Here is a 57671-nt window from a genome sequence, read left to right on the forward strand (position 1 = left end):
AATAGGATGAACATCAAGTAAACCTAGAAAACTAACTTTATCACCTAGTTCTTCTAATTTTCTAGCCATTTCAAATGCAACTATTCCTCCAAAAGACCATCCTAATAAGGTATATGGCCCTTCTTTTTTTACTTGTTTAATCTCTTCTATATATCTTACCGCCATTTCCTCTACAGATAAGTTTGGAAATCTACTACCATCATATCCTATAGATTGTAACCCATATACAGTCTTATCCTCTCCTAATTCTCTAGCCAAATCATAATAGTTTAATATACCCCCGCCTTGCCCATGAATAATGAACCATTGACTATCCTTGTTTGTTCCATTTTGAATTGGAATTAAACACTCACTGTCTATTCCTTTATTCCTACTTATTACATCACTTAATTGTTCAATAGTAGCCTTTTGAAATAATAAACTTAATGGCAGTTGCACATTAAACATTCTCTTGATATTTTCGAATAACTTTAGTCCCTTAAGAGAATGACCACCTAATTCAAAGAAATTATCATTTATACCAATATTATTTACGCCTAATATACTACTCCAAATATCAATTAAACTACTATCTATTTCATTTCTTGGTGGTACATAATTACTATTGCCCAGTGTATTTAGCTTCGGTAACTTACTTCTATCTATTTTCCCATTTTGTGTTAATGGTATATTGTGAATTGGTATAAGTTGTTGAGGTATCATATAATGTGGTAACTTTGTTGCCAAATATGCTCTTACCTCTGGAATAGGAATATCTTTTTCTGTAACTACGTATGCACATAAATACTTTTCCCCAGCTTCATCTTCTTGATCTATTACTACGGCCGTTTTGATTGTCTCATATTTTAATAAACTCGCTTCTATCTCACCTAGTTCTATTCGATATCCCCTTATTTTTACTTGATGATCGACTCGGCCCAAATATTCAATGTTACCATCAGGTAGCCACCTTGCTATATCCCCTGTTTTATATAGTTTCTCACCTCGTTCAAATGGATGATCAATAAATTTATCTGCTGTTAATTCTTTTCGATTGATGTATCCTCTAGCTAACCCTATACCAGAGATACATATTTCACCTGGAACACCTATAGGTTGTATCCTATGAAATGAATCCAATATATAAATTTTAGTATTTAACAATGGCGAACCTATCGGTACGTTTTGTGTTGTAATTTCTTTATTACTCTCATATCGATAAGATGTACAACAAACTGTAGCCTCTGTAGGTCCGTATCCATTTAATATTTGGAGGTTCCCCCTAAATAGATGATCGTATTTTGCGAGTAATTCTGTTTTAATGGGTTCTACTCCCACAAGTAGCTTATTTAACACTATCTTCTGGTTATCTCTAACAAAATAATCATATATTTCATTTAATAAAGTAGGTGGAATATATGATAATGTAACCTGTTCCTCAAGAATGACTTGTACAAGTTTTGTTACATCAAACTTCTCACCTTGATAAATAGTCATTCTTGCGCCATATATCAATGGGACAAATATCTCAAAAATAGTAACATCAAAAGAAATACTACTTGAGAATAGAACGTTATCAGTTATCCCTATATCTTGAGAGAAATCTTCATACATTGCACACAAAAAGTTAGTCAAGGATCGATGTTCAATCATTACTCCTTTAGGTTGTCCTGTAGAACCTGATGTATAAATAACATACGCTAAGTTGTGAGGTTCTATCATCATGTGCATGTCTTCTCCTGGTTCTTCTTCAAAAGACATATCCATTAGATCTATTACATTACCTTGGAATTCTATCCCCTTTATAATAGAGTTTTGATGTACTAATACATGTGAACACCCACTGTCTGTCAGCATATATTCCACTCTTTGTTTTGGTAAGTCGGTATCAATTGGTAAATACGCCCCACCTGCTTTTAAGACACCTAATATACCTATAACCATCTCGATGGAGCGTTTCATCATCACACCAACAATGGATTCTCTTTTAACTCCTTGGTCTAATAACCTTCTCGCCAACTGATTAGCTTTTATATTTAATTCATTATATGTAATTCCTTTTTCATTACATACAACGGCTATTTGATTAGGGTTCCGTTTTACTTGTTCTTCGAACATTTTATGCACTAATAAATGATTAGAATTTGAATTCTCTTTTTTGTTAAATTCATTCATAATATAATGTTCTTCTTCTATAGATAACATATTAATATTACGCAATCGTACTCTAGGGTTATTAGTTACTTCCTCAACTATATTTGTAAAATGTACCATTAACCTTTCTATTGTCTCCGCTTTAAATAACTTAATACTATATTCTACTTTTAAATGAATGTTATTATCTATTTCCGTTGCTACTAATGACAAATCAAATTTTGAAACTGACTGCTTAAACGGATACGGTGTAAATTCTAATTCACCAATAGATATTGGATTCATATCCATGTTTTGAAAAACAAACATGGTATCAAATAATGGATTTCTACTTGTATCCCTATGCAAGTCTAAACCTTCTAATAGTTCTTCAAAAGGATAGTCTTGATTTTCATAAGCTTCTAATGTATTGAGTTTTAATCTACTCAAAAACTCAATAAACTCATCGTCATTTTCTAGATAATTTCTCATTACCAAAGTATTAATAAACATACCAATCATATGATTAGTATCAGAATGAGACCTTCCAGCAATAGGCGAACCTACAATAATGTCTTCTTGACCTGTGTATCTAGATAAAAGTATGTTATAAATGGCCAATAAAATCATATATGGCGTGGTACCAGTTTCAGTTGCTAGCTTATTTACTTTAAAAGTTAAATCTGTTCCCAAATTAAAAGAACAAACATTACCTTTAAAGCTTTGTATAGTCGGTCTTTGAAAATCGGTTGGAAAATTTAAAACCGGGAGTTCTCCTTTTAAAGTTGTTAACCAATAATTCTTTTGTTCACTAATTAGATTCTTATAGTAAGGTCCATTTTGCCACATCACATAGTCTTTGTACTGCACTCTCAATTTTGGAAGCTCATTTCCTTTATACAATTCTACAAACTCTTTTATTAATATCCCCATTGATAAACCATCAGATATTATATGATGCATATCTACTACAAGGATATGTCTTTCTTCTGCTATCCTTAAAAGCAACACCCTTAATAATGGAGGTTTTGATAAATCAAATGGACTTATAAACTCATGTATTAAATAATCCGCATCTTTTTCATTTACATGAACGTATTCAATATTGAAATCTATATTAGGCTCAATTTTCTGCACTAATTCCCCATCTAAAATTTGAAAAGAAGTTCTTAAGATTTCATGTCTCTCAATTAAAGATTGAAATATATTTTCAAACTTATCTTTACAAATATCCCCTTCTACTTTAAGTATTGTGGGCATATTATAAGTTGTATTTGTACCATCTTCGAATTGATCTACTATAAACATTCTCTTTTGTGACGTAGAAGCTAAATAATACTCTTGTTGTTTTACAGGTTCTATGGAAATATAATTACTTTTTTCCATTTCTAATATACATTTTGAAAAATCAACCAAAACAGGAAACTTAAATAGGGATTTAATAGATAATTGCACATTAAATTCTTTATTAACAATAGAAATTAGCCTAGCAGCCTTTAATGAATGACCACCTATCTCAAAAAAATTATCCCGTATTCCTATCCTTTGTATTCCTAATACATCTTTCCAAATCTCAACTAATTTTCTTTCTATAGAATTTGTCGGCTCTAGATGACTAGATTTCAAATTATTAATAGGTTGAGGTAATTTTTTTCTATCTATTTTTCCGTTTTGTGTTAACGGTATGTTTTGAATGGATATGATTTGTTGAGGTATCATATAATAGGGTAACTTGGTTGCTAAATATGCTCTTACCTCTGGAATAGGAATATCTTTTTCTGTAACTACATACGCACATAAATACTTTTCTCCACTTTCATCTTCTCGCTGTATTACTACGGCGGTTTTGATTGTCTCATATTTTAACAAACTTGCTTCTATCTCACCTAGTTCTATTCGATATCCCCTTATTTTCACTTGATGATCAACTCGTCCCAAGTATTCTATGTTACCATCAGGTAGCCATCTCGCTATATCTCCTGTTTTATATAATTTCTCACCTCGTTCAAATGGATGATCAATAAATTTATCTGCTGTTAATTCTTTTCGATTGATGTATCCCCTAGCTAACCCTATGCCAGAAATACATATTTCTCCTGGAACACCTATAGGTTGTAGCCTGTGAAATGAATCCAATATATAAATTTTAGTATTTAACAATGGCGAACCTATTGGTACGTTTTGTGTTGTAATTTCTTTATCCCTCTCATATTGATAAGATGTACAACAGACTGTAGCCTCTGTAGGTCCGTATAAATTTAATATTTGGAGGTTCCCCCTAAATAGATGATCGTATTTTGCGAGTAATTCTGTTTTAATTGGTTCTACTCCCACGAAAAGTTTATTTAACGATATCTTCTGATTCGCCCTTACAAAATAATCATATATTTCATTTAATAAGGTAGGTGGAATATATGCTAACGTAACCTGTTCCTCAAGAATGACTTGTACAAGTTTTGGTACATCAAACTTCTCACCTTGATAAATAGTCATTCTTGCTCCACATACCAATGGGACAAATATTTCAAATATAGTAACATCAAAAGAAATACTACTTGAGAATAGTACATTATCAGTTATCCCTATATCTTGAGAGAAGTCCTCATACATTGCACACAAAAAATTAGTTAAGGAACGATGTTCAATCATTACCCCTTTGGGCTGGCCTGTAGAACCTGATGTATAAATAACATATGCCAAATTTTGAGGTTCCATCGTTATCTGCAAATCTTCTACATGTTCTTCTTCAAAAGGAATATCCATTAGATTTATTACACTACCTTGAAATGCTACTCCCTTTATAATAGAGTTTTGATATGTTAGTACATGTGAACACCCGCTGTCTGTCAGCATATATTCCACTCTTTGTTTTGGTAACTCGGTATCAATCGGTAAATACGCCCCACCCGCTTTTAAGATACCTAATATGCCTACAATCATCTCAATAGAGCGTTCCATCATCACACCAACAATGGATTCTCTTTTAACTCCCTGGTCTAATAACCTTCTCGCCAACTGATTAGCTTTTATATTTAATTGTTTATATGTAATTTCTTTTCCATTACATACAATCGCTATTTGATTAGGATTCTGTTTTACCTGCTCTTCAAATAATTGAGGAGCTGTTACAGTCTCACAAAGTAATGTTTTATGAACTCTAGTCGTATGATTGAAATCAAATAATATTTGATTCTTTTCTGTTTTAGGCATTACATCTAGATCCATTGCAGATTTATTTGGATCTTTCATTAATATATCTAAAATATTATATAAATGATTAACTATTCTACTAACTAATCCTTCACTATATAAAGTAGAATTGTAATCCACTTGAACCTTTAACTGTTCTTCATTTTTCATAAACCTAATAACCATATCAGAGTTTATTTTATCTGTACTCTCATAACAATGAATATCATCTAACATTACTATTGTATTTAATAAGGGAAGATTATTACTCTCTCCATCTAGACTTAATAATTGAGTAAGTTTATTAAAAGGAAAATGACAATGTTCATTTGACTCTAAAATTGTTTCTTTAATTTTATATATTATTTCTTTAAAATTATCTTCTTGATTTATTTGAGTACGTAATAATAAAAAGTTGTTTTGAAAAACCGTCTCTTCTTGACCTTGTTTAAAAACTGGCATTCCAATTACTACATCATCCTTATCGGTATATCTACTTAAGAGATATTTCACACCTGATAATAAAATAGTGTATAGTAACATATTAGAATTATTGCTAATTGCTACAGCTCTCTTCGCAATATCCGATGGGAATTGACAATAATAACTTTCTTTAGAAGCCTGAATATTATTTAAAGACAGACAATCACAAGGAAATCTACTTAACTCAACATCACCTGATAACTTGTCTAACCAATATTCTTTTTCTTTTTTAAATTTTTCACTAGATAATAAAACCTGCTGGGTAAATTTATCAAGCATTTTTTCTTCCCACCATTCTCTATGATATTGATACTAAATACTACATATTTAGTGGTTATGTTCCCCATAGACCTATCCGTTTTATCATGAGGGGGCACAATCATACTCGTCATTGGGAGTTTTCTTCCTCAGTAATAAAACTCCCAATGACGACCAATTAGATTGCTACTTTAACAATAGAAGTTTCACATAAAGCATAGAAATGCACTTTTCTCTTACTCAGATACATCTCTTAATTTTTTTACTTCACAGATTTTACCCTATCTAGTATTTTCATAATTAACTCGCCCACGATGTCAGCTTGATGTAGTAAAAACATATGACCACCATTAACTGTTAGAAAATAAACCTCATTGCCCCATTCTACCCAATTCTTAGCCCCTTTTACTGTATAATTAGAGTCTGTTGTTCCACTAATAATATATAGGGGCGCTTTCAACAATGTTGTGTCATCATTTATATAATTCTCAATGGCACGAAAGTCTGATCGAATAACTGGAAGGATATAGTTTAAAAGCTCCTGATGTTGTAATACTTCATCCGGTAATCCTCCCAAAGACTTTATATAATCTATAAAGTCTTTATCATCTAAATGATTTGTTTTTCTTCTTATTTCCGGTGGATTCATAGCAGAGATAATAACATTTTTAGGATTTATACCCTTACTTTCTAAAATTTGAGCCATACGGTGAACTATAATTCCTCCCATGCTATGGCCAAATAATGTAACCTCTCCCTCTAAAATTGGTTGCATCTCCATTAAATATAAATTAACAAGATCATCTATGTTATCAACTAGTGGAGAAAGATTAGGACCATGGCCTGGAGGATCAAATGAAATAAGTTTTATATCTTTCGGTAAATAATTCTTTAAAGATAAAAAAGAATTCGAATAGCCCCCAGCATAAGGAACACAAACCAAATATTTGTTACTATTCAATCCTGGCGATAAATCTTTCATTAATTTTCTCAAGTGACTTCTCCTTTATTAAATAAAATTTTCATCAAATAGTTGTTTAATCAAACAAATTATCAATTTCTTCATCACTAAGGTTTAAGGTTTCAAAATCTGATGAAGTAAATTCTTTTGTTTGCATTTGACAACAGGATTGGATATATGTCTGTAGTCGTTCTAGATAATCTGAAAATAAATTTTCTACAAAATTCTTTTGAAAATGACTTGTACTAAATGTCACATGAATTTCTAAGCTTTTATTCTTAACCATGGCCACAATATCCAATAATGCAGTAATATGATTATCTTTTGATTGTTCACTGCCACTTTGATAATCAACAATAGTAAACCATCCATCCCCGAGAGAATTATCTATCTCTCCTAAATAGTTAAAACGAATTATATTTTGAGTTAAATCTTTGCAAGAAGGAAACTTCTCTTTAAGAATTCCATATCCAATTCCCTTATTAGGTCTTTTACGAACCTCTTCTTTAACACTCTTTATTTGATTAGCAATATTATGCGAAACTTGTAATACAATAGGATACATCGTTGTAAACCACCCTACTGTACGTGAAATATCAAGATGCTCAAATAATTCCTCTCGACCATGACCTTCTAACTCAAATTTAATTTGATCTTGGTTTGTATATTTACCTAAATTTTCTGTCAACACAGCAAGTAACAACTCCATTGGTTGTGTATTGTAAGGCACATTTGCAGTAGTTAATAGTTTTCTTGTATCATCTGCATTCAATGTAAAGGTAAGAGTAGTACAACTTTCAACAGTACTATTTTCTTTTTCTCTATTAATTTGAAAATTATTATCTAGCATGTTATCTATGGATTCCCAATAATCTAATTCAGCACGTACTAAATTAACTCCTCGACTATTTAAAGCTTCAGACCAATCTTGGAAAGAGTTAGTTTTTAATGGTAGCGATGGAACTTCTCCTAAATACAAGCTATTCAAACATCGGTTTGCATCTTCAATTAAAATACGCCAGGACACAGCATCAACAATAAGGTGGTGTGCAGTTAATAATAACAACTGTTGATCATTTGAAAGCTGGAATAAGGCCCCTTTAAATAATGGTCCTACATTCAAATTTAAACTTCCTTTTAACTCTTCACCTTTTATATGAACCTGATTCAAAGCCATTTCAATTGGAATTTCAGACAAATCAAACATGGTAACCTTAGAATCAACAATGGACATATCTTCGTCATAATAGAAGTAATCCTGCTTATCCTCATACCTTAACCGTAACAAATCATGATGATGCATGATCGTATTTAACATCTTATTAACATATTCTTCTTTAACCGGCTTCTTCAAAGACAGTAATACCGATTGATTCCAATGATGCGGGTTCTTAAACTGTTGATTAAGGAACCAACGCATAATAGGAGTAGGCTCTACCTTTCCTGTTACCAATGTTTGTGAGACTGTAACATCTTTTTGTTTAACTAACATTGCTGCCAATTCACTTACAACTGGATAATTTAGTACATCTTTAACTCTAACTTTCCATCCCAGTTCTTGTAATCTAGCGCTCACTTGGATCGCTTTAATAGAATCTCCACCTAAATGATAAAAATTACTATGCAATTCGATTCTATCAGTCTGTAATATTTCCTTGAGAACTTCACTAACCATTGCAGTAACATCTTCATCTACTTCTTCTAAATGAGTATGATTAGAACCGTTATTTAACATCGGATCTGGCAACGCTTGACGATCTACCTTTCCATTAATAGTAAGCGGTAGCTGATCCATATAGATAAAAAATGAAGGAATCATATAACTTGGTAGCATATGCGAAATAAAATTGCGTATTTCTATATTTTGAACACTGTCTTTCAAAACAATGTAAGCAACTAGATGATTTGAATTATCCTCACCTTGCCAATTCACCACTACTACATCTTTAACAGACTTGTGTTGTAACAGTGCATTCTCAACTTCCCCTATTTCAATACGATATCCTTTAACTTTCACTTGAGAATCCATCCGTCCTTGATACTCAATTAATCCATTTGGCAACATGACAGCTAAGTCACCACTTCGATACATCTTCTCACTCGAAATAAATGGATTGGATAAAAAACGTTGCGCTGTTAAATCCGGACGATTTAAATAACCTTTAGCTACCCCATCACCCGATATATAAATTTCTCCTTTTACACCAATAGGAACCGGCTGAAGATTCTTATCCAATAAATATATTTGAACATTATCAGCTGGTGTACCAATTGGTACGGATGCTCTTCGATCTAGATCTGGATCATAACGATGAATCATACATCCAACCACAGTTTCAGTTGGTCCATATTCATTAATTATTTCAACTTTACCGCTAAAAAGATCATATATCTTTTCGGCGACTGAGGTTTTCAAATCCTCTCCACCCACAATCAATCTGCGAAGAGATGAAACTTTTGGGGGTGAATAGTTATTTAACAATGCTAAATGTGAAGGCGTAACTTTCAACACTGTTACTACATTTTCCTTGAGTATTTTTGACAAAATAAACTCATCTTCATTATCATGATATATTACTAACAATAAACCACTTATTAAAGGAGTGAATATTGAAGTTACTGTTAAATCAAAAGAAACGGATGAATATAATGCAAAAACATCATTTTCACTACTAATATAGTTCTTTTTAGCCCAGGAAATATAGTTAACCAATCCACGTTGAGTGATTACAGTTCCTTTAGGATTCCCCGTGGTTCCAGAGGTATAAATTATATATATTGGATCATTTGGTGCATTTACTAGGTTTAGATTGGCATTATCTCCTTCATAAAGTTTCTGATCACATATATTAATTTTCTCACCTAAATATTCTAAATTACCCTCATTTGTATAGTCAGTTAAAAGTAATGTTGTGCCGCTATCATTCAAAATATAACGAATTCGGTCCTCTGGGTAGGAAGGATCTATAGGCAAATATGTACCTCCAGCCTTAATAACTCCCCAAATTGCAATTACTATCTCAAGTGAATGTTTAGCTAGTATACCCACGACTTGACCATTTTTGATTCCTTTTTCTCGTAACTTTCTTGCTAACTGATTAGATTTCTTATTTAATTCAAGATAAGTCATTGATCTATCAGCATGTTGAATTGCTATTTTTTCTGGTGTCTGTTTTACTTGTTCTTCAAATAATTCTTGAATAGTTTTTTCTTTCGGATACACAACAGCTGTATTGTTAAATTTCTCTAACATAAACTTTTGCTCATCATCCGATAACAAAGATAATTCTTTTATCGATTGATCTTCATTACGTAAAACTTGTTCTATTAAAGCTAAAAACCTCTCATGCATACAATTGATTTGATCTTCTTCAAAATCCGCGACTTTATAATCATATTGAATTTCTAAACCTTCATCTGCCCATTCCTTAATAACTAACTGCAATGAATAGGCTTGGTAACCACTGTAAAACTCCACGTTTTCTAAAGAAAATCCATCAATAGTATTTTTAAGTTTTGTATTATAGTAATTCACACTATATTGAAATAAACCATCGTATCCTTTACTAGTCAATTGCAAGTCTTTTACCAATAAGTTATAAGGATAACGCTGGTGAAATAGACATTGTTTTATTTCATGATTTACTCTTTTAATGAAAGATAGAACACTCTCATCTTCATCCACATTTAACCGTAACGGCATTGTGCTAGTAAACATACCTACTATTTTCTTTTCTAGTACACCGGAACGATTTAGTACAGGAGATCCAATGATTATGTCTGATTGATCATACATTTTATGAATATAAATAAGCATAAAGGTTGAAAATAATGTATTCATAGATATTCTATGTTTTTGTATAAAAGACTGTAGAGCAACCGATTTTTCTTTTTCAATTAAAAATATCTTTCGTTTCCCTTCTAGAGAATGAGATGTTTTTGATAAAAAGAAATCTGGCAGATTCATAAATTTCTCATTCCAATAATTCTTATTTTTTACGTATCGAGGGGATTCCAGATATTTCTCCTCTGCTTGTAAATAAGACAGATAAGTAGATTCAACCGTATCATTTATATGCTCATCATTCTTTAACTTAGAGTAAAAATCGATAATTTGACTCGTCATAAGTTGGATTGTCCAACCATCAGCTATAATATGATGAAACTTAACAAAATAGGAGCTTTCTACATCACTTATTTTCAAGAGCACAAATTCAAACAGAGGGCCTCCTTCAAGTGGAATTTGTTTTTGAAATTCATCCTGGGCCCATTTTCTAGCTTCTAAACTTGAATTATGATGATTAGAAAAATCAATTAAACGTATTGGTGTAGGTTCAAATGGTGATATATATTGGTGGGGTTCTCTATGTTGTTGAAAAATCCGTAGACGTAAACCATCATTTTTCTTAATGAATAAATGAATTGCTTTTTCTAAAATTGTAAAATTAATTTCCCCATTAATAAGAACCATCCCTCCGATGTTATACATAGATGTGTTTGGATAAATTTGTTCATTATACCAAACTCTTTTTTGTGGGTGCGTAAGAGAATGTTTTACAATTGTTTGTTGCATATTTCCACTTCCCCTCTATCCACATCCGTTGGTGTTTCCGGAAATTGTATATTAATATAGTGAGGATAAGGATTTATATTCTCAAGATTATGTTCTAAAATTAATATTCCATTTTCGTTGCTAGTTTCCTTAAATCCAGCTAATCGGTACGTAACAAACATCATACGGTTACGGTCAGTCTGTCGAAACTCAGCCAAAAAGCGTTTACCTGCCTGTTTTGTTCTTTCCATTAGATATGTGAGGAGTATAGTACCAACGCCACGGGACATTACACGACAAGACATGAGAAGAAGTTTTAGGCAGTCGGCTTCCTCCGTCCTTTTTACAAGTGTTAAACCAATCTTCCCATAGGAGCCATATTTATCTGATAACTCACAAACTAATAATAAATAATCTGGATGATTACGATAATAGTTTAATTCATCATAATCATAGGTAATACCAGTCGAATTTAATTGATTCGTACGTACTGTTAACTCCTCTGCACGCTGCAAATCTTCCTCACGAGCCTCACTAATCACAAAATTCATCCCAAGTGAAGCTAAAAATTCTTCTTTTGGGCCTTCATATTCTTCTTCATCCTTCGTTCTCTTAAGATTTTCTAAATACATCAGTCTTCGACGACCTGAATCTTCTGTAATTCTTTTTGGTTGTAGTCGTGGCAAGTCTAATAACGACTTATATTCATTTACATGTATACACAGAATATCATTATGAACACTCTGTACCTCTTCTAATTCAAAAGGTTGGTCATCAATGAACGCAAAAGTATCAATACCTATGTTTAAATTTTTTCTAATTTTCTCAATGGAACTAGATTTAGAGTTCCAATGAATCTCCGGATATAAAAAATACTCTTCTATTCCAAATTCCCGTAATTTAGCTATTGCATCTTCGTAGTTATTTTTACTAGCAACTGATTGCAGTATTCCACGTCGATCTAATTCACATATAATTTCATAAATTCCAGGTTTTAAAGTAACTGTACCACTCTCTAATAAAACACCATCCCAAATTGTACAATCTAAGTCCCAAACAACACATTTAATTTCCTTACTCATGATAATGCCTCCTTTGTTTTATTCATTTTCACAGTTCCCATCTCCATCACTATAAGGTTATCTGCCAAATGAAAATATTGATCGTCGTGAGTAATAGCAATAATACATTTACCCTTCGCTCGCATTTGAGGTAACAATTCTTCATAAAAGAAGCGTCTATAACCAGGATCTTGATCCGCTGCCCATTCATCAAATAAAAGTATAGGTCGATTTTCCAAATACGTAACCAGCAATGCCAACCTTTTCTTTTGTCCAGTTGATAGTTGCGTAGTAGTAAAGCGCCCATCCTCAATGCCAACCTTGTCACTCAGTTGGAGAAGTTCTAAATAATGATCGATTTCTGCTTTCATTCCTTCTGTATTAATTCCATATAGCCTATCAAAAACATGAAAATCACTCAGGATAGCTGAATAGTATTGATTCAATTCCTCTGGAGCTATTTCTTTTCCATTTAATAAAACGTTACCTTCATTAGGTTCATATAACCCAGTAATCAGTTTTGATAAAGTAGATTTTCCACTCCCATTACCACCAGCAATAAAGACTATTTCTCCAGAATTAAACTCCATGTCTATCGGACCAATACCAAAACCAGTAAAATCTCCATCTTTATTCTTATACTTATAACTTACATTTTGTAGCTGCAAACAAATTGGCACATCTAAGTACTCTTTTGTTGTCGCGATTTGCTCATTTGCCTTTATATAATCTACACTCTTCACCATTTGTTGAATACGTTGCCAAGAAATACGTACATTTACGAGCTGAGGGATACCGCCCAGTATTTCATTAACTGGACCTGTCATATACAGAAAAACGATTACATAGTTACTTATCGTCTCTTTCGGCATATTAACAAAAATTTCTGGAAATACGAAAACTACAATACCAATAACAAAAATGAATAATAGTTCTCCCAGAACAAACACATTTGCAAATTTAATATCTCCTATCGTTCGTTTAACACGATAGTTATTACAGCTTTCATTCATAACTTCTCGAAAATCGTTTCGTTTTCCAGTATGAAGCCTAAGCTCTTTGAAACCATGCCTTAGATCACCAATCAAACGAAAATATACATTCTGAATATCTCTTGTTTCATTCCAAACTTTATCTGCTTGTCGTCCGATCAAAGAATATACCCCTGCAGTAATAAAGATGATACACAAGGATAGTAAAAAGGCATACATATTCATTACACCAAGATAGAGAAAACAAAATAGTAACGTTAATAAACTTGTTCCAGCAGTAACTAATAGATTGAGAGAACGAGAGATAACTTCCGTATCGTTATTTAATGTCGCCTCTATTCGGCCCTTCTCAATCAACTCCAATTTGTAATAAGGAGTCTGTAACAACTTATCTGTTAATTCCATCCTTTTTTCATAAACTAGCTCGTTTGTATACGATACAATGCTAGTTCTAATAATACGTTGTGAAAAGACATACATAACGATTCCAAGTACAAAGTAAAACAACAAGCCATTTTCTAAATTATTTGATCTAACAAACGTTTCATTAATCACAAAAATGAGAAAGGCATTACCAAATCCTGATATTAATCCCAAAACAATTAAAGTCAAAAGCGACTTTCCCTTTTGTCTTGGAAAACAAAGATTTAAGAATGTATGGATAACATAGGCCAAACCCACCCCAGCAATTGCATATATTGCAAGTACAACAGTTGAAGGAGCCCAAACTTTTATAAATGCCCACGGAAGCCCTCCAAACAAGAGATTTGGTAGTTGATAAAGTGCATAAATCATTAGCCCATATATCGCAACAACTAATACCATATGTAACCATGTTTTTCCCGTTGGTAATATAAACTTTCTTTTTCTAAAAATAATCTCCCTGATTAAATGAAATAACATGACCAATAACGTTAGTAAACACAAAGATGAGATCACAAATAAGGCTGTTCCTATTTGATCCGTTTTCTTATATTCATCATAGAGTAACGGTTTAACTTCTTTATCTATCATCATATTTAAAAGACTGCTACCGATATAGTAAGTGTAATTACTATTCAGATTTGCTAATACTACGACCCCTATCTGTTCCTCATCACGGAAACCAATATACGATGAATAATTTGGGTTACTTCCACCATGTGAAATTTCCCCTCCACCACTTTGATAGACCTCCCATCCAGCTGCATATGAAGCTCCATTGCTATCTGGGGCAACCTTTCTATTCGCTTTATGAGAATCGTTAATCAATTCCTCCGGAAACATCCTAGGCTTTTCAACCCCAAGCTGTAATTTTAACCATCTTTCCATATCATTTATATTTGAAATAAAATATCCAGCCGGTGTATTCCCCCTATAATTAGGAGCGTCATAGGGTAATGATTGTAAGAAATTACGCTTGTAACCTTGGGCCATGTTATCTAATGGGGCCATCTCACGTCCAGCGTATGTACTCAATAAATCCAACTTTGATAGCACATGATCTTGAACATATCTTTCAAATGATTGATTAGTTGCCTTCTCGATTACTAAGCCTAATAGATCGTAGTTAACCGTAGAATATTCAAAACTGCTACCCGGCTCTCGGTTTAGTCCTATTGGCATAACATTTCTAATCGTTTTCTCAATAGAATCTTTGCCATTGGTTATAGGAATATATCCAATGGCCTTTTCCGGTATTCCACTAGTATGGTGTAATAAGTCATAAAGTGTAATTTCATAAGGTTTGCCTTTATACTCCATTTCAAACCATGAAACATATTTAGTTAAAGAATCACTAAGTTTAATTTTCCCTTCTTTTTCTAGCTGCAATACAGCTAATGCCGTAAAAGCTTTTGAAGTAGAACCTAGCTCGAAAAGCGTCTCATTCGTAACTTGACGTTTTTTGTCTGTATTGGCATAGCCATAATTCTTCTTATAAATCGTTTCGTTTCCTTTTACAATTACTACTGAAAGTCCAGGAATACCCGCTTGAGATATTTGTTCTTCTATATGCTTCTGTATTTTCTTCTCATTAACCTGTACCGTTTCCTGTGCTTCCACCTGTCGATAAGGGAGTACTATTAAAGTCATTAAAATGATAAACTTCAACCATATGTTTAACTTCATATTTTTAGCCCTCTTTTAGTTAACTTGGATTAACTTTTCAATTTTCTTTTTAAATGGTTGCACAACATTTTGACCAATACGTTCAATTTCATGCTCACTAATCTGAGAAGTAATAAGAAAATAATTTGCCCCTATTTCCCAAAAATCAGTTAACGTCGAGATGACTTCCTCATAGCTACCAACAATAGAAATTGAATTAGATGGGTTAACTAAACTTAGACCTCCCCAAAGATGATCATCTATCCACATACTATCTTTTGTAATTAAATCTTTGTATCGGCGAAGTCCAACAGAATCTGCATTATCTAAAAATAGCTTAGTCATCCGCTTTAAGGCTGCTGGTGTTCTCTCAAGTAATTCATATGCTTCTTCATATGCTTCTTCCGAAGTCTCACGAGCAATGATGTCTACTAAAATAGCACATGGAATTTTCTCGCGCCCATATTGCTTAGCGTAATTATTAACTGTTTGATAGTGTTCTCTAAGACTTTTGCGATCTGTTGCATAAAGTATATAAGCATCACCATACTCTGCAGCTACTCTCATTGCATCCTCGGAGGACCCCGCTACAAAGTAGCGGGCACTTCGAGATAGATCTTCCTTTGGATAAATATCACTATTTTCTACTTGATAAAACTCACCTTTATAGCTAGTTACTCCTCGTCTTAATTGTTGTAACAGCTCAATATATTCTTTTGTCCTAGCATATCGAACATGGTGCGGTTCTGGTAATCCATCACGCGCAAGGACAAGCGAGGCACTTCCAGTTACAATGTTAATATCTGCACGATTACCAATTAAACTATTTAAAGTATTCAATGCTTTTGCTGTTACGGTAGGAAGCATCTGGTTTGTATTTTGCGCAACCAAAATCTTTACAAACTCCGTATTCATTCCAATCATAGACGCTGCTATCATTGGATCAACAGATGTTGGTGCAATGGAAACCAATACCGAGTCAAAGTTATTCTTCTCAGCTCTTTTAGCTTGATTAACATATTCCTCTAGAAGTTCTTTTGTTTGTGGTGTTGGAATAACAGGTAATCCCCAGCAAAACTCAACTTTTGACGGAACTACTTCTTTATTAATCATGTTGTTCCCCTCCCTTTACTACTTTCTACTTTTTAAAGCAGATAATGTATTTTTCATAACCGATTTCGCTTTCAATAACTCTTTTTTATTTGTTAAATTGTTATTTACTTCTTGATTACTTAAATATTTAGCAAGAGATTTAATTGACGTATGCTCATAAAGAACAACTATAGGTAAGTCTCGTTTAAAGGCCTCTTTTAATTTCACATTAATACGAACAAGATCTAAAGAACTCATTCCTAGATCGAAGAAATTATCGTAAATTCCTATTTCTTCGATTCCAAACATATCTTTTAATAATTCGTATAATTGTTGTTCAATTTCATTAGTTGGTGGTCTATACGTTGTGGAAACATCTGAACGATTCTGCTTTAATCTATTCTTACTTCCTTTTTCCAATAGTTCATTATAATAGTTGGCACCATTTAAAATTTTCCAATGTAAATCTATTGGAGAAACCACGACTTGTTGTTGATTTCTATTGATAATACTACGGAATACTTTTAAACCCTCTTCTACAGTTACACCATCATGTAATACACTTTCCATATCCATATTAAATTGCCTTGCCCATATTTCAGCCGACTTAAGTGACATACCCACCTCTTGCCAATCTGGCCAGTTAATAGCTACAGTGAATACTCCATCATGAGCCCGCTTATAAAACGCAAATGCATCTAAAAATTCATTCGCTGCATTATAACCACTCTGACCAAATTTCATATGATACGCCACATTACCAATTGATGAACATAGTACGAAGAAATCAATTGGTTCATCTTTTAATAAAGCATCGAGTACTAGTGTACCTTTAATTTTCGGAGCTAAAATTTTATTATTAGATTCTTTTTCACGATTCATCATAATACCTAGATAATCAGCGACACCTGCTGCATGAATTACACCATTAATAGAACCAAAACGAGATTTAGCCTTTTCAATTGCCTGTTTCATATCATCTTGATTGGAAACATCAGAACTTAGGATCATGTATTCTGCACCTTGAGACTCCATTGTCAACAAATCAGAAATAACTCGGCTTATACGCTCGTCTTTATTTTCTAGGTACTGTTCCCATTGATTACGAGGTGGGAACTCTGAGCGGCCAATCAATATAAGTTTGACATTTGATACTCTATTAGCTAAATCTTTTGCAATTTCAAATCCAATTCCACCAAGTCCACCAGTAATTAAATAGACGCCACCCTCTCGTAATCTATCAATTTCTACATCTTCTTCCTCAAAAGGACTTTGAATAATCGTTTGCGCCCATCGATGACGTCCTCGATAAGCTACAACTATATCAGTAGAATCCACAAAACTCTCCATTAAACCCGCTTCTTCAAACATTTGTTGAGAATCTGTATCCATATCAATGGTACGACATTTTATATTTTGAAACTCAAGATTACATATTTTTGAAAAGCCTAGAATTGTAGCTTGCTCTGGCTTTAAGTTCAGCTCTGTACCTGTAACTTCAAACATACGGTCAGTAAAAATGTTTAACTGTAATGCTCCCTCATAATTAATTTTCCCAATTGCTTGTGCAATATAAAGTAACGAATAATATCCTTCATCCATTGATCGTTCAATTCTCTCTTGATCGAGAATAACCTCATTAACTGGATTAAAGCTCCAAGCATGTATAATCTTATTTGGTAATAAATCTTTTTGTTCTAATTCTGAAAATAGCATTTCATAATGCATTTTTTGAGATGGACATATCGTATATAAACCGTCTGATTTTTCAGAGAAAATACCACCTGTTTTAACTTCAATTACATCATGACCTTCTCTTTTTAATTTTTCTATCAGTTGATTGAATCGATTTAGATGATCATTGAAAATAAGCCATTTATATTTTTGTTCTTTCTTTATTTGTATAGATTTTAATGTTTTGCGCTCCCAAGACGGCAAATAAAACCAGTCTTTAATATTAGCCTGTTTAGTATGGCCTCTTGTTTCCTGAGTTAAACTCTGAGATTGAGTATTAAAAAATGGATCAGCTGTAAATCGTTTTTTCATGAAAGGATACGTTGGTAAATCTAATAACCTTTTATTCTCACTGTTATTAAAAGTATTCCAATTTATAGTTCCACCTTGCATCCATAACCGTCCCATTTGCTTGCATAAATGCTCGAAGTCATTTGATTTATCCAGAGGATGACGTAACATGTTTAAAGCCAATTGATCTTTACTTCTATTTAAATGTTTTAATACAAAAGTTGATAATGCATTACCTGGGCCAATCTCAAGGCAAATTACATTTTTCAAATGAAAAATTTCAGATAATCCCTTTGAAAATTGAACAGTACTTCGTAGATGCTGTGCCCAATAAGAAGATGATGTGGCTTGATTTGGTGTAATCATTTCACCTGTAACATTAGATATATAAGGTATTTTAGGACTTGATAATTTTATATTTCCTACAGCTTGCTCAAATGCATCTAGAACTTCATCCATCATTCGAGAATGGAAAGCATGCGAAGTAAATAGACGCGTTGTCTTTACTCCATGATTTAAAAGTAATTCCTCAATCTTATTGATTGCAAGTACAGTACCAGAAATTACTGAATGTTGAGAGGAATTTACAGCTGCTATATCTACATCATCTGTTATATAGGTTTGTAATTCTTCAACAGATAAATTTACACTTAGCATAGCGCCTTCTGATACGCTATTCATTAACTTCCCTCTAATCATTACTAAATGTAATGCATCTTCATAAGACATTACTTCTGCTAAACAAGCTGCTACAAACTCACCAATACTATGGCCAAACATGACCCTTGGATAAACTCCCCAATTCATTAGAAGCTTGGCTAATGCATATTCAATAGTGAATAGTAGAGGTTGCGTCATTGAAGTTCTATTTAACTGTTCAGTTGCTTTATCCTCTGTCTCCTTTGTAGGATACAAAATATTTTTCATGTCTATATCTAACCAACTTGAGAGTAAGGCTAAACCTTGATCAACGTGTTCACGAAATACAGGTTCATTTTCATATAAATCTCTACCCATATTTATATACTGTGATCCTTGCCCTGAAAAAAGAAAGGCTAAAGGTATACTCTCCATTGCGTTTGTTTTCTCTAGTCCCGTATCACCAAGTTTTTCTATGGCATCCTCTATTCCATTAACAACTACAGCAGTTCTATATGGAAATTCACGACGACCTTTTTGTAATGTATAAGCTGTATCAGATAGTGATATCTCTGGATTCCCCTTCAAATGCAATAATAGATCGTTAGTAGCTTTATCTAAGGATTCCTCTGTTTTTGCTGAAACAGTTAATAAGTTCCAAGATTGTTTTTCAAAATTCTTAGCATTGTCAGGAACAGACTCTAACACTATATGTGCATTAGTTCCACCCATCCCAAACGAACTAACACCCGCTCTTCTAACCTCTTCTTTCCATGGGATAAGTTCCGTATTTACACGAAACGGATTTTTTCCAAAATCAATGCTAGGGTTTGGGTTATTATAATGAAGGCTCGGCGGAATTTTCTTGTTTTTCAAAGCTAAGACCGTCTTTATAAATCCTCCAACTCCTGCTGCAGCATCTAAATGTCCAATGTTCGTCTTCACTGATCCAATTAAAACTCTACCTGGTTCTTGCTTACCAAAAGCTAACTTCAATGCTTCTACTTCTATAGGATCACCTAGTTGCGTACCAGTCCCATGAGTTTCTATATATGAGATTTCTTCAGGCTTAACACCAGCTATTTCATGAGCCGATTTTATAACAGCAGCTTGTCCATCAACCCCTGGCGCTGTAAATCCAGCCTTATTGGACCCATCATTGTTTACTGCAGCTCCCTTAATAACTCCATGTATTAAATTCCCATCTCGAAGAGCGTCCTCTAACCTTTTCAGTACTACAATACCAGCACCATTTCCACCCAGTGTTCCTTGAGCATCCTTATCAAAAGCTCGACAATGACCATCTGGTGAGAAAATCATACCATCTTCATATAAATATCCTGTTTTTGTTGGATAAGTTATACTTACTCCCCCGGCCAAAGCTATATCGCATCGTCCATCAATAAGATCTGCCCATGCGTTTTGAATAGCAACTAAGGAGGTAGAACAAGCTGTTTGTACTGTAATCGCTGGTCCTTTTAGATTTAATTTATAAGCCAATCGGGTAGCAAAGAAATCTTTTTCGTTTAACAACATTGCTTGGAAATCTTCTAATGTATTTGAAGATTCACTAGCAATAGAACGAAGCCAGTGGAAATTTGGTGATCCTCCAACATAAACTCCTGTATTCATATGAGAAGAATTAACCTCACCTGCTTGTTCTAGTGCTTCCCATGCGCATTCATGAAGTATTCGCAGTTGTGGATCCATCATTTCAGCTTCTTTTAGACTGTAATCAAAAAATTCATTATCGAATGCATCTACATCTTCTAAATACCCTTTAGATTTTATATAATTAGGTTTTTGAATCACTTCTTTTGGTATGCCCATCTCACTAAGTTCTTCATCTGTAAATGTACGAATGGATTCTATCCCTTGTTCTAAATTTGACCAGAATTGCTTAAGATTAGAAGCGCCTGGCATACGAGCCGCCATACCAACCACTGCTACATCATTTTTATTCATAGATAAAAAATTTTCTTTCTTAACTTCTTTAGGTTGGTGTTCCATAGCATTATCACTTCTAAAGTAGGAAGCTTGATCATGAACCGTTGGGTATCGGAATAACATAGGCATTGTAAGTTCTTTTTCAAACTTGCTTCGTAAACGAGAAAACAATCGAACCATTTTTAAGGAGTTCCCTCCAACATCAAAGAAATTATCATACAACCCTACTTTTTCTACCCCCAAAACTTCCTTCCAAACATCAGCTACCGTTGTTTCAAGCTCATCTAGTAAATCATTTGGTTGTACTAACTTAGTAGGCTTAGGTAAAGCACGACGATTAACTTTTCCATTCGTAGTTAATGGCATTTCACTTAAAAGTACAAAATACATAGGTATCATATACGAAGGTATTTTGTCAGTAAGATAATAACGTAATTCATTTTGAGATATATCTTGATCAGTTAGTATATAAGCACACAGTTCTTGTTCCTCTCCAAAAGCAATAGATAAAACTACCGCTTCCTTCACATCCGCATGCTGTTGTAAATGATGTTCTATTTCTCCTGTTTCAATTCGATAACCACGTATCTTCACTTGATGATCACTACGACCTATATACTCCATTTCGCCATTTTCAAGAATACGGACTAAATCTCCTGATCTATATAATCTTTCACTTGGATTATAAGGATTCTGTATAAAACGTTCACTGTTTAGTTCAGGACGATTTAGATATCCCCGCGCAACTCCATATCCTCCAACATAAAGTTCCCCTTGCATTCCCTTAGGTGTAGGATTCATATGTTTGTCAAATACATAGCACGAATACGTAGGAAGAGGCACGCCTATAGCACTAAGATTACTGTGCATTTCTTTTTCTCCAATTTCCTTATAAGTAACATGTACTGTCGTCTCAGTTATTCCATACATATTTACTATGACCGTATTAGGTGAACGCTTAAACCAACTTTGCAGTAAACCTGGCTTCAGCATTTCCCCTCCAAATGTAATTAACCTAATTTTAAAAGCAAGTTTAGGCATCTCTTCAACTACTTGTTGAAAAACATAGAATGCAGATGGAGTTTGATTCAATACCGTTACTCCCTCATCTGCAATCAACTGGGCAAGTTTATACGTATCACGGATTGTTTCTTTTGTTGCCAGTACAAGACGTCCACCATAAGTAAGTGATCCAAATATCTCCCAAACTGACATATCAAAACAGAAAGAATGAAATAGTAACCACACATCATCACTAGAGAATTTAAAACTATTTGGTTGATGCATGACAAGTTGTATTACATTACTATGTTCAATCATAACCCCTTTAGGACGTCCTGTTGTTCCAGAAGTATAAATAACATATGCTAAATTATTTGGGGCAACATCTACTCTCTCGAAATCTTGCATAGGTGTCTCATTGAGTTCTTCAATAAAAAGCATTGTGCTATCAAATTTAACTTTATCCTCAAATAAATTTGAGGTTATTATTACATTTGAACCACTATCTTGAAGAATAAAATCAATTCGTTCCTGAGGATAATCAGGATCAATTGGAACATAAGCCCCACCTGCCTTTAAAATACCAAGTAGAGAGATAATCATATTAAATGAGTAATCCAACATTACAGCTACTGGAGAATCTAAAGTTACACCTTCTTTTAGAAGAGCAAATGCCAATTTATCCGCACGCTCATTCAACTCTCCATAAGTCATCTCACTATTCTCAAATGTAAGTGCCACTCTTTCAGGATGCTTTTCAGCTTGCATCTCAATTAATTGATGAAGTGTTGTGTGTGGGAATGTAGCACTTTGATTTTGACCACCTTGAAGTAATAACTTTTCTTCTGCCTCATCTAACATTTTAAGAGTTTGTATTGGTTGTCCTTCATCTAAAAGCATTGAATCTAATAGCTTTATAAAATGATTAGTTATACTGGTAATAATGGATTCATCAAATACATCTTCAGGCCACATCATTGCAAGTTTAATAGAATCGAAACACTCTATTGAGACAGTTAAATCATAGTTGGTCATTTCATTTACTTCATAACCTGAAATTCTTACACCTTCATCAATTTCTTTCAGCTTTTCTATATCAAGAGGGTAATTCTCAACTACCATAATAGTGTCAAATGACACGTTTAAATCAACAATTGGAGTCGTTTCATATTCAGTTCTTCTTTGGACATCACTTTGAATTCTTTGTAAAAGATCTGAAACAGTCATTCTCCCATCAGCACTTACACGAAGTGGTGGTGTATTTATAAATAAACCTACCATTTCACTCAGACCATGCATTGGAATTGAACGACCAGATACTGTTGTACCGAATATTACGTCCTCTGAATTTTTGTATCTTTGTAATAATAGACCCCAGGCTGTATAAAATAATGTAGCCAATGTTACACCTTGATTACTTGCAAAACTTCGGAATCTATCACTTCGCTCTTTATCTATCTCTTTTACATATGTTTTTGCTTTTTTTAGTTCATTAGAATTCTTATTAGATAAATTTATTTGTTCAGTTAATTCATTTAAATATTGTTCCCAAAAAAGCTTTTGTTTTGATTTATCTTGTTTTTGTTGCCATAGTATATATTCTTTAAATTTCTTTTTATTTATAGATGATGGTACCTCTCCCTTTATTAACTCTCGATATACCTTAATAAACTCTTGTAAAATAATACTATTACTCCAACCATCAAACAAAATATGATGATGACGTAAAACCATTTCATATTCGCCTTCGTTCAAATGGCACAGTTCGATAGAAAAGGGAACTGTTTGTAAATCAAAGCTTTCTGTATTATTAGAGACTTTACCATCACTATATATAATCTTCGGAGTATGCTTTTTTAGTATAAGTTGTACAGGTTGTTTAACTTTTTCCCATCGAAAAATTGTACGTAGCATTTCATTTTCCCGCGTCACATAATTCCACGCCTCTTCAAACTTTGGAATATTAATTTTTCCAGTTAAGCAAAGTCGAAGTTCTTCATGATATAGCTTTCCTTCGGGTTCTTTCAAATAATGATAAAGAATACCTTCCTGCACTGGTGTAAGGGCGATTACATCTTCAATATCTTCTTTATGAATCTTTACTGCTTTCCTCATTAACAGAACCTCCTACAAGTGTGGTATGGTGTGAATATTTATCGGAACCTAATAAGGCAAGTGCTTTTCTATCTATCTTTCCGCTATCCGTTAATGGTATTTCATTTACACGTACAAAACGGTTAGGTATCATATAATCTGGTAAAAATAAGCGAAGATATTTTTTTAACTTCTCTAACTCAATATCATTTTCTGACTCATAGAAAGCTATTAACTTAACTACCATCTCAGATTCTTGTCTTACAATTACCGCACATTGTAAAACTCCTTCACAAGACATTAAACACGATTCTATTTCCCCTAACTCAATACGAAGCCCATTAACTTTAACTTGAAAATCAATCCTTCCATGAAACTCAATATTCCCATCCAATCTTATTAAAGCTAAGTCACCGGTTTTATATATACGGGTATCAAGGGAATATTGTACAAACTTTTCTGCCGTTAATTGCGGCCTATTTACATATCCACGTGCTAATCCTATACCTGAGATACATAATTCTCCTATATGACCTTCCGGAAGTTTATTACCATATTTATCAACAACAAACATCTCAATATTCCTAATTGGTCGCCCTATTGGAACGCTCCCTTCTTTAATCTCTTGTGTCGGACAATCATAAGCAGTCACATCAATGGTTGTTTCAGTAGGTCCGTACAGATTAGTGAGAAGTGTATCATTAGAGAAATTTAGTAGCTTGTTAAAACGGTTTACATGTTGAGACAGTAATGCCTCACCACTAACAAATACTTGTTTCAACGATTTTATTCGGTTAGTTTCACCTGTCACATCAAGATAGTGTAAGAATGCACTTAACATAGATGGTACAAAATGCATAATTGTCACGTCATTACTTTCAGTTGTCTCAATAATGGCCTGTGGAAACTTCTCCATCCCTGGCGCAAGAATACATACTCTGGCTCCAACTATGGCCCACCAGAACATCTCCCATACGGATACATCAAATGTATAAGGGGTCTTTTGTAAAATAGTATCCTTTGAACTAATTGGATAAGCCTCTTGCATCCACTCAATTCGATTTATTAAGGCCAAATGCTCAATCATAACACCCTTAGGTTTCCCGGTTGAACCGGAAGTGTATATTACATACACAAGATCAGAGGGTTTGTTAATACACTCTAGATTTTCACTCTTTCCTTCATAGGAAATCGAATCTAAAGCCAACATATCAGCTTTCAAACTATCTTGAAAACGATGTAGGATTTGCTTTTGCGTCAGTATTAATTTGGCACCGCTATCTTCTATAATGAATTGTAATCGTGATGATGGGTGATTCGGGGAAAGCGGCAGATATGCTCCGCCCGCTTTTAATATCCCGAAAATTCCGACAACCATTTCGATAGATCGCTCTACCATAATACCTACAACTGTATCTGGTCCAACTCCACCTTCACGTAAAAGACGAGCCAATTGGTTACTTTTTTCATTTAATTCCTTATAGGTTAATGTTTCCTTTTTAAAAATAACAGCAACCTCATCTGGCGTACGGACTACTTGTTCTTCAAACAGCTTCTGTATACATGTACTCATCCGGGTTGTATCACTCCTTTAGTTACAGGTATTTTTTCAATGGCGCGTTTTGCTTTTTTAGCAAATCCCTTACCAAGTAATAGCTGATGAATCTGATTACTCCCCTCAACGATCTCCATTGTTTTAGAATCTCTAAAACACCTTGATATTGAATAATTATCATTACAACCAAGTGCTCCCATAATCTGTACAGCATTCGTAGAATGCCTTGTACCTGAGCGCGATGCAAAATATTTTGCAATCATAATCTTTTCAGTAGCATCAGCTCGATGTTCATTTTTGGCCTTACAAGCTTCTAAACTAAGGAGTATAGAAGCTTCTAAATCTACTCCCATATCCGTAACCATATGTGAAATCATGCCATGATCAATTAGAGAGTTACCAAATGCGCTTCTATGTAATACATGATTCCCACAGATTTCTAAACAAGTACGTAATACACCAAGAGCAGCAAAGGCAATTGAAATACGTCCAAATTCTAAAGCATATGGTGCAAGGTAAGTAAAAGCAAATCCTGGTCTACCAATGATATTTTCTAAAGGTATTTCTACATTATTAAATTCAATTTCTGCCAAATATGCAGCTTTAAATCCAAGCATGTCTCTTATATGAGTAACATTTACTCCCACACTATCTTTTGGTACTAAACAGGCAATTGGTTGTTCACCATTTAGTTTTCCAAATACCAAAAACACATCAGCAGCTGCACCAAAAGTGATCCACTTCTTCACTCCATTAAGTATTAATTTATCCCCGTGTTGATCGAAGTTCGTTTTAATCATATTTAAATCTGATCCTGCTCCAGGTTCAGTAAGAGCTAATGCAGCTATTTGATTACCAGATGCAAGTAATGGTAACCACTGATTTTTTTGATTTTCTGTTCCCCATTTTAAAATCGTTTCTGTTACCATCGTATGGACATTAAATAATCCCGAAAGAGAGACACTACCTCTTGCTATGGCTTCAGTAAATAACCCATACGTTATATAATCCCATTCTAATCCACCATACTCCGCTGGAAGCGTTCCACCTAAATAACCATTTTTAGCACAAGTCTTTATTATGTCTGATGGAATGCCTTGTTCAATCTCCCAACTATTAGCATGAGGTTCTATATATTCACAAACAAAATCCAAAAAATTCTGATACATTTTATATTGAGATGGCTCTAAGTATTGTTTCATATCCATTACCGAACCATTTGCTTATTTCTTATAAAATTACCAATAGAATTTACAGACTTATAGTTATCCATATCTAAGTCATCCATAGTTACCTTTATGGCAAATTCTTTTTCAAGAAAAGTCATCAATTGGATTGCAAATAAAGAATTAACTAATCCTTCTTCAAAAATCTCAGTATCATCATTAAATTCAATACCTACATGATCTTGAATATACATATGAATAATTTGTTCTAAATTTTTATCTTGCATTTTATACACCCCTATTTGTAATTTTTAATTTTAATAAGCGTAAAAACCTTTACCACTCTTTCTACCACATTCACCTGCATCCACCATCTTTTTAAGTAATGGACAACATCTAAACTTTGGATCTTGATATTCCTCATAAAGTACATTTAATGAATGTAATACTGTATCTAACCCAATTAAATCTGCTGTTTCTAATGGACCCATTGTGTGTCCAAAGCATTTTTTAAATATATCGTCTACCTGTTTAGGTGTTGCTACACCATCCATTACAACCCAAGCTGATTCATTCATGAATAAGTGGGAGATACGGTTAGAAACAAAACCAGTCTGATCATTAACAACTATTGCATCTTTATCTAATTGTTTTAGGAAAGCTTGAGCCTTCGTGACCGTTTCATCTGAAGTTAAATATCCTCTAATAACTTCTATAGATGGTTTCATATATACCGGATTCATAAAATGCATTCCTATTATTTTATCTGGACGCTTTGTTACTCCTCCTACTTTTGTTATTGAGATACAAGACGTATTGACTCCGAAAATTGTATCCTTTTTACATATCTCATCTAATCTTCTATAGATCGGCTCTTTAATTTGCCAGTTTTCTGGAACATTTTCTACTATATAATCACATTCAGCCACTTCATCAAGATTAGTAGAGCTACTTATTAACGAAAGTACTTCTTCCTTATGCATTCTAGGAAATGCTTTATTAATTAGAGGAGCAAAGCGAACTGTCTCTAATATTTTCTCTTCCGCTATTTCTAACTGCTCTTCTGTAACATCAATTAATACCGTTTCTAGACCATGCAGCACTAAATCTACTGCCATGCCGATCCCCATTGTTCCAGCACCTACAATACCAATTTTCTTGAACATTTATCCATCATCGCTCCCTTAATATATTTATAATTTATATCTAAAAACTTTTACATTGAAGAACTCTTTGCAGGTAACGTTTTTGTTCTCTCTCTTTAATCTGTTTTTCAGTAAGTGCTGTTTTCATCATTTGGATTGCTTCTTCTACATCACTTTTCTCCACTGAATACCCCGAATTAATTTTTTCTTCCAATTGACTTTGGACCTTTTGAAATGGGAGTACTACCTTTTTCTGATAATCACTTAAATCTGTATTATAATTTTTTGTACTTACAACTACAGTTAAACACCCTGATATAACTTCTTCATAATCAGATTCTTGTAATGTAAAAGAATTTTTTGTACTTAGGATATCTTTCTCCCTTTCATAATTACATGTCGATATAGCAGGGTTAATAGCTTGCAGAAGATACTTCAAGACTTCCTTTGGTCCCATTTCAATAGCTTTCATAGACCCTTGATTCATTAGATAGTGAATCATGTCCAACCATTTCACAGGCTTTATTAATTGTAAGTAAAGGTTTTCTCTTATATTTTCTATACCTTTATACATTGAACTATCATGATTCGCTATGACAGGTACTAATGGCTGTTTCATATCTATATTTTCTAGTACACTCTTATATTTTTCAGCAGCAGGTTGCATCATAGGAGAATGAAATGGTCCACTTAATTTAAGGGGGATTGCAATTCCCCCATGCTCTACTACCATTTCACAAGCTAACTGAACCGCAGAGTTTGTACCAGAAATTGATGTTTTATTTGGAGTGTCATAAGCCGATATATATACTTCCTGTCCCTTGGTTAACAATTCTGAACAAATACCTTCAACAATTTCTGGAGCAAGATTGTTAACCCATGCCATAGTTCCATCTATAGTCAATGCATAGTTACTCAAAATCGTACTACGTTCTTGTACTAATTTTAAGGTATCTGAAAATGCAATTGCTCCAGAAGCACATAGAGCTGTATATTCTCCCAAAGAATATCCAATCATTACCTCTGGTTTATTGCCTATTTCCTGTTCAAAAACTCGAAAAGCTGCCATGCTAGTTGTTACTAAAGCAGTCTGTGAATTTTGTAACTTTTCAAGGTCAGCTTTGTATATCTTCTCCATACAAAGGGAAGCCATGTCTATTTTTAGAGTGTCACTTGCTTCTTCAAATATCTCACGTGCTACAGGGAAGTTTTCATAAAGGTACTTACCCATTCCAGAATAATGGGATCCTACGCCAGGAAACATAAATACAATATTCATTTTTTTATCTCCCTTTTTTTCATCTTAAGCTATCTTCAACTCTATCTAATAAAGCTTGTCCCTCTTCAGTTTTTCTTAAATTCACTAAATCAACTACATAGCGAATATCTGATACATCATTCCATCCTAAATCCAGTGCAAGATTCATATGCTTTAACGAAAGATCGATTCTATCAATTAATGAATAACCACATGAAAGTAAAAAGTGATGCCATGCATTTAAATCTCCTACAGTACGAGCTTTTTGTACAAACTCACTAGCTTTATTAAAATCTGAATAGTATCTTAGTTGATGGTATGCGGTAAAAACGAAATTATCTAATTCGTTATAAGGAAACACATAAGCTGTATAGGTTTGAAGATTTGTGAATCCAACTTTTCCCGCTAGTTTAATAGATGGAATACGAAAATCCTCTGTCTTCCAATGTGGTGTTCTTCCTTGTTTTAAACAGTCATCCAAGAATGCTCTTGCAGCCAACCAAGCATACCCTTTACCTCGCTGGAATAAATCATAAGTGTTAATTCCAATTTCCACATCAGTATCTGTCGCAAAAACCGATAAGCAACTAGTTACAACTTGTTCATTTACCATTACTACATAACCAAATCCATTTCGAATGAAATCCTGAGTTGACTCCCAAAAATCAACAATATCATCCCGTACCATTGCGAACTTTTTATCTGATAACATGTCGATTGTAATACATTCCACCGTTACCTCATCAGGCATATTAGGTTTAGATAACTTATTATAAGACTCCGGATCAAAAGTAAATGTTACTCGAGTGTAAGGTTTAGGAATAAACATTTGCAATTGTTCCTCGACAACCTGTTTCCATTTTGATTCGGGTAATAATTCAACCTGAAAAAAGTCATCCCCTATCTGCTGAGCCTCAGGTGCAATTACTTCTTTAATAAAAGTTGGTAGACTTGAAACAAAATTACTTGTAGGATCACCTAATAAATAAAAAATTTCTTGTTCTGCCCATACAAGTGCACATCTAGGGTTATTAGGATTATCCACATAAATATGTCCCTTATTGTAACCATGAGCTATACCATTAAGTATTGGATGGTTCTTATAATCAACGAGAAGTGGAGATATTTGTTTGAATTCATCCTTTTCTTTTACCAATTCATAAATCATATTCTTAAAAGTCCTCCCTTTTGAGAACAAGTGTGAAGTGCATGCTGCGCAATAATTGGCTGAAGTACCTGCGAGGTACCTTCAATAATTTCTAAAACCTTTGCTTCCCTAAATAAACGCTCAACAGGATATTCTCTTGAAAACCCGTTTCCACCAAACACTTGGACAGCGTCTGTGGCTACCTTCATAGCCATCTTTGAGGCAAAATATTTTGCAATGGTTGTTTCAATTACAGCATCAGTATGTCTATCCTGACGCTTTTTCCCAGCCTCTTGGCATAACGAACGAGCTGCTTTTATATTTACACTTGCTTCTGCTAAAATTGTTTGAATTGCTTCATATTCACATATATATTTATTTCCCTGTTTTCTTCTTCTTGAATAAGCTACCATTGCTTCTAGTGCTTCTTGAGCAATGGCTACTCCCGCCCAGGCAATACTATATCTACCATGATCAAGGGCTGTGTTAACTACATAACTCCATCCACCCCCAATTGGTCCTAACAAATTTTCAGCTGGTACCTTTACATCTTGCAAATGAATCTCAGCTATATGCGAGGAATTACTTGCTAACAGTTTACTCATTTTATTTGTAGAAACACCCGTCATTGACCGTTCAACAATAAAAGCGCTAACTTTTCCCTCACTAGACGCAAAAACTAAAAAACAATCCGCAATGTCAGCAAAAGAAATCCATTTTTTGTGCCCATTAAGAATAAAATGATCATTAACTTGTTTATAGGAAGTTCCAACCGCTTTTGCATCAGAACCAACCTCTGGCTCAGTTAGGGCAAATGAAAATAATAGGTTCCCCTTTGCCATCTCAGGTAACCATTTTCTCTTTTGCTCTTCAGTCCCCCACCTTTTAATTGACTCCCCTACTAAAGATACATGAACTGTAAGTAATTCCCGAACCGAATTACAAGCTTTACCAATGATTTCAGTAAGACGACCATAATCTAAAGAATCAAGAGAAAGCCCACCATATTCTTTTGGTATCGTTGCACCCAATACACCATAACTTGAGATTTCTTGTATCACATCATAGGGAAGCTCTTCATTACTTTCAAACTCACTTGCTCGAGGCCGAAGCTTCTTTTCCGCAAACTCATCAACTACTCCCAGAATCTCTTCTGCATTACTCATACTGTGAAATTCCCATTCTTCTTTTTGTTAATTAGATCAACCATATTATTAATAGTAGAAAAGTTAATAATATCCAGTTCATCATTATCTACTACTATATCAAACTCCGTTTCTATGAAATTTAACATTTGCATAGCAAAGAGCGAATTTACATAACCTTTTTCAAATATGTTTTCATCATTAGCAACAATAGTTTCCTCTGCATTAAAAATAATAAGATTTTTTTTAATGTATTGACGTATTTTTTCATGATTATCCATGTAATTACTCCTTCTGAGACCTGGGAAATCAATTAACCTATATCCCAATTAAAATCAGTCTCTATTTTTATTTTTTCTTTCTCCTGAGTCGCAGATAAAACAAGTTCTTTTTCCTCACTTGTTAACATTTGAATATCTTTTAGACTAACATTAGGATGAGTTGTTATTTCTTCTAATAGAAGGTTAAATCGCCGTCCAAATTCTACTATTGTTGATTTATCAAATAAAGATGTAGCATATTCAAAAGTGAATTCATATATATCTTTATTTTCTTCAGCAATAAGAGTTAAATCAAACTTACTTGTTAGTGTATCTGTGTTTGTTTCCGTGCTAATTTCTAATCCATCCACAACTATATGTTTTTCATCAGAATTTTGTAATACAAACATGACATCAAATAAAGCACTTCGGCTTAAGTCTCTAGAAAGATCTAATTTTTCCACTAACTGATCAAATGGATACACCTGATGTTCGAAAGCTTCTAACGTATCGTTTTTCACTTTTTTCAAGTGATTAATAAAAGATTGATCTGGATTTATTTGATAACGTAATGCAATTGTATTTACAAACAGCCCCATAAGAGGTAACAGATCAGCATGCGGCCTACCTGCAACTGGTGATCCTATAATGACATCCTTTTGTTCCCCATGCTTGTACAGAAAAATAGTGAAGGTAGCCATAAGTAACATAAAAGGTGTCGTATCAGTTTCTAGTGCTATTTTTTTTATTTTTCGAGTAATTTCCTTGTTTACTTGGAAATTATATTGTTCACCCTCAAAACTCTTTACAGGTGGTCGACCTCGATCATATGGTAATTCAAGAACTGGTATATCCCCTGAGAATAATTCTTCCCAGTATTTCTCATGGATATCAAATTCTTTAGAAGATAATAATTTTTGTTCCCACACAGCATAATCTTTATATTGCAAACGATTTTCCGGCAATGTTTCCCCAGCATATAGGGCCTTAAAATCATGCATAAAGATACTTAAAGACACGCCATCTGTTATGATGTGATGAAGGTCAATTACAAGTAAATAACTATGATCTTTTAACTCCTTTAGTCCAGCCCGCATTAACGGAACCTTAGAAAGATTAAATGGTTGTAACCATTCTTTATACTCTCCCTTTATCATTTCTAGCTCAAATGTTACCTGTTTTAATACTCTCTGTACTAACTGATCCCCCTGCCACTCAAACCGTGTTCTGAGTATTTCATGGCGTTTAATAAGCTTTTCAAAGACTAATTCTATCCTTTTCCGGTCCACCGTTCCTTTAAGAATAAAACAACTTGGTACATTGTATGTCATCTGTGCCCCATCCATCTCTTGTAATAACATCATTCTTATTTGAGTCGATGAAACCGGGTATACCTCAGATTCCGGTACTATTTCTATCTCTTGCAACCTATTTTCTTTTGAATTTTTAATAAAATGACTTAAAGTGCTTATTGTTGGATACTCAAAAAGATTTGCCAATGATAATTGTACGTTAAATTCTTTCCATATTTTAGCGTTGATTACAGTAGCATGAAGGGAATGACCACCAAGTGCGAAAAAATTATCTTCCACACCAATACAAGGATTACCTATAACTTCTTTCCATATATCAACTAGCTTTCTCTCCATATCATCGAGTGGTTTTACATAATTAGTGGTCTCCATCGATGGAGAAGAATCTATAATTACATTCTTTGTATTACCTTCTATAACAGAAAAAAGAAATGTCATTATTTGTTCAGCTAAATTTTGCTCGTATTCTGCAGCATGGTGAATTTTATCTGAAATGTTTACTATCCCTTCTTTAGTTACTGATTTTGTTAAGTGCATTTTTATCAATGATCCACGAATTACTCCCCAATTGGCAGCTGCTGTCTTCATAGATTCAGCGATAGTTTGGAAGTCCGAGTGATAACGCTCACCAAGAAACGAAAGCATTTTTGAAAACTTCACTCGGCCATCTACAACTTGACCTAAATGTGAGAATAACGGGACATCATTAAAGTCTAAATATCCATCTGTCTCTTTATTTAAATCAAACCTACTTATTAGTTTCGTAGCAAAAAGGTGCATTTGTGAAAAAATATGTTTTTCATCTTTTATATGTTTTATCCAATTTGACAAATCGGTTGTAATCGATTGTATGTCTGTGATTTCATCTTCAGTAACTTTTAAAGTACTTACTTTTTGATAACCCTTATGAAAAAGTTCTGTTGAAAATTGTGCATTTTTAACCATAAAATATGGATCGGTAATAATTAAACAGTCTTCTTCGGGCTCATATCCTACAATAACAAATGAATGAACAATATGATTTTTTAGATAATTCTCATCCCAAGGAAGCCAGTATGCATTCATGGTTACCACCACAGGAAATCCCGAGTATAATTGTTCTAATATAATTTCAAATCCTTCATCGGATGAATCTGTATCAAATATAGTACTTTTTATACCATGATATTTTTCTAAATCACTTACAAAATAACCAGACTCTGTATATAAACCATCCCCTAGATTTCCATTATCGACAGGAGAAAAACCAAAATCCCATAATCTAGCGTACATTAAATAATGTTTACGCTTAAACCAATTAGCTAACGTAGCAATTACATCATCAATACAATTCTGTTCAGAACTTTTACAAGGCTCTACATCATATAAGATTGAAGAAGTATAATTTCCCATTTACTCACCTCTATATTTTTACCAACAGGAAAAACTATTGTAATTTGGTTATTTCTCTATACTAAGTTGACAGAGATATGTATATATTCTTTAAAAAGCTATCAATTATTATTAACGCATTTCATATAAAGAATCTTATTTCTCGAATCACTTTTTATTTTAATCATTCTATAATAGGGAGGAGAATTCCCTAACTCATAGTCACCAGAATAAACACTAACATTCTAGAAAGCTAAGAGGGAAAGCTCCTTTAATCCCACAGTATAGCAAGTGTAAATTTAAACTCTTAAAAGTCGTGTTTACAATATGAAGTAATACTAATTATTTTTCTTTTCTGCTATATAAGCAGCTAGTTGTTTTATATTGCGTTTTGTATATGCGACTAAGTCGTCCGTATTAAGATTCTCGTTTTCTAAAGCAAGATCAAGCTCAATAGCTAGTAGAGAATTTCCTCCTAAGTCAAAGAAATCATCCTCTACACCGACAGCTTCAATCTTCAATATACTTTTCCATATTTCAACCAAACGAGATTCTAACTCATTACTAGGAGACATCATACTCTCCTCCTCATTCTTAGGTAAAGATCTAGGTGAAGGTAAGGAATGTCGATCAACCTTTCCACTTGGTGTTAATGGTATGTTTTCAACTTCAATAAAGAAAGTAGGTATCATATAACTCGGAACTAATTTCGCAAGATGCAATTTCAAATCAGAAATGGATACAGGTGATTTTGCTACGAAATAAGCTACAAGTTTTTTCTGCCCATCTTCATCTTGAATGTCTACTATCACTGCTTCTTTAATTGCATGATGTGAAGATAAAGCATCTAAAATTTCCCCTGGCTCAATTCGATATCCTCTAATTTTTAATTGTTCATCATTTCTACCGAGGAATTCTATATTCCCATCAGGTAACCAGCGTGAAAGATCTCCTGTCCTGTACATTTTCTCCCCTTTTACAAATGGGTCTGGTAAAAACTTTTCTTCAGTTAATCTCATTTGATTTACATATCCTCTTGCAAGCCCTTCTCCCGCAATATACAGCTCTCCTACCGCGCCAATAGGCTGAAGTCTCTGTTTTTGATTAAGTATATAAAGCCTTACATTCGGAATAGGCTTTCCAATAGGAATAGTATTATAGTTTTCACTTTCTTGAAGTGAAAATGTACTTGCGATAACCGTCGCCTCAGTAGGACCATACATATTTTCTATTTGAGTCGATAGTCGATGCTTTTTAAATTTATTAACCACCTCATGTGTCAAAGCTTCACCCGCAAGTAATATATACTTTACTTTATTTAAAACCTGGCAATTTTCATTATTAAGTGTATTTACGAATGCCCTAAACATAGACGGTACAAAATTTAATAATTTTACATCATATTTATCTATAGTTCTTAAAATTGCCCTTGGGTTTCGATGTTCCCCATTTTCCAATATTACTAATTTACTACCTACTATGGTCCACCCAAACAACTCTAAAACAGATACATCAAATATATAAGGCGTCTTCAGTAAATACGTATCTGATTCATCCATAGGATATAAATGAGTCATTGAAAATAAGAAATTCACAATACTACAATGTTCAATCATGACTCCTTTTGGTCTACCTGTAGAACCTGAGGTATATAAAATATAAGCTAAGTTATTTGGTTTTCCAGTAACCTCCAGGTTACTTGTATCACCAACGTACAAATTTTCTTGCTTTAAATCAATAATCTCTCCTACAAATGGAATTTCACCTACGTATTTAGATTCTGTAAGTACAAATTGAGGATTACAATCCCCTAAAATATGTTCCATTCGACGCTTTGGATATTCAGGATCAATTGGTACATATGCAGCTCCAGATTTTAGCGCAGCAAATATAGCTATAATCATTTCTACGGATCTTTCCACAACGATACCAATTTTAGTTTCCTGATCTACACCTTTTTGTCTAAGAATACGAGCAAGCTGATTTGCTCGATTATTGATATACGAATAACTGTACGGTATATCATTTGAAATAACTGCGATTTCTTCTGGTTTATTTTCAACCTGATCCTCAAAAAATTGATGAACTAATTTACCCTGAGTAAAATCTAATTTTGTATTATTAAGTTCATTTAACATCCTTGTGGATTCACTTTTACTTAAAACATTAACGTCTTCAATTTTTGCTTCAGGATTAGCTACCATCCACTCTAGCGTATTTATAAAATGCATCATAAACCGCTCTATAGTTTGCGGATAATATAGTCCTGTCGCGTATTCCAATTCTAATCGCAGACCCTCTTCTTCCGGAAATACTTCTATACTCATATCTACCTTTGAAGCTTGATGCTTAATTTCGTATGATTTAAATGTAATATCTTTTATTTTTTCTGATGTTCTTCCGATATTCTGCATTACTAACATGACATCAAATACAGGATTTCGATTAGTATGATAAGCCATGTCTAACTTATCTACTAACTCATCAAATGGGTATTCTTGATATTGAAATGCTTCTAGCGCATTTTCTTTTACTTCATTTAAGAATTGAATTATCGTCTTTTCCGCTTTAGGATGATTTCTCATAGGTAGAGTATTTACAAACATACCTATGAGAGGCTCAAGATCATGATGAATTCTTCCTGCAATTGGAGAGCCTACTATAATATCTTCCTGTTGCGTATACACATGCAATACTATATTTAGTGACGAAAGAAGTACCATATATAAAGTAGCTTCTCTTTCATCCGCAAAGGATTTTAATTTATTAGAAAGTTCAGGTGTTAAATGGAATACTAATCTATCACCTTCAAAAGTTTGATTTAGCCCACGTGGCTTATCGGTTGGGAACATAAGAATTGGTAACTCACCTTTAAACTTCTCTACCCAATACTCTTCAATTTCTTTCAGCCCTTCATCATGTAAACGGTTGGTTTGCCAATTGGCATAATCTTTGTATTGTATTTTAATAGGCTCTAAGGTTTTGCCTGAATATAAATCTATAAACTCTTTTTCTAACTTCGCTAAAGATACTCCATCTGCTATTATGTGATGAAGATCAAATAGTAACAGATATTGATTGAATTCTAATTTCATTAAACCGACGCGCATAAGTGGAGCCCTATCTAGCTGAAAAGGACGAACAAATTCCTGTATTAGCTCTTCAATTGTTGATCTATCAGATTTATATAAATGTTCAATTCTAATATCTAAACTATCATGAATAAATTGAACTGGTTCACCTTTAATAAATTGGAATGAAGTTCTTAATGATTCATGACGTTCTACTAATTCTTTGACACATTGTTCTGCCTTTATAAAATCAAACTCACCTTCTATTAACATTGCACCTGGTATATTGTAGGCAGTTCCTATTCCAGCAAAGCGGTTTAATATATATAATCTTTTTTGTGAAGAAGAAGCTTGATAAAATTCTCTATCAGGTACGATCTCAATTTGAGAATAATTTTCCTTCCCTTCATATTTCTCTATATACTCCGCTAATAGCATAATTGTAGGCCTTTGAAACATTTCACGTATAGGTACATCTACACCTAAACGTTTATATATGTGTGAAACAACAGAAGTAATTTGTAATGAATTACCTCCTAATTCGAAAAAGTTATCATTCACACCTATTTTCTCTATTCCAAGTACTACTTTCCATATCTCAGAGAGCATTTGTTCAATTTCATTACGTGGTTCAATAAATAAAACTGTGGATTGCTCCCAAATTGGATCTGGAAGAGCTTTCCGATCTATTTTACCGTTTGATGAGATTGGAAACTGCTGAATCGGGATGATGTATGCAGGAATCATATAAAAAGGTAAATACTCTCTAAGGAATTGGCGTACCTCTTCTACTTTAGCTGAAGAATTCATAACAACATATGCACATAAAACCGGAGCATCTTCTCCCTCTTTTTTACGTGTAATTACAGTAGCTTCACCAATTTCAGGATATCGTAATAGCTGCTTTTCTATTTCTCCCAATTCAATTCGTAATCCACGAATTTTGACTTGATCATCCATACGGCCTAAATATTCAAGATTTCCATCTGGTAACCAGCGTGCCAAATCTCCAGTACGATATACCTTGTCATCTATAATAGAAGAACCCTCTTTGTTGATTTGTATAGGAACAAATTTCTCCATAGTTAACTTAGGTTGATTTAAATAACCTCTTGCTAATCCTTCTCCTGAAATACACAATTCCCCAGGAATTCCAACGGGTTGTAATTGTTGATTATCACCCATAATATAAACTTTTTGATTAGCTAGAGGTCTTCCTATTGGTAATTGATTCATAAATTCTAACTCAGCGTGCTGAACATGATAACATGTAGAATCTACAGTTGTCTCTGTAGGTCCATAAGCATTTGTTAAATTTGGTCGGCAGTTTTCATTAAATAAACCAAGGAACTTCTGTGCTAATTTCGGTGGTAATTCCTCTCCAGCAATAATAAAATGTTTAAATGAATATTCTACCTCTTCATCTATAAAATTAGTTAATAATCGAAGATGCATCGGCGTTCCATCAGCAATATTTATTTGCTTTTCTTGATAAAAATTAATTAACTCCTGCCCATCAGTTCTTGCTTCCTCAGGTACTATAAATAAACTATTTCCTAATAGAAGCGCACCGAACATGTTTTGTACTGAAGCGTCAAACTCAAAAGGTGAAACTAACCCGATTCGCATAGAGGAACTATATTTATCATATATTTCATTTTTTAACCCGAATATTAAATTTACAACACTACGATTTTCAACCATAATTCCTTTAGGATTACCTGTTGTTCCAGAAGTAAAAATAACATATGCCAAATCGTAAGGTGTACTTACTGAAGGGAAACTAACCAATTCTGTTTCAAGTAGTTCATTAAAACTTACCATACTACAATCCTGGATTTCCCTTGTAAAATCTTCACTAATAACTTCTGGTTTTACTATACAAAGTGGAGATTTACATTCTTTTAGCATTGCCTCTATCCGTTTATACGGCAAATATATGTTAATAGGTAAATAAGCAGCCCCACTTTTTAAAATACCTAGCAATGCAATTACTGCATCAATTGATCGATTCATCATAAGGCCAACAATGTGTCCTTTTCCAATTCCTTTTTTATGTAGAGAACTGGCAACCAGATCTACCTTTTGTTTTAATTGAGAGTATGTTATTTCTCTTTTGTCATCAGAAACAGCAAGCTTATTTGGATTATGCATGACTTGTTCTTCAAATAACTGTATTACCGTTAAATGATGCGGGTAATCTAACTCAGTTTGATTAAATGTAATTAAATCTCTTACGTCATTATCACTAACCCAATCTAACTCTATATGTGGTGTATTCGGTTGTAGTAAAGCTTGCTCTAACAAGTCTATAAAATGATGACCAAATCGCGTAACAGTAGATGTTTTGTATAGATGCTCATTAAAATATATACCACCTTCTATACACCCATTTACTTGACGGAAAGAGAATATAATCTCAGCATTGCTCTCACTTAAATAATTTAAATCTTGAATTTCCTCTAGCAAAATTGCAGTACGGAATGGATAATTACGCCCCTCTGGAAGGTAGTTACTCAAAACCGGTTGTAAACTTTCCAATGGGAAATTTTGATGTTCTAAAGCATTAACCATTACTGTACTAACTTGCTGGAGAATTTGTCTAAATGTCATATGTTCCTCAAGACCATGTCTTAAAACTAACAAAGTATTAATAAGGTTAGTATCACTGTCTTGTTTTAAAACAGGTGTACCAATGCATATATCTTGCAATCTAGTATATTTATTTAACAGTAAAGTAAGTCCAGCAGTAAGAATCATGTGCAATTGAAGATCTGATCCATTTGCTAACTTTAAAATCTTCTCAGACAATTCCTCTTTTAGTTTTATGCTAACATTTGATAAATTCACCTGTTTGTTTGATGTCCGGTAATCATAAGGGAAATGGCAGTCAGCCAGTTCCCCTGATAAGTTTTCTAACCAAAATTCTCTTTCCTTTATTCGTTCATTTGCGGCAATTACTTTATCTTTATTCGCTATTCGTTCAACCATAGTTACTCACTCCTGACAATAATCAATTAAAAGTTAAAATCCCCAAAATCTACTGATACCTTAACTGGTTGCAGTTCTTGAATTTCTTGTTTAAATGAAATATCTTTTAATAAAATTTCAGGATGATCTACAATTTGTTCAAAAATCTCAACATAACGCTCACATAACTTTTGAACCGTGTCCCTAGTATATAAAGAGGTTGCATATTCCATAGTCAGTTCAATTTTATCTTCCAATTCAACCACTCTTAGCAATAAATCCATTTGCGCGCGCTTAAAGTCGTGATCATATGTCTTTAGTTCTAAACCATCGATAAACATATGATCTTCATCCATATTTTGCATAACAAATGAAACATCGAAAAGCGGGTTCCTATTATACGTTCCTTGAAGTCCTAATTGATTAACCAGGTCCTCATATTGACATTTTTGATGTTCAAATGCTTGTAAGACCTGTTCTTTTACTTCAAATAGGAATTGAGTAAACCTTTGTTCAGCTCTTGGATAGTTCCTTATCCCTAACATGTTTACAAATACTCCTATAATATCTTGTAAATCCGCATGTGGGCGACCAGTAATTGGTGAACCAATAACAACATCCTCTTGGCCAGTATATTTACCTAGCAAAATATTATATACAGAGAGCATTAGCGTATATAATGTAGTTTCTTCTTTTGCTAATAAAAGCTTAATTTTCTTGGTAACATTTGAATCAACAGTAAAGGATATTTTACTACCTTTCAGATCTAATATTTCAGGTCTTGTATAATCAGTAGGCATATTCAAGACAGGTACACCATCTTTAAATTTCTCTAGCCAATACTGTTCATGTTTGAGAGCAATTTCTTTTTCTTTTTCACTCTGCTGCCATTCTGAGTAATCCTTATACTGTATTTTTAAGCTTGGTAATTTCTCTCCAGAGTAAAGCGCAAATAGATCTCTAACGAAAATATCATAGGAAACTCCATCTGTTACTATATGATGTAAATCAATAATTAAAATATGTTTTTGTTCTTCCAATCTAATTAACCCTACACGGAAATATGGAGCATTATTAAAATTAAATGGGCAAATAAACTCATTAATTATTTGTTCCACTTCAGATTCAAAGCCCTCAATTTGAGTAATATGGAAATCAGCATGATCATGAATAATTTGTACCGGTTTATCATTTTTCATTTCAATAGTAGTTCTAAATATCTCATGACGCTTAATTAATTGAGTGAACGCCTTTTCTAAACGTTCAATGTTTAATTTTCCATTCAAAAGAATAACGGAAGTATCATTATAAGCTGTACTTTCTGGATACAATCGGTGTAATACATAAAATCTCTTCTGAGCTGAAGAAAGCTGATAATGAGATTTAGGTTCAGCTGGAACAATAACATCAAATTCACTCTTATCTGCCCTTGAAATATAATTTGCTAGTTTCTCAATATTTGATAGAGTAAAGAGTTCTTTAATAGGAACTTCAACATTAAACTCTTTATGAATTTTTGAAACAATAGTAATAGCCTTAAGTGAATCTCCACCAAGTTCCAGAAGATCATCATGAACACCAACTTCTGAAACTTTAAATATATTTCTCCAAATTTTTGAAAGCTTTTCTTCTACCTCATTACGAGGTGCTACATATTCAGTCAAGAGTTGTGGTCTAGAATGGTATAACGTAGAATCTAATTCTTCTTCCTTCTCATCATTGAAAGAATTTAATAACACCCATTGATCAATACGCGCTTGCAGTTCCCCTGGAGAATGAATCAGTACTTCCCCTTGTTTCCATGACAGTGCTATATTAAAGGCCTGAACTCCTTCTTCAGGTGTCATAGATAATTCATGTACACTTGCACCTATCTGCATATCTTTTTCTTCATCTTCCCAGTATTTCCAATCACTCCAATTGACACTTATCCAAGGCAGGTTGGAATAACGATTTATATATTGTGCAAAAACATCCATGTATATATTTGAAGCAGCATATGATACATAACCTAATCCACCTAAGACCGCTGAAATTGAAGACATTAGAACACAAAAATCTAAATCTTTATTTCGTAAGCACTCTTCTAAATTGAGAAGACCATAAATTTTTGCAGAAAATTGTTCCTCACAGTCCTCTTTTTCAAGTTCCTGAATCAAATTAAAAGTCTTTCCACCAAGAATACCTGCACCATGAATTACACCATTAATCTTTCCAAATTTTTGTTCTGCCTTATGAATTGCTTCGTATAGTTGTGATTGATCTGTAACATCAGCAGCAAGTACATAAACTTTAGATCCCGTTTCTTCTATCTCTAAAACTTTACGAATTCTGTCCGAATACATCGTATTTTCCTTCAAATGCATATCCCACTCATCACGATTTGGCAGACCTGTACGTGTAAGAAGAACTAAGTTGGCTTGTACAGTTTGAGCCAAGTGTTTCGCAAGGATTGTGCCAATACCTCCGAGTCCTCCTGTAATAAGGTAAATTCCATTTTTTCGTAAAGGCAGTTTCTCTTTAGCTGGCTGTTCTAGTTGTAAAGGCTCGTAAGTTTGAACAAATCTTTTATTTCCTCGATAAGCAATCATCTTATCATTCGTATTTGAAAGACATTCCTCTACTAATTGATTTATTAACCTACTCTTCCATTCTTTGTTTAGAGGTAAAACAACATCAACACTTGAACAAGAAAGATAAGAATACTCTTGCGGAACAACTAATGACGTTCCAAGTACAGTTGATTTTTCTGGAATTAATTCTTCATCACCAATCACTTGTTGAACACCATTTGTAATAATTCGAATTGAGATTGAATCAGAGATATTCTTGTCTCCTAGTGCCTGAGTTAAGTAAAAAATTGAATAGAATCCTAAGTTCTGTTTACAATTTACATATTCAATTGAGGCTTGTCTTTCCTCATCCGTAATTCCCCACATATGAACTATTCTTGTAGGTAAACCACATATTTCTTGTACTTCATCCAATAACTTAACGTAATCTGTACGTTCTTCAGGATTTATAATGAAGTGATTGTTATTCTCCTTATTAAAACTTAATCCAGGTTCTACTGTAATTACTCTCTGTCCTTTATTTAATAAGTCCTTAACTATTTCATTACCTAACCCTTCTTGATCTACAAAAACAATCCATGTCTCATTCACATCATGGTTTGGTTCAAACAATGTAGAACTTTTCCATTGCGGCGTATAGAACCATTCAGAAATATTGTTATTCTTACTAATTTTAGATTGCTTACTATTAAGCTTTTGACCTAGATCATACGGATTACCTTGTAATTTATAAGATATTTTATTGAAAGAATACATTGGTAATGGGATACGTCTTCTCTTCTCATCTTTATAAAATTGTTCCCAATCTATAGAAATACCTGTTACCCACATTCGAGTGATGTGGCTAAATAAGAAATACATATCTGATACATCTTGTTGAACAGATCGAATCGTATTAAATATTCTTTCATTACCATTTTCATAATCTAAGAGGCGACTAGTAAGCCTACTAAGGTCATTTCCAGGACCAATCTCTATGAATAGACTTGTATTATCCCTATTCAATTCTTGAATTCCATCAGAGAATCGAACAGTTCCACGCATATGTTTTACCCAATAAACTGGGTTTGTTGCTTCTTCAGATCGTATCCAAGTACCAGTCAAGTTTGACAAATAAGGTATTTTAGGTTCCCTGAGTGTTAATGTACTCACATAGGAAGCATACTCGTCCAGAATTGAATCCAGTTCGTGTGAATGTGCTGCTCCTTCAATCGTTACTCGCATACACATTAAACGCTTTTTCTTTAATTCATTTTCAAAATCTACAATTGCTTCTTCTGTCCCAGAAACTATACAAGCTGGACCATTAACTACTGCTAAAGAAATGGTATGTTGATATTCTTTTTCAAAAGAATTAATTAAATGAATTAATTCCTCTTCTGGAAGTGGAACGCTAAGCATTACCCCAGCAGGAAGACTACTCATTAGCTGACCTCTTTTTACAACTAATTTAAATGCATCTTCCAAAGTAAATACTTCTGCTAAACAAGCAGCTACATATTCACCAAAAGAATATCCAATCATTGCTTCAGGTTTAATTCCCCAACCCATTAATAGTTTCGCAACTGCGTATTCAAACGCGAAAAGAATTGGTTGACTAAATTCCATTCTTTTCAATTTTTCCGTTGCCTCATCAATACTGAAAGAAGTTGGGTATAACACTTCTTTCATGTTTACATTCGTAACAGATTGAAGGATTGCAAAGCATTCATCCATAGCTTCACGGAAAATTGCCTCTTGTTCGTATAATTCTAACCCCATGTTTACATATTGCGATCCGTTCCCAGAAAACAGGAAGTTAATTTTAGGATGTTCCTCTTTTACATTTGCATATTGTACTCTTCTTCCTTCTGGCTGGTTTAATTGTTCAATTCCCTCTTGGGTACTGGAACAAACTAAAGCTCTCCTATGCTTGAATTCCTTACGTCCAATTTGCAATGTATAACTAGCGTCTGCCAAATTCACATGAGGATTCTGTTCAAGGTAATTTCCTAAATTCAAAGTCATACGATCCAAAGCATCTTTCGATTTTGCCGAAATCATTAACATCTGGTATGGTCTACTATTTGAGGTTGCTTCAAGTTTTGGTGCCTCCTCCAAAATAATATGTGCATTTGTACCACCAATACCAAATGAACTAACACCTGCACGTAATGGTTTATTATCCTCTTTCCACTCATTTAATTGTTGATTTACATAAAAAGGTGTGTTTTCAAATCCAATTTGCGTGTTTGGTTTTGTAAAATTCACACTTGGCGGAAGAACCTGATCTTTCATCGCAAAGACTGTTTTAATTAGTCCCGCAACACCGGACGCTGCATTTAGATGGCCCACATTTGCTTTAACAGATCCAATTGGTACAGATTGTTTTTCATTAGAGTTAAACACTTCACTAAGCGCCTTGATCTCAATGGTATCTCCTAGTTTAGTAGCAGTTCCGTGTGTTTCAATATAGGAAATGGACTCAGGTTCTACATTTGCTTCATGTTGCGCCATTTTAATAACTTCTACTTGACCCTCTACACTAGGCGCAGTGTAACCAATTTTCCGATTCCCATCATTATTAATCGCCGTTCCTTTTATTACTGCGTGTATAGTATCCCCATCATTTATAGCTTCCTGTAAAGGCTTCAGAACAACAATCCCAACACCGTCTCCAAAAAGCATTCCATTTGCATTTTCATCAAAAGGACGACAATGGCCATCTGAAGAAAACAGCATTCCTTCTTGGTAGGTATAACCTGCTTTTTCAGGTTGAGTTAATGTAATACCCCCAGCTATAGCAATATCACAATGCCCCTGTAATAATGCTTGGCTTGCATTATGAATAGCCACCAATGATGTTGAACATCCCGTAAAGATATTCATACTTGGTCCTTTAAGGTTAAATTTGTAAGAAATTTGAGTACTAAGCGAGTCTTTGTCGTTAAGTAATGAAATTAAAAATTGCCCAGCTGGTTCATTTGCCTCTGATAGAGTAGATAACACTTGCCAATATAAGTTAGGAGATGCCCCACTATATACACCAATTAGGCCCGGGTAGGTCTCAATATTATATCCAGCATGTTCAAGGGCAGACCACGCACATTCATGGAATACTCGTAGTTGTGGATCCATTAATGATGCATCTTGAGGTGTATAATCAAAGAATGGAGCATCAAAATTATCAGTACCCTCCAAATACCCTTTCGCTTTAACATAATTAGGGCTTTTTACTTCCATAGGATTCACACCAGATTCAATTAACTCTTCATCTGTAAAAAATTGAATAGACTCTGTACCAGACTTTATATTATTCCAGAATTCATTTACATTCTGTGCTCCAGGAAAACGTCCATCTATTCCTATAATTGCAATATCGTTATCTTCTTTCGTTTTTCGATTAAAACGTTTTGTATGTTTAACTTGATTCTTTTGCTTATCTCCACTTAAGTATCTCGCTAAAGAACGAATACTTGGATACTCAAACATAACTCCAATTGAAATCTGTTTTTCTAATCTATTAATTAATCTCTCATGAATTTGAATTATATGAAGTGAAGTTGCACCAAGATCAAAGAAATTTTCATTTACATTTACAGTATCAACACTGTAAAACTCTTTCCAAATTCCTATAATTATTTCCTCTACTTCATCTTGAGTTCTGAACTTATCTCTCATTTTCGTTTGAGTTTCCAATTCAGAAATTCGTTTACGAGAATTCAGATTAATCCATTGATCAAAACGTTTATTTAAATCTCCTGAAGAAATAATTACCTGATTTAAACCACTTAAACCAAGCACACATTGGAATGTTTTTTGTCCTTCCTCAGATGTCATTTCAAGTGCTTCTATACTTTGAGCATTGAATATTTTATTAACCTGTTGAGCTCCCGTATACTGCCAATCTCCCCAGTTAATACTGGTCCATCGATTATTAGATGTATTACTCACTTTGTCTGAAAAACTATCTAAGTAAAGGTTTGCTGCTGAATAGGCCACAAAACCTAATCCACCCAAAATAGGTGAAAGTGATGAAACAAGATAACAAAAATCAAGATCATAATTACTCAATAACTTATCAAGAACTAGCACACCATGTACTTTAGGAAGAAATTGCTCTTCACATTCAATCCTACTTATCTTTTCCATTGGACACTGAGCTGATTTAACACGTAAGACACCTGCTGCATGAATTACCCCATTTATGTGACCAAAATTAGCCTCGGCCTGATGAATCACGTTTCTCATCTGCTCTTCATCAGCAACATCTGCAACAGCTGTCATTACTTTTGCTCCCAATGACTCCAACTTCTGAATATGGTTAATACGTTGACATAATTGTTCGTTTTCAATCTGATCGTGAAGAATCTGATCCCATTCTTCACGATCAGGAAGAGCTGTTCTACTAACTAATATTAGTTTAGCCTTTACTGTACGCGCCAAATATTCTGCTAATTTAAGGCCTACTCCTCCCATTCCACCAGTAATTAAATAAACCCCTTCCGTTCGAATATTCGGAATTTTTGAAGCTAATTCATTTTCATTTATTACTAGCATTTCACTTACTTTTTCATCAGGTATAGGCTCATAGATTCGAATGTAACGAGTGTTATTTCGAATTGCTATTACAGTGTCAATAATGTCCGTTTGAATTTCAGAATATAAGTTTGATATTAATGCTTCTTCATTATCAGACAACATAAAATCTACACTACGGCATCTAATATTTGGATACTCTTGCGGAAATACTTTTATAGGAGCCAAAAGAGTAGATTTTTCTGCAATAACAGACTCGTCTCCTACTACCTTTTGCATATTATTCGTCATAACATTTATATTGATAGGATAAAGTAAATTAAATTTACTAATTGTCTTTGCAAGTGATATTAATGAATAGAATCCAGTATCTAAGGTCTCGATACCTAAATCCTTATTATCCACATTCCATAGGTGAATAATCTCCTCTGGTAAACACTCTTGTTTTTGTAGCTCATTAAATAACTGATAATAATCTTCTTGTTCAGTAGGGCATATTGTAAATTCATTTAAACTAATCTTTTTATATGAAGAACCCAGACCGACTGTTATAACACGATGTCCATCTCTTTCAAGCTTTTCTTTAAGAGCTAAGCCTATATGCTCATTGTCTAAAAATAACAACCAACTTTTAGTAGATTCTTTAGTTACATCTACAATTTCTTTTTCCATCCAACCTGGAGTATAGAACCACTCAGCTATATTAGAACGTTTCTTTATCGATGTTTCTTCACTATTAGTTATATTTTGCTGTTCAGCTGGATCTATCCAATATCGTTTTTTCTCAAAAGGATAAGTTGGTAAGGCAATACGTAATCTATATTCCTCTTCATACAGTTTACTCCAATTAATTTCTACCCCTAACTCCCACGCTTGTCCCAATACCTCTAACAAGTCGTTTTGTAAAATAATCTGATTATTATTAATTTCAGAATTTAACAACTCTCCAATATGTACAATCACAGAATTAGGATCTACATCCTTAACTTGTGTTAGAAGTTCTACTTTTTCTCCATGCGTCCATTCTGTATAGTTCTCAACTAATTGATTCAGAACATCTTCTGGCTTAAGAGATTTATTATAAATATCTGAAACCATTCCAGCTAAGCCTGTACCAATAATGTTATAAGGACGTACATCACATTCAATTAATACATCAATAATCGATTGCAAGCAGACGAAGAAGGTTAAATCTTCAACCAAGCTATCATCTGTTCCTTTAAAGAATGCTTCTTTCAATGCTTTTCCAGTATACATTTGGGCATCAGTCATATTACGCTCAAATACTTGTAAGAATAATGGTTCCTTTTGGTATAGTTCTTTTACATTCTCAATAATTGATGAGTATTCGCTAGGTAACACAAATACCAAATCTGGATTTTCTTGCGTTTTTACGTGAAAATCTTTAACTGTTTTTAAATTGTCTATGGCGCTATCTATATCCTTACATAAGACCGCTCTTCTATATGGAAATGGTCGACGGCCAGTTTGCAATGTGTATGCTACATCTGCTAATTCAACATCTTTATTAGATTTCAGATATTGAACCATATTTACTGTAGCATTATTTAAAGCTTCTTTTGATCTAGCAGAAAGAACCATTAACTTTTTCTCTCTAGTAGAGGCAGAACTTTTAACTTTAGGCGCTTCTTCTAATACAATATGAACGTTAGTTCCACCATATCCGAAAGCACTCACACCTGCTCGAAGAAGATTATTATCTTCACTTTGCCAATTCACCAAATCAGTATTGATATAAAATGGGCTATCTATAAAATCAATTTTCGAGTTAGGGCGCTTCACATTTAAAGTTGGCGGGAGTTGTTTATGTCTCATAGATAAAACTGTCTTTATAAGTCCCGTTACCCCTGCAGCTGTATCTAAATGACCTACATTACTCTTTACAGAACCAATTGCACAAAACGATTTCTTGTCCACATCTTGAAACGCTCTCTTTAGAGCCTCTACTTCAATAGAGTCGCCTAATGGCGTTGCTGTCCCATGCGTTTCTACATAACTAATAGTAGAAGGATCAACTTCAGCAAAACTATGTGCTGCTTGTATTACTTCAGCCTGTCCCTCAACACTCGGAGCAGTATAGCCTACTTTTCGACCTCCATCATTATTTGCCGCTGATCCTTTAATTACACCATATATCGTATCTCCATCAGCAATCGCATCTTCTAATCTCTTTAGTATTACCATACCTACACCATCACTAAAAACTGCACCCTGGGCTTCTGCATCAAAAGTACGCACTTTGCCATCAGGTGAACTTGTCATTCCTTCATGATATTTATAACCATTCTTTTTAGGATACGTTATAGATACTCCACCTGCAGCTGCAATAGAGCATTCTCCAGTTAACAATGATCTACATGCAAGATGAATGCTCAAAAGGGATGTAGAACAAGCTGTATACAATGTAAAACTCGGTCCCTTAAGTCCCAACTTATAGGATGTAAGCGTTGAAATTGCATCTTTATAGGAAAGAGTACCCGCCTCTGAAAACTCAACCACACTATCACTGTTTAATAATGGCGTGTGCTTCATCCAATTAAAATTAGTAGATGCTCCTACGTATAACCCTATTAATCCTTCATAATCAAATGGATTATAGCCTGCCATCTCTAATGCTTCCCATGTTGTTTCCTGTAACATACGGATCTGAGGATCCATTATTTTCGCTTCTCTAGGTGTATAAGCAAAAAAGGATTCATCAAAATATTCTACTTCCTCCAAATACCCTTTTGCTTTCACAAAATTAGGATGTTGTAAAACATCTAAATTAACACCTTCTTTAATTAACTCGTCTTCAGTAAATGTAGAAATTGAATCAACACCATTTTTTAGGTTATCCCAGAATTGGTTTATTTCATTTGCACCTGGAAATTTACCTGCCATTCCAATAATCGCTATTTCCAAACCAGTTTTACTATCATCTTGATGCTTCATTTTCACTTTCCTCCTATTTTGTTTAATTCGGATTTTCTATGCTTTACATACTCTTAGCTACAATATTTAGCGCTAATACTCCTATTTCATAAACTTAAGCAAAAGAAAAAACACATGAAATTACCCATAAAGTAGCTAAAGTGATTTACATACCTGACAGAAAACAAAAAAATTTAATTACAATTTCTATTCCTGGATTTCAATGATATTTTGAGCACTCATTTTTATTCTAAAAACCTAATACTTTGGTAATAATTCTGTTAATATTACACTTTATGTAGTTAGTAACATATTCACAAGAAGTTTTATTTAAGAAATTAATTTGTAGAGTAATAATTTTGTAGGGGTTTTATGTTATGAAATTAAGCATACTTTTTCCAATATCATATAGAAAAAAACAAAAAAGTGACATACAGTGAATATTGAGAAATAAAATTCATTTATTCCATATCTAACCAAAATAGAACGAATTTTCAATTTTAAATTAGATTTTCTTGTATTTATAATTGTATTCTCTATAAATCATCTATGGTGAGCTTTTAAACTTTAAACATAAATGAAGTTATATGCGAAATTTTTTAGTTTAGATGAGGATCTATAAGTGAATCCATTCCAGAGGAATTACATATACTACAATCCTGTTTACCCTTCCGTTCATGTTGTTGATTTTCCGTTATGTTTTGATATGCACATACAATTTTTTATCTTATACCCATAACTATTGTCTTACAGACACTTTATATTATCTTCAAACCCACTATTTCACTGAACTGTAAAATTAAAACCACTAAATTTCCGAATAAACTGAAAACTTATGAGAAATTGACAAGAAATCTCAATAAGATCTTTTCAATATATCTTAACTTCAATCTCATGGAATCAGGACCCGATAATGATGCTATACAGGGGAGTATTCTATTAAGTAGAATTACAGAAACGATTCTGCTTATGCAGGATAAATTAAAAATTTTCCATTTGATCCTTTAACCTTTGTAAAAATCAGGTATTTACATGTTATAAACAAAAAACGTAGGAATATTTAATTCCTACGTTTTTCATAAATAAATTTAATTTATTTATACAATTCCTCAAATTCGTCAATCTCAGCTTTACGCTTTAAAAATAGTTCCATATCTTTATTTTCTCTTTCTATTAACCCCAGAGCATGTGTATCATCCAAGGCTAACTCTTTATATCCCCATATATAATCTATAGTTGTATCGTTAACCTGTTTGTGTTCTGCACAATACCATTCTAAAGGTTGTAACGCATCAGATATTTTAAATAATTCTGCTGGATACCATGATGGTATATTTTCACGTTCTCCTAAGATTAAATATGTTAACTCACCACTTTGTAATTTATATATTCCATAAACAATATACTCTTTTTCAATGGTTAAATTAAATGTTTCCTCTGTTATCTTAGATAGGGCATTTCCGGTATTATATAAACAAGTTACTTTCATAACATATTCCCCTTATTTATTTTTATCTTTAAACTTAAAATTCAACCGTTTCACCTATCCCCACATCAAATGCTTGATAATACCAAGCATAGCGTTTAAAAAGAAATTCATAATATTGCAGAGATACAGAAACGAGTTGAGATATAAAGAATCAATATGAAAGAAAATCAAATTGATATAATATAAACCGCAGGAATTAAATATTTCCACAGTTTTATGTTTATCTAAGGTCCGTTTAATTATTTTACAACAATATAGCATTTACTTAGCATTTTTTCTTTTGCAAATACTTATCTTTCAATTTTTATATCCTTACACCATATTTCTAATTCCATAGGAGGCATAATTATATTACAGGTATATAATTTCAAGCCCTCTTTTTCTACTTCACTTATTTCAATATCATGAAGAAAATATGGTAACTGTTCATATGTAAATGTTTTTATTGGCTTTTCTTTTACATATCCCATGGTATGTTTGAAATCTATTCTATAGCAACCACTAAATTGAAAATCTACGTCTTCATTTTCATCCTTATAAGTTAGGTGTACCTCATCACCAAAATAGTCGCATACTAATTTAGTAACCCATGCATCACAATAGTGTAACTTTTCAAATTCTGCTTGTATTCTCTGTACGTTCATTTTCGACCTCAATTCTTACTTTTTATATGGAATATGAGCATCTGGACTTTTAGCTTCCTGATCAAAGATAATAGCATCATAAATACGTACGTATCCTTTTTCTCCTTGATAATTAACCTCATACCAAGAACCGACTTTCCCAGTTACTTCTATCACTTCACCCTTATTTACACGTTTTGCACGTAATGCTTTTCTTAAATCTGGCTCAGGATATACTTTTTTAACAAGGGATTCTAATGTAACCCATCCTTTAACCATTTCTCCATCTTGATTAAAGGAGAATTTCTTATCTTTATATGTAAAATCTCCTGTTTGTAATGCACCTGAAGGCTGTAACAAATACCAATTAAACTCTTGCTTCATCCAACCATTTCTTGATTCATGAGAAGCATCAAAATAATACGGTTTCCCATCAACATGTGTAAATCCAGATTGTACAGGACCTAACGGGCCAAAGTAATAAGTTTTTCCGTCAATATGTTGGATTCCAGTTTGCACCACGCCATCGGTTCCCAAATAATAATCGTATCCATTTGTATGTACCCATCCGGTTTGCATAAAACCATCGGTACCAAAATAATAACGTTTTCCATCAATTGATTGGAAACCTGTTATTATTTGCCCATCTTTTTTATAATACGTCCATTTTCCTTCTTCTTGTACCCATCCTTGTTTATTGTCTAAATAAAGTGCTTCTTTTAATTGATCAATCCATTTTAACCCATTCGCAAGAAGAGCTAAATCACTATCTAGTTGTTTATCAAATTTCTTTTGAATATTGGGTGGAAAGTATTTTTCAGGATCTTTATGATACTCCGTTATCATAAAATGAGACAAATTCGTAGCTTCCTTTGTTACATCCCATGAACGAACTGGTGATTCACCAATTACAACAGATTCAAATATCCGAACATAACCGACTTCTCCTTGATATTTAACCTGATACCATAACCCCTGCTTTGAAATGACCTCTAAGACATCCCCATCCTTTTTCCATATCCCCGTACTTATTAATTTCAAATGGTTTTCCTTGATAGGTAAATGTTCCTGTTACATACTTCCCATCTTTTAAATAGCTCCATGAAGTTGCAGAAAAACTCCATCCAGTCTTTAATTTACCAGGCTCACTATAATATAAATCGTCTTTTCCTACCTGTTTTCTCCCTTGGAATAGCCTCCCATCTTTAAAAAAGGAATACTCTATTCCACCTAAAGTAATGTTATCTATTTGCTTACTTCCATCTTTTTGATAATAGTACCAATTCTCATTTTCCTTCACCCAACCTACTTTATTTAAAACTTCAGCTGCTGCTGTAAATGTTGGTGCATAGGTAGAGAATAATAAAAATAATGATACTATAAGTCCTATGATTTTCTTCATACTCGCATCTCCTTATCAATTCATTAAAAACTTTTTAATTATATATTAGATTTTAAAGTCATTAAAAATATTCAATATAAATATGTATAATTTTATATTTATATATTCTCTATAGTGCGATCCCAATCATATTGGGAAGGAATCTTTTCCGTACCCCTAAGTTATCTTTACCCCAAAAAAGAACCTATTTTCCATGGAAAACAGGTTCTTTTTCATTATTACTTCTTCGCTATACAATCTTTTATTTTTTGTACTCAAATAATTAAGATTTTTAAATAAAAAGTTTCGAAGTGAAACCCTTCTTCCCTTTTGCTCAAAATAGATAGAGTATACTACAACAGTATTGGTTCTTTAATTAATGGTAAATACTCTATACTCATAGCATAATTTAATAACAAATTGATATACTCTTGATTTGGCTCTACACAGTGTATATTCTTCAAATATCCTTGCGTGTATAAACAAGATGGTATAGCTACTGATAGCTCTTCTACAGATTCTAATAAAGGCATTATGAGCTCTAAAGCTTTCTGTTCATCAGTAGTTAGATTCGTATTAAAAAACTTCTCTATATACTTCTCTTGTTTCATTAACAGGATATCGTATCCAAAAGCTTGTAAACTATTAATAAATTGGTCCCATTTAAGCTGATTTGGATTACAAATATGCATGGTTTTATTTACTGTATTATCCTTATAAGATAATTCAGTAATAGCTAAGCTTCCATAATCTATAGGCGTTAAATCTACATACGTATTGACGTCAGGAGCTATGCTAGATAGGCATATCCCTTTTAATAATCTATAAAATGCGTTTTCATTAATATTGTATTGAAATTTACCTGTTTTAGAGTTACCCACTAAATTCCCCACACGGTATATCGTGGCACGAACTCCTTTTTCCATTGCTTCTCTGACCATTTTCTCGCCTTGAAACTTACTTTCTAGGTACAGATTATCTAAATTTTGCCCTCTATCAAAATCAGACTCAAAGAATTCAAATTCTTTTGGATCGCTTTCAGCCTGACCTACTACACTTAAAGTCGATATATAATGAAAACGCACATTTGTGTTCTTAGCTAATTCCAATAAGTATTTTGTAGACTGAACATTTACCTTTTGGAAATGCTCACGTTCTCCATAGTGTCTAACTTCTCCACCACAATGTATGATTGATTCTACGTTTTTCTTTAAATGATCCAATTGCTTTGAATCTAGACCTAGATTCATCAGAGATAAATCTCCTTCAATTAATTCTACTCTCTCCTTCAACTTTTGGAGAATTTCTTTACCGAAATAAAACTCCATTCTTTCTTTTAACTTTGCACTAATTACTTGATCCTCATTTTTTCTTACTAAACAGTAAATAGTCGTAGATGGTAACTGTAATAATCGTTCTAAAATATGTGCTCCTAAATATCCTGTTGCCCCTGTAAGGAAAACTGTTTTTGGATAATTCACCATTTCTAATTCACATTTTTCTAATTTAGTTGTTTCATAAACAGGAGTCGTTTTCGTTTCATTTTCCATACATGCTACATTCATATTTTTCTCTTTCTTAAACGACATATCTTCCATCTCTTCAATATGAGAGGCTAATTTTTCTATTGTTCTATACTTAAAGAAATCTTGAATTTTCAAGTTAGGGTATAACGGTTTTAATTTGACTAATGCCGGCATAACTTTTAAAGAATGTCCACCCAAATTAAAGAAATCATCTTTTAAACCTATAGATTTTACGTTTAGAACTTCAGACCATACCTTTGCAATGTCTTTTTGCACTTTAGTTTGAGGTTTAAGTTTACACTCATCTTTTTGCTCATGACCAAACTCTATTTTTGGCAGCTTTTCAAAATCAATTTTACCGTTAGCCGTTATCGGTATTTCTAACACATGAGAGTAATATTTAGGAACCATATATTCTGGCAATACATTTGATAAATGTATCGCTAACTTATTCTTCTCTATCCCTATACCGGCCACTGTTTTATAATAAGCTTGCAGTAACATTCCACCTTCCGTTTGTGTTACTACAGCCTGACTTATCCCCTCAAGTTGTAACATTGCATCTTCTATTTCACCTAATTCAATTCTGTGCCCTCTAATTTTAACCTGCTTATCTTTTCTCCCCATAAATTCTATATTTCCATTTGGTAACCACCTTACTAAATCACCTGTTCGATATAATCTTTTACTATTGTCTTCTAAAAATGGGTTTGAAATAAATGCCTGTTTTGTTTTCTCTTCCTGCTTCCAATACCCTTGGGCCAATCCTAGACTTTCAATATATAATTCACCCATGCACCCTACCGGACAATATTGCATATATGAATTTAATATATGAACCTTTGTATTAGAAATTGGTATACCAATCGGTACGCTTCCTAAAAGGTTATTTTCGCCTTCTAAAACTGGTATGAAATAATACATTGCTGAAACGGTTGCTTCAGTAGGGCCATACTCATTTACCAGCTGTACTTGGTTTTTAAAAGTATTTTGCCAACTTCTAATGGCATTTGTTGATGCAGCTTCCCCTCCCATTATTATAAATCTTAAAGAACGTATCTTTTCGCTATCCAGTTTAGTTAATGAAGTTGATAATTCATTGAAAAATACTGTTGGTAAGTCAGATATAGTTGCTTGAGTTTCTTGAATGGCTTGAGCATATTCGACAGTTGAATAGCGCTGTTCATCACTTAATAAATATAGTTCCGCCCCATTTAACAGGGTAGAAAAAATTTCTGATACTGAAGAATCAAAACTATGGGAATAAAACTGTGTTACTTTATCATTTGGAGAGATCTGAAATACTTCATTTCTCCACTCAACTAAATTTAATACTCCTTTATGCGTTAATAATGTACCTTTTGGTTTTCCTGTTGAGCCTGAAGTATAAATTACATAGGCCAAGTCATCTGGTTTATTTAAAATTTTCACATCATCATTTATAGTCGTACGATATATATCCTCTATTATTGAAACCTTATAATCACTTACATTCAAATGACTTTTAAATTTGTTACTCGTTATAATTCTACATGCCTCACTGTCACGAACTATATAATTTATTCTATCCTCAGGGTATTTTACATCAATTGGTATATAGGCAGCACCGGCTTTTAATATTCCAAGCATAGAAACGATACTATTCATACTTCTATCTAAAAATATGGCTACCTTATCACCTCTTTTTATACCTTTTTCGAGTAAATGTTGAGCTACTTGATTAGAGCTCAT

General features: G+C 33.4%; 21 protein-coding genes and 1 pseudogene (2 of these 22 cut by a window edge). All 22 read right to left on the reverse strand.

The features are described from left to right. On the reverse strand, nt 1-6063 hold the 5' portion of the coding sequence (locus tag OXT04_RS14125; RefSeq protein ID WP_267415385.1) for an amino acid adenylation domain-containing protein. 474 nt of this gene lie to the left of the window's left edge; 6063 of the gene's 6537 nt are visible here — the first part of the coding sequence; the start codon lies at nt 6061-6063; the stop codon falls past the left edge of the window. A 241-nt stretch (nt 6064-6304) separates the two neighbouring features. Further along, nucleotides 6305-7036: a thioesterase II family protein gene (locus OXT04_RS14130; RefSeq protein WP_001228852.1), complete on the reverse strand. Its 732-nt coding sequence runs from the start codon at nt 7034-7036 to the stop codon at nt 6305-6307. A 43-nt stretch (nt 7037-7079) separates the two neighbouring features. Continuing rightward, entirely contained in the window at nt 7080-11576 is a 4497-nt protein-coding gene (locus tag OXT04_RS14135) for a non-ribosomal peptide synthetase (RefSeq protein ID WP_098400518.1), read from the reverse strand. Beyond that, nucleotides 11558-12637 (reverse strand): HAD-IIIC family phosphatase, encoded by a 1080-nt coding sequence (locus tag OXT04_RS14140; RefSeq protein ID WP_000031543.1) that lies wholly within the window; start codon nt 12635-12637, stop codon nt 11558-11560. The genes OXT04_RS14135 and OXT04_RS14140 overlap by 19 nt, the downstream gene beginning before the upstream one ends. Then, on the reverse strand, nt 12634-15717 hold the full coding sequence (locus OXT04_RS14145; RefSeq protein ID WP_267415393.1) for a cyclic peptide export ABC transporter: 3084 nt from the start codon (nt 15715-15717) through the stop codon (nt 12634-12636). Before OXT04_RS14145 ends, OXT04_RS14140 begins: the two co-directional genes overlap by 4 nt. A 15-nt stretch (nt 15718-15732) precedes the next feature. Further along, the gene (locus tag OXT04_RS14150) at nt 15733-16809 is read right to left on the reverse strand and encodes an LLM class flavin-dependent oxidoreductase (RefSeq protein WP_098400520.1); all 1077 of its coding nucleotides are present in this window, start codon (nt 16807-16809) and stop codon (nt 15733-15735) included. An 18-nt stretch (nt 16810-16827) separates the two neighbouring features. Next, a complete protein-coding gene (locus tag OXT04_RS14155; protein WP_267415398.1) occupies nt 16828-24516 on the reverse strand; it encodes a non-ribosomal peptide synthetase/type I polyketide synthase in 7689 nt (2562 codons plus the stop codon). Continuing rightward, nucleotides 24491-26068 carry a zwittermicin A synthase ZmaJ gene (zmaJ, locus tag OXT04_RS14160; RefSeq protein ID WP_267415400.1) on the reverse strand — a complete coding sequence of 526 codons (1578 nt, stop codon included), beginning with the start codon at nt 26066-26068 and terminating at the stop codon, nt 24491-24493. Before zmaJ ends, OXT04_RS14155 begins: the two co-directional genes overlap by 26 nt. After that, nucleotides 26065-27258 carry an acyl-CoA dehydrogenase family protein gene (locus OXT04_RS14165; protein ID WP_061660203.1) on the reverse strand — a complete coding sequence of 398 codons (1194 nt, stop codon included), beginning with the start codon at nt 27256-27258 and terminating at the stop codon, nt 26065-26067. The genes zmaJ and OXT04_RS14165 overlap by 4 nt, the downstream gene beginning before the upstream one ends. Further along, nucleotides 27258-27503, reverse strand: coding sequence for an acyl carrier protein (locus tag OXT04_RS14170; protein ID WP_001152970.1), 246 nt, complete (start codon nt 27501-27503; stop codon nt 27258-27260). The genes OXT04_RS14165 and OXT04_RS14170 overlap by 1 nt, the downstream gene beginning before the upstream one ends. A gap of 30 nt (nt 27504-27533) precedes the next feature. Next, entirely contained in the window at nt 27534-28382 is an 849-nt protein-coding gene (locus OXT04_RS14175) for a 3-hydroxyacyl-CoA dehydrogenase family protein (protein WP_000473349.1), read from the reverse strand. A 40-nt stretch (nt 28383-28422) separates the two neighbouring features. Continuing rightward, a complete protein-coding gene (locus OXT04_RS14180; protein ID WP_098251265.1) occupies nt 28423-29640 on the reverse strand; it encodes an ACP S-malonyltransferase in 1218 nt (405 codons plus the stop codon). A gap of 19 nt (nt 29641-29659) precedes the next feature. Beyond that, nucleotides 29660-30787, reverse strand: coding sequence for a GNAT family N-acetyltransferase (locus tag OXT04_RS14185; protein WP_098251264.1), 1128 nt, complete (start codon nt 30785-30787; stop codon nt 29660-29662). After that, nucleotides 30784-31932: an acyl-CoA dehydrogenase family protein gene (locus OXT04_RS14190; RefSeq protein WP_000063355.1), complete on the reverse strand. Its 1149-nt coding sequence runs from the start codon at nt 31930-31932 to the stop codon at nt 30784-30786. Before OXT04_RS14190 ends, OXT04_RS14185 begins: the two co-directional genes overlap by 4 nt. Further along, a complete protein-coding gene (locus tag OXT04_RS14195) occupies nt 31929-32192 on the reverse strand; it encodes an acyl carrier protein (RefSeq protein WP_000368640.1) in 264 nt (87 codons plus the stop codon). Before OXT04_RS14195 ends, OXT04_RS14190 begins: the two co-directional genes overlap by 4 nt. Nucleotides 32193-32224: 32 nt before the next feature. Continuing rightward, the gene (locus OXT04_RS14200; protein WP_267415410.1) at nt 32225-34876 is read right to left on the reverse strand and encodes a condensation domain-containing protein; all 2652 of its coding nucleotides are present in this window, start codon (nt 34874-34876) and stop codon (nt 32225-32227) included. Nucleotides 34877-35193: 317 nt separating this feature from the next. Beyond that, entirely contained in the window at nt 35194-40917 is a 5724-nt protein-coding gene (locus tag OXT04_RS14205; RefSeq protein ID WP_267415412.1) for a non-ribosomal peptide synthetase, read from the reverse strand. Nucleotides 40918-40943: 26 nt separating this feature from the next. Then, nucleotides 40944-50942 (reverse strand): type I polyketide synthase, encoded by a 9999-nt coding sequence (locus tag OXT04_RS14210; RefSeq protein ID WP_267415414.1) that lies wholly within the window; start codon nt 50940-50942, stop codon nt 40944-40946. Between the two features lie 1072 nt (nt 50943-52014). Then, nucleotides 52015-52410: a hypothetical protein gene (locus OXT04_RS14215; RefSeq protein ID WP_267415416.1), complete on the reverse strand. Its 396-nt coding sequence runs from the start codon at nt 52408-52410 to the stop codon at nt 52015-52017. Nucleotides 52411-52700: 290 nt separating this feature from the next. After that, nucleotides 52701-53054, reverse strand: coding sequence for a hypothetical protein (locus tag OXT04_RS14220; protein ID WP_267415418.1), 354 nt, complete (start codon nt 53052-53054; stop codon nt 52701-52703). Nucleotides 53055-53096: 42 nt separating this feature from the next. Beyond that, nucleotides 53097-54435, reverse strand: a pseudogene (locus tag OXT04_RS14225) (N-acetylmuramoyl-L-alanine amidase family protein); the annotation flags it as partial. Nucleotides 54436-54767: 332 nt separating this feature from the next. Then, nucleotides 54768-57671 carry the 3' portion of a non-ribosomal peptide synthetase gene (locus OXT04_RS14230; protein ID WP_267415420.1) on the reverse strand. It continues 4689 nt past the right edge of the window, so only the last 2904 of its 7593 coding nucleotides appear in the window; its start codon lies off the right edge, out of view; its stop codon occupies nt 54768-54770.

Source organism: Bacillus sp. GC_Bacil_1 (genome assembly GCF_026540675.1).
In the GTDB taxonomy this organism is placed as follows: Bacteria; Bacillota; Bacilli; order Bacillales; family Bacillaceae_G; genus Bacillus_A; species Bacillus_A cereus.

What these genes read in the sequence shown, in the direction of transcription:
- OXT04_RS14185 (WP_098251264.1), bottom strand. Translation starts at nt 30,787, where the DNA reads ATGATTTATGAATTGGTAAAAGAAAAGGATGAATTCAAACAAATATCT.
- OXT04_RS14140 (WP_000031543.1), bottom strand. Translation starts at nt 12,637, where the DNA reads ATGAGTAAGGAAATTAAATGTGTTGTTTGGGACTTAGATTGTACAATT.
- zmaJ (WP_267415400.1), bottom strand. Translation starts at nt 26,068, where the DNA reads ATGAGTACATGTATACAGAAGCTGTTTGAAGAACAAGTAGTCCGTACG.
- OXT04_RS14205 (WP_267415412.1), bottom strand. Translation starts at nt 40,917, where the DNA reads ATGGTTGAACGAATAGCGAATAAAGATAAAGTAATTGCCGCAAATGAA.
- OXT04_RS14175 (WP_000473349.1), bottom strand. Translation starts at nt 28,382, where the DNA reads ATGTTCAAGAAAATTGGTATTGTAGGTGCTGGAACAATGGGGATCGGC.
- OXT04_RS14195 (WP_000368640.1), bottom strand. Translation starts at nt 32,192, where the DNA reads ATGGATAATCATGAAAAAATACGTCAATACATTAAAAAAAATCTTATT.
- OXT04_RS14155 (WP_267415398.1), bottom strand. Translation starts at nt 24,516, where the DNA reads ATGAGGAAAGCAGTAAAGATTCATAAAGAAGATATTGAAGATGTAATC.
- OXT04_RS14200 (WP_267415410.1), bottom strand. Translation starts at nt 34,876, where the DNA reads ATGGGAAATTATACTTCTTCAATCTTATATGATGTAGAGCCTTGTAAA.
- OXT04_RS14170 (WP_001152970.1), bottom strand. Translation starts at nt 27,503, where the DNA reads ATGCAAGATAAAAATTTAGAACAAATTATTCATATGTATATTCAAGAT.
- OXT04_RS14150 (WP_098400520.1), bottom strand. Translation starts at nt 16,809, where the DNA reads ATGATTAATAAAGAAGTAGTTCCGTCAAAAGTTGAGTTTTGCTGGGGA.
- OXT04_RS14215 (WP_267415416.1), bottom strand. Translation starts at nt 52,410, where the DNA reads ATGAAAGTAACTTGTTTATATAATACCGGAAATGCCCTATCTAAGATA.
- OXT04_RS14220 (WP_267415418.1), bottom strand. Translation starts at nt 53,054, where the DNA reads ATGAACGTACAGAGAATACAAGCAGAATTTGAAAAGTTACACTATTGT.
- OXT04_RS14165 (WP_061660203.1), bottom strand. Translation starts at nt 27,258, where the DNA reads ATGGATATGAAACAATACTTAGAGCCATCTCAATATAAAATGTATCAG.
- OXT04_RS14145 (WP_267415393.1), bottom strand. Translation starts at nt 15,717, where the DNA reads ATGAAGTTAAACATATGGTTGAAGTTTATCATTTTAATGACTTTAATA.
- OXT04_RS14135 (WP_098400518.1), bottom strand. Translation starts at nt 11,576, where the DNA reads ATGCAACAAACAATTGTAAAACATTCTCTTACGCACCCACAAAAAAGA.
- OXT04_RS14190 (WP_000063355.1), bottom strand. Translation starts at nt 31,932, where the DNA reads ATGAGTAATGCAGAAGAGATTCTGGGAGTAGTTGATGAGTTTGCGGAA.
- OXT04_RS14210 (WP_267415414.1), bottom strand. Translation starts at nt 50,942, where the DNA reads ATGAAGCATCAAGATGATAGTAAAACTGGTTTGGAAATAGCGATTATT.
- OXT04_RS14180 (WP_098251265.1), bottom strand. Translation starts at nt 29,640, where the DNA reads ATGAATATTGTATTTATGTTTCCTGGCGTAGGATCCCATTATTCTGGA.